Raw genomic sequence first — 56577 nt, forward strand, 5'->3', positions numbered from 1 at the left:
CAGGTTGAAATATTCCCTAGTGGTTGCTCTCTGGTCGCCGATGAGATACTTCTCCCCTTGGTTCCGCTGCTTTAACAGTGCGCGGGCAATGGCTTCCGCTGCGTCTTTGACGTAAACATAGGTGTATGTGGTTTCTGCTCCCACCAAAGCCGGTAAGCGCTTCTCCACTGCACGGGCAACCTCCATGGTTTGCTTGTCATCACCGGCGCCAATCACAGCGGCCAGGTAAACGATGCTAAGAGGAAGTTGCTGGCTTTCACACAGCTTTATTCCCGCCGCGTCTCCCAGGTGTTTTGAACGGCCATACTCGCTGGGGTGCTGGCCGGCAGGAGACGATTCCGTAAAAGGTAGCGTATCGGGAACACCATAAGCGAGAGGCGTGCTGACTTGAACGACTTTCTTAACCCCTGCCTTGAGACATGCCTGAAATACGTTCTCTGCGCCTTGCGTATTGACCTTGTAGAAGTGACTGCGATCACGTGCCCAGAACTCCCTGTAGCCGGCAAGGTTAATGACGCCCCATGCGCCTTCCATGGCAGCATCCAGTGTTTGCGGTTGGGTGATGTCGCCAATACAGAAACTGATATTCGGGCCCAGAGATGACAGGGTAGAGCGGTTACTGCTTGGGCGGACCAGACAGCGTATTGACACGTTGGGTTCTTGGAGGAGTCGCCTGACTAGTGCTCGACCCACGAACCCGGTGGCACCGGTGACTGTGATAAGTTTTGTCTGACGACTCATCGCGCTAATAATTCCTTGTTTGCTGGCTCATTGAGCGCCCCGGCTAATGAATGACGGGCGCCGTCATTACATCCAGTGATAGTGGCACTTCCAGTGTGTTGTCTGCCGTGCGCACTGGCTGCCCTATCATCTCGTCGTAGGCCGACTGGTGTCTTAACCTGATCGAATCAAGAGGCATCTCGCTCAGTAGCTCCCGAACTTGCTGCAAGCTGTGCCTGCGTAAAATCGACCCTGAATTTTCGGTGAGCAAATAAGAATCGTCTCCAATGGTCAGGGTGACCTGATACAGTGCTTGATCAAGCGAGTGAATGATCGCCTGCGCGTGCCGATCCAGTCGCGAGAGCTGTTCCAAACTGATTTTCATATTGAGGCCGCAGTAGTATTAACGCATTATAAAAATATACGTTGTTTTCCTTACAGCGGATTATGGCGGGCGCTACTGGGTTCTGGAGAGCAAGAATAGGGGCAGTTGGCGTTGCGTGCCCTGCTGATACCGCGCGTATTGCGGGTTGAATTTAACCAGTTTTTGCCAGACCAAAGCGCGTTCTTCTCCGTCTAGTTCACGGGCGTAAGCTTCGCCAACATAGCCCCTGAAGCTGACTCTCGGTTTTGGATTGGCTCTCAGGTTGTGAGCCCAGGCGGGGTCTCTATCTTGCCCCCAGTTTGAGCCTACCAGCACAAAATCTGCAGCGTGAGGCATACATAGAGTCGCTATTTCTCTTTGCTGCCCGGATTTTGCTCCTGTCGTTTCCAGCAATGCCACCGATTGCATCGCCGTATTCAACCAGCCTCTGGAAATGCGTAACAAAAACAGGTCCAGGGGAGGAACGATACGCTTTAGCCATTTGATGACGCTTGGTTGACTGAGCGCGCGTTCTACCAGATTGGTTTGCAGCAGTCCCATGCTCAGAAGCCATCGCCAAGGGCAGGGAGGTGTTCTTCGGCAATATCGCTGGAGGTTCCGAAGCGCCCGCATGCCTGTTCCAAGTCGTTGATGGCCGCTTGGCCAGCGACCCGGGTGAATGCTGCAACGAAGTGTGGAAGCACCATGACAGTCAAATGCCTGTGCGCTTGCGATGAGCTTAAATTCATGCCTGTTGATTCCCTGGGACAAGTAGCGCATAGCGCCGCCCTTGCTTACCCTAGTACCGTCGGTCTATGTTGAGTTTAAAGGTAATATAAACACTACGAAACCAGATGATATTTAGACTTGTATCGCAGCGATCAACCCCATCACTGAGCCATCGCTTGCGGTATATGGATGGATGAGATCGATCCGCCTCGATGGCGGCGTCTTTAGAAGGCAAAGATAATTGGCCTTACACGTAATGTGATGTTCAGGTGGAGTAGGCTGTAATGCAAAAGTCATGACAATAATGCATTGGCGCCAGCCATCATTTAACGCAGGTCTAGTTTATGAAAAATAGTGGCAAATACATTTTCTTCTTCATGGCTCTGTCCGTGATCTCATTGACCGCCTGTGAAGGTCCGGGAGATGGCAAAATAGTGGTTAGCCAGACAGCCATACAAACCAGCACCATCGTCACCAGCGGCTATGCCCCGCGCAATCCCTACCTTGCTGACTCGGTCGCTCCGATAGGTCACATCAACTCTGCTCAAAGTACCGGTGTGAGCCACGCTGGACCTTCAGGCCCCAGTGAAGCGCTCAGTATAGAGAATGGCGGGCTTACCTATACTCATCTTGGCCCTGCTCATTTTGGCTATGCAATATCGCCCGAATACGCTAATGGCAGGCGGGTAATCTGGAGTAACGGGGGAGATCGCATTTCCAAGCTGGATTACGAGAGCCTGCAAGTCATTGACGAGTTCTTCCTGGAAGACTCTCCCGTCTACGAGGCTAGTGAGGGTGCGATTACCACCGAGCAGGCCGATGCGGATATTCGCTGGCTGGACCTGCTGCCCAAGTGGCCCTATACCGGCCTTGGGACCCTGTTTACATCAGTGCCTATGGTGAAAAAGTACCTGGGTGCTGGTTTGGCTGGCGTCTACTACCTTGCCAGTTCCGATAATATCCTTTACGTGGGGGGCAAGAACTCTATTCTGGCTTATGCAGATGCTGATCCACAGGACCCGCAGTCTCGGATCGTACTTAAAAATGAGTGGGTAAAACCGCCAGAGATTACTGGCGGGTTCAATTCAATGAATATGACCTACGATGGCTGGCTGGTATCTATCACCGACGACGGTTGGGTAGTGCTGATCAGTCGTGATTTTTCAGAGTATCAGGCGATGCAACTGACGGGAGCCGAAGTTGCCCCGGCCTGGAATCAAAAAATGCTCGACATGGGAAGACGGCAGGGCTCGGCCACCTGGATACGCAACGGTCCTGCAATTGATGAATATGGCAACATTTTCGTTCCTTCCCTGCAGCACATGCACAAGATCATCTGGAATGGTGAAAAACTGTCTCGCGATGAGGCAGATGGTGCCTGGGTGGTTCCCTACAGCAATGATGGCGAAATCAATGTCACGCTGGAGGACGTACTCAATCCAGATACGGGTAAACCATACACCTTTGTGAATGTGAACTCGGGAACCGGTTCGACAGCAAGCCTAATGGGCTTTGGCAACGAGGACAAGTTTGTAGTGATCACCGATGGTGATGAAGTTATGAATATGGTTCTGTTCTGGCGGGAGGATATCCCTGACGATTGGCAACAAATCGACGGCGCTCCATCGCGTCGAATAGCCGGTATGTTGCGCGCCGACATAGGACGAGACGATGCCGAGGCGGTACAAACTGAACAGTCTGTGGTGGTCAGCGGCTACGGTGCTATGGTGGTCAACAATGCGCCCGCTAGTGTGCCTTTGAAACAGGTGCCCGCTGGCGCCTATATCGGTCTTGCTGGCCACCATCCTGACTTCACTCCCTATGGCATCCAGAAGTTCGCCTGGGATCCTGCAGCTCGCGAATTGAGAGAAGCCTGGGTCAATAAAGAGGTTTCCTCCGCAAATTCAGTACCTATTGTCTCTGCGGCAGCAAACAAGGTCTATACAGTTGGTGCGCGCGAGGGCAAATGGACTCTGGAGGCTTTGGACTGGACGAGCGGGCAGTCTGCCTTCTACTATGAGACAGGATCCAGTCGCTTTAATACGTTGTTCTCAGGCGTGATGCTGGACCAGGAAGGAAGAGCGATGCACACTACTTTTCATGGCATCGTGCGTTACGAGCGACCACCTGACTAATTCATTGATGAGGTACTGCCAGAATTCATGGCCTTCAAATTTTTTGAGAAACTGGTAGACCCTTTTCCACCGCCTGCCCCGGAACGCTCGCCGAGTTCGGTATACCGCTTCTGCCGTCACCATGCCAAGGGCCTTGAGCCCTTTTTGCTCGCGATGGCTCTGCTCAGTACCGCCATTGCGATAGTCGAGGTTTACTTGTTTGACCTGATGGGGCAGCTTGTAGACATTTTGACGTCGGAGACGCCCGAGAGTTTTTGGTCGGGGCCCGGCACTGATTTATTGTGGCTGGCACTGGCAGTGGTTATCGCCTATCCCATCCTGGTAGGTATTTCTTCGCTGCTATTGCATCAGACCCTTATGGGTAATTTCCCAATGCTTGTGCGGTGGAAGACACATCGCTATCTGCTGAGACAAAGCCTGGGTTTCTTTCAGGATGAGTTTGCCGGGAGAATTGCCACCCGGGTGATGCAGACCTCGCTGGCGGTTCGCTCCACAGTAATCAAGCTGTTAGACATTATGGTCTATGTCTCTGTGTATTTTCTGTCAGTGCTGGTGCTGCTGGGAACCATGGACTTGCGCTTGATGTTGCCCATGCTGTTCTGGCTGACCTGCTACGTTGGCCTGCTTTATGTGATAGTTCCGCGCTTGCAACGCATCTCCGAAAAACAGGCCGATGCCAGGGCAACAATGACCGGCCGTATCGCAGATAGCTATACCAATATCTCAACCGTTAAGCTTTTTTCCCATGCCAGACGCGAATCCGCTTATGCCCGAGAGGGGATGGAAGATTTTCTCGGCACAGTGCATCCGCAGATGCGCTTGGTCACCTGGATGGAAACAGGTGTCGCTATCAACAACACTTTTATGTTGGTGGCTGTCGGTTTGACAGCGATGTACCTGTGGTTTCTAGGTAGCATAACGCCGGGCGCCATCGCAGTCGGAATAGCCTTGTGCCTAAGGCTTAACGGCATTAGCGAATGGATCATGTGGGAGGTGTCTGACCTCTTCGAGAACGTGGGTACAGTGAAAGATGGTGCCGGTGCTATTTCCCGTCACATCGCCGTTGAAGATGCGCAAGACGCTGGTGCGCTCATCGCAGGTCAGGGCGCTATCCATTTTCAACAGCTCGGATTCTCTTACAGCCAGAATCGACCGGTTTTCACAGGATTGGACCTGGATATAAAGCCGGGAGAAAAGGTCGGGGTGATTGGTCGATCGGGAGCGGGTAAATCGACACTGGTCAATCTGCTATTGCGCTTTTACGATCTGGACAGCGGCAGTATAAGAGTGGATGGGCAGGACATTCGCAGCGTTACCCAAAATAGCCTGAGAGCCAGTATTGGTATGGTGACTCAGGATACTTCATTGTTGCACCGTACTGTGCGTGACAATATTCTTTACGGCCACCAGGACGCCAGTGAAGAAGAATTGATGGCGGCCATTCACAAGGCGCGGGCGTGGGATTTTATTCAGGAACTTGAGGATCAGGCGGGCGAGCATGGGCTGGATGCCAAGGTAGGTGAGCGAGGGGTAAAGTTAAGTGGAGGTCAGCGCCAGCGCATCGCCATTGCCAGGGTGATACTTAAAGATGCGCCTATACTGGTGCTTGATGAGGCGACCTCTGCGCTGGATTCAGAGGTAGAATTAGCGATACAGGAGAGCCTTTACCAGTTGATGGAGGGTAAGACCGTGATTGCCATTGCCCACCGCCTGTCTACGATTGCCGCTCTGGATCGCTTGGTGGTACTGGACGAGGGCCGCATTGTAGAGTCTGGTACGCATGCACAATTACTGGCACAGGGCGGTATTTACAAGCGTTTGTGGGATTATCAGTCGGGTGGATTTCTGGCTCCTGAATGACTGCCACCTTGAGTGGCGTCGGCGATACAATGGTGGGCGTTCAAGCCGGATCCCAAGTCATCGATGGGCGCATTCAAAGTACTGATCTACCAATATCGATAATGTCAGCACAAGCACAATACTGCGGCCCTACTTAATGCTTGGCAATAATGTCTTCGCTGAGCTTGCCGATGCCGGCAACAGGATCACGACCCAGTGTAAACAAAGGTACGATTAAACGAGAGACACCGATGTCCTCAAACGCTTTGACCGCTTCCAGACCGCCCTTATAGTCCCACATGGAAGTGATTTCTACGCTGTTGTAGTCGCGCCCAGCGTCATCGCATGCGGCCTTAAGTCGCTCCAACAGTGGAGTCAGTCCCGCAGCGTCGTTGGTAGGGGCAAACCAACCATCTCCCAGTTTTGCGATCCGCTCGAAGGCCTTGCCCTTGTGCCCGCCGATAATAATGGGAACGCCTCCCTCCTGTTTTGGTAAGGGGTAACTCTGGAATCCTGACCAGTTGATAAAATCACTCTGGTGCTCCACAACTTCGCCCGACCAGACTTTGCGCATCGCTATCAGATAATCGTCATAGCGGGCGCCGCGTCGTTCAAAAGGGACGCCCATCGCATCGAATTCCTCTTTTAGCCAGCCAATGCCTGCCCCAAGCATAAAACGGCCACCAGAGAGAACGTCCAGGCTCGCCGCCTGTTTGGCCAAAAGAAGGGGATTTGCTTGCGACAGGATATTGACACCGGTGCCCAGGCGCACTGTTTTGGTGTGAGCGGCCACGGCAGTCAGCGCAATGAGGGGGTCGAGGAAGGGGTTGTCAGAACCGCCGCCCATTTTGCCATCCTTGCTGTAAGGGTACTTCGACTCATACTCGACGGGTACCATGACATGTTCGAACGTCCACAGGGACTCGAAATCCAGGGATTCAGCGTATTGGGCGAGTCCGACCAGACTTTCCAGTGAGTCCATGCCGATATTGATGGGAATCAGGCCGAATTTCATGGTGCAGCTCCTGTGATACTGAAGAGACCGGGTGCCCCGGTAAACTAAGCGAACATCATAAAATGCCCATTGGCGAAAATAAAGCGCATGATGATTGCATGCGCTTCATGTGATGGGTGAATATACCCAGCTGGGGGGTTGCGAGATTCAGCCAGATTGATGCTCCCGCATAGTGTCACACAAAAGTGAGGACCCTGAATTGTCGGCACCCGCGCGCTCGTTACAGCTAGGTCTTATCCTGGCAGTATCCCTTCATGCTTTCGATGAGCTGGTTATCGCCATTGCATTGCCTACCATCGCCCGTGACTTGGGCGGCGGTGATTGGTATGGAGTGACGCTTGCCAGTTACATACTCGCCGGCCTGGTTAGCGTGGTCTGGGCCGGCAGTAGTATTGATCGTCGTGGCCCCTTGCGTATTTTCGTTGTCGGCTACAGCTTGTTTGCGGTTGGTCTTATTCTGGCAACGCTGGCTAGCAACATGTGGGAGTTCGTCGCTGCAAGAGTTATTCAAGGGTTTGGTGGTGGTATCAGCTTTACCGTGGCTTATGCGATCACAAATATTGTACTTCCCAAAGATCAGCGGCCGCGCATGGTCGCATGGCTGGACTCGGCCTGGCTGATTCCTTCTCTGCTTGCGCCTGCAATCGGTGGATACATTGTCGATTACCTGAATTGGCACTGGGTGTTCATTGCGCAGCTACCGTTTGTGCTGATCGCAGGCATTCTGCTATACCCGAGGCTTAAGCCGCTAAACAAAACACCAGCGCCGGGCAGTCAGGATTCGCGCAGAGCCATAGGCAGGGCGTTGCGCATTGCCGGTGGTGCTGGTCTTTTTGTTACTGTAATAGCACAACCGTTGAACTGGTTTTGGCTGATTCTGCTGCCACTTTCTGTTGCCCTGGTCTGGCGTCCCTTCCTGAAGGTAATGCCGCCAGGTTTTGCCACCGCCAGAGTAGGATTGGCCGCTGCGGTAATGCTGCACTTTTGGTTGTTTTATGCGTTCTACGCGGCGGAACTTTTCATGCCTTTGATTATGATTGAGTTTAGGGGACTTAGCAGTTCGGTGACGGGGTTGGCATTTACCAGCTGCGCCATCACCTGGGTCGCCGCCTCATTTTTTCAAGCGTGGCTGTGTACTAGAGTTAGCCTCTTTTATTCTCTTTTTCTGGGTATGTGTATTACAACTCTAAGCGTTGCCGCGGCAGCTTCGCTGTTACTTCCGCAAGTGCCCTATTGGGTGGTCTATCCCGCCTGGGCTGTTGCCGGTGTGGGCATGGGGATTTCCTTTAACACGGTGGTCAGCGCAACAATGGATTACACCCGTGAAGGGGAGGAGGGAGCAACCTCAACAGCAAACGGTATCGCTGGATCGTTAGCGATTGGACTAGCTGCGGGTGTCGGCGGTGCGATTATTAACCATGGTGAACAGGCAGGTGTAGGCTTTGCCTATTCTCTGGGCCTGGTGTGGGTCATGGCTGGCATTGCCTGTTTGGCTTGTTTCGGGGTGATCTGGGCCAGATTCCGGGGCGTCGACCAACCGCATTAGCTGGTCTCGCCCGGTTATCCGTTAAGTCAGTTACTTGGGAGGCATGCGAATGCCGCCATCCAGGCGTATGACTTCGGCATTCAGGTAGGGGTTGGTAATGCATTCCATCACCGCAAAGGCGAGTTCTTCGCCGCTGCCTAACCTTTTCGGAAACAATACAGATTGGCCAAGGTGGGCCTTGAATGCGTCTGAATGCTCACCTTCTCCATAGATTGGGGTGTCTATCAGGCCGGGTGCAATCGTATTGACGCGAACACCTACTGCGCTCAGGTCACGGGCGATAGGCAGCGTCATTCCAACGACACCGCCTTTGGATGCAGAGTACGATGCCTGGCCGATCTGGCCATCGAAGGCCGCGCAAGAGGCCATGTTTACGATAACGCCGCGGCTGCCATCCTCATCCAGGGGCTCTTGCTGTGCCATAGCGGCTGCAGCACGACTGAGCACATTAAAAGTACCGATCAGATTGACCTTGATAACGAAGCTGAACTTGTCCAGGTCCAATGGAACATTGCTGCGGTCAATGGTACGGCCAGGGGCGCCTAAACCAGCCGAGTTGACGCAGGCACGCAGTGGGGCAAGCGCAACCGCAGTCGCAACGGCGGCATCGGCATCGTCTGTATTGGTGACATCGCATTTGGCGAAAACACCGCCAATTTCGTCGGCGATTTGCTTGCCGCGCTCCTCGTTAAGGTCGGCAATGACAACCTTAGAGCCGGCTTCAGACAATTGGCGGGCGCAAGCTTCACCGATGCCGGAAGCACCGCCGGTCACGATGGATGAGCTTCCTTCCAGGTTCATACGTGGCATAACTAAATTTCCTCTTGAATGGAATATTGTTGTTGGGGGTTGCATGTTGGGTCAGGGGGTGAGGCCTGTCAAGACACTCGCTTCAACCCTCAAGCCCGCAGAGAGTATCGGTACGAATAATATATTTGATACCTTTTCAATGGGCTCCGAGCTGTGCGCGCAATGTTGCGGATGGTGACCGTGAGGGAAGCACAAAACTCCGCCGGCCGGCGTTTCTATGTCGGCCTCGCAAAAAGAGTCACCGCGACGGGCGGGTAAAGCCATGATTGTTGGCGTTTATCAGGAAGCGAGTCGCCCCACCGACAAAGCTGTTGCTTAGGAAAATGAGAAAAGTAGTCTGGCTGTAACGATCAGGATAAGCATTGCACTCTAGCTCCCGGTCAATGATCCGGCTACTGCCACCCAGACGAGATTGCCGTTATGACGAATGTGTCGGGGTAGGGATACAGCTACGTCCGTGAGGAACCCCATGGCTTTGCTGGCCCAATGTGGGGAGAGTGGGGTGTTCGGTACCGGGTTGATGAGTGGCAACATAGAATTGATCCATGTTGTTCACCACATGAGATCATCCGGAATGTCGTAGTCTTTGTACCAATCTTTTTCTTCCTCATTAAGCGCTGGCTCACTGCTGTCTTTGCAATCTATCACCCTGCCAGGGTCACGTTCAGCGATTTTTTCTGCCACCGGCCAGGGCACCACTTCATACTGATCCCCCTGCTTAACGATTCCCAGACGACCAGCCGATAACTGTTTTTGATCCGCCGGAGTGACGTAAATCTTTTTGACTCTGGTGCCGTCAGTAAAATTAAAACCAATGTCACCCTTGCCTTTGGCAATTTTGTTGATTTCTATCAGCTGCTTGATCTGGGCATTAATAGCCTTACGTTGGGCCTTGCTATTGAGGGCCTGGTTGAGCTCACGATCTCTTTGTGCGTTTTCCTGCAGCGCTTTGCGCGCTGCTTCCCTGTTCTCGTCAACGACTTCCAGGCCTGAGCTCTTGGCAACCCTGACCTGTTTGCGCTTTTCCTTTTCCATCTGACGGGCTTTCTTCTCATCCGTCAGTCCTGCTTTGAGCAATTGATCCTTCAGCGAACCAGCCATATATGGGTCCTTCGTGCGGTCGGGCCTATAATCGCCCGGTGATTTATCTGACTACGTCGTGCATTAAGAGACTGCGGGCTCGGCCTGTCAATCCTCAACTGAGATACTGCTGGAAGATTCCATTTTGGAACAGTAAAGTAGGCGCCCCTGTTTCTGCTGGATAACCTAAGGTCATGATAAAGCTATACGGCGCTTCTGCCTCCCCCTATGTACGCAAGGTGCTTGCAGTCCTGTCGATTAAGCAGCTGCCTTTTGAGCATATTCCGCAAATGCCTTTCGTCGATGACCCGGACTTTAGAAAAATCAGTCCTTTGGGAAAAATTCCTGCGCTGGAGGATGGAGATCTAAGCGTGGCTGACTCCAAAGTCATCTGCCAATACCTGGAAGAAGCCTATCCCACCCACCCCGCTTATCCTGAAAGTCTGCGTGAGCGCACTCGCGCTCGCTGGTACGAGGAACTGGGCGGTTCTAAAGTGACAGAAATGGCTGGGGGGATATTTTTCCAGCGTTTCATGCGACCAATGATGCTTAAACAAGAGCCTGATGATGCCCTGGTAGAGTCGATTATTAATAACCAATTGCCTCCTATGCTGGACTATCTCGAGTCACAGGTGCCGCCAGAGGGCTTCCTGTTTGACTCGCTGGGTGTCGCTGATCTCGCTTTGGCATCTCCGTTCGTCAATGCTGGTTATGCCGGCTACGAAGTTGATCAGGAGCGTTGGCCGCAGTTTGCGGCCTTTTGTGCCCGGGTTAGGACTCACGAAATTGTAGCTCCGCTGTTGCAGTCCGAGGCCAAAATGCTCGGGCTCTGATGACCGCGGATATTGACACTAAAACTGTCATAATAGTAAGCTGGCGCTTTTATTAGTTAATCTTTTTAACAAGGAGTACGGAAAAATGAAGACCCGAATAACGGAAATGCTGGGTATTGAAACCCCGATTATTTGCGGCGGCATGATGCGTGTCGGTACCGCTGAGCTCGCAGCAGCTGCGTCTAACGCCGGTGCTCTGGGTGTAATGACCGCATTGACCCAACCGACTCCTGAGGGTCTGGCCGCCGAAATCGCCAAGTGTCAGTCGTTAACCAGTAAACCATTTGCCGTAAACCTTACAGTCGGCGTGGTCGCCAGCGAAATCAATTACGATGATTACGTCGATGTCATCATCAATAGCGGCGTTAAAATCGTGGAAACTGCCGGTCGCAGCCCGGAGCCCTTCATGGAGCGCTTCAAAGCTGCGGGCATCAAGGTGGTTCATAAGTGTGTGGCTGTACGCCACGCGCTGAAGGCCGAGCGTATTGGTGTTGACGTGGTCAGCATCGATGGTTTTGAGTGCGCAGGTCACCCAGGAGAACAGGATGTAGGCGGCCTGGTGCTATTCCCTGCGGCAACGCAGGCCCTGAGTATACCCGTGCTTGCCTCGGGAGGTATCGCTGATGGTCGCGGATTAGCTGCCGCCTTGTCCCTAGGTTGTGAAGGTATCAATATGGGTACTCGTTTTTTGGTCACCCAGGAAGCGCCTATCCATGAAGGTATTAAGCAGAAAGTTGTGGAGATGGATGAGAACCAGACACGACTGATTTTTCGGAGCTACCGCAACACGGCTCGAGTCTACAAGAATACCATTGCCGACGAGGTTGCCGAGATTGAAGCGGCAGGTGGTGACTTCGGACAAGTGCATCACCTGGTCTCTGGTGCAAATCAAGAGAAGGCATGGAGTACCGGTGACATTGATGCAGGGATGGTAACCGTTGGGATGTGCGGCGGATTGATACATGATATTCCCACCTGTGAAGAACTGGTCAAGAATATTATGTCTGACGCAGAAGCGATTATTTGTGATCGCCTGGCCGGAATGGTAGCTGGATAGGCTGCTAATGTAGCCCACGTTTCAGAGGCGCCTGATAGCCTATCAGGCGCCTATGCTTTCTCGAATATCTCGCCTTTCAACTGCGGATACAAAGTCTGCAGTGAGTCCTGCACATCAGTGTCAAGGTCTTGCCATTTTTCACATAATTCGTGCCATGTGCTCACCTGGAAGGTTTTAGCGACACTGCGAAATTCAGAGCCCAGCAACTCACCGTCATAAAGGGCTTGGTTAAGGTCGAAGGCGGTTTCATTAAATAGCGACTGGCCACGGTTGACTGCCTGTAGGTAAGCCCTATTGTTTTGCTGCATCAGGGGAATGAAGGTCGCCTTGATGCAGTCAAGCAAAAGGTTCAGATCCTCACTGAGGTATAAATCACCATTGCTCTGGGCATGGTCGCCATCGCGAATAAAGCAGAGCCACTTGTAAACGCGTGGTGCGAGTTCCTGCAACAGCTCTGCTGCGCGTCCGTCGACCAGGTTCATGCTCAATTGGCCATAGGCGCTGGCGTCCGCTAGCGTAAAACGATCGCCAAGAAGATAGGGTTGAGCGGCTAGTAGATGATCCAGTGCTGCCAGGTACATTTTCCAGGCTTGATTGAGCATGGAGTGGGTCTCAGGAAACCCCTCGCGCGATGGCGGAGTGATTGCGGGCGTTAGCTCAGCATCAAACCCGCAAGGTGCGATGCTGAACAGGTACGGTAAGCGTCTTACCTGACGTGCTGCCAACTTACGCGCCAAGCGCGCTCGAAAGAAGTTTGGTATGGCGCCACGCAATTCATTAACTGTCATTTCACCCATGCGATTAGTACCGGCCGACGTCACCCAGCGGTTGTGATGCACCATGTACAAGCCAAACTCATCGAAGGCTTCATCAATTAACTGGCAGATAAAACCCAGATCCTGCGTCTTGGGCACCAGGGGTTGGTTAGATGCGCCGAGTGCGTCAAGGTGTCTGGCCAATGCGCTGGAGTCGTAGAAAAATTCCCCGTTATTAAGGCTGTAGTAAGGAACGGCGGGGTACTCGTCTAAAGTGGAAACACTATGTGGATAGCGTTTGACCCTAGCTCGGCGTTTAGCGCTACCGAGTTGCACCATTGCACGCAACGACTGAAACCTACCGCATTGGTCAGGCCAGCGCTGCCAGCTGAGTCGGGAATAATCCGCCAGAGCCTGCATCTTTAACTGAAAAGGTGAGGCCGTTAAGCCCCAGAAAGTAATTTTGCTCATATTGCTTTAATTAGTGTATTAATATGGCGCATATAGTGCCATTATATGTCGAATAAAGAAAATGGGTGGGCCAATACGATGTCGGAAACGGACACAGCTGAGACTGCTGATGGTCGCCGTATGCGCAGTGAGCGTAGCCGTCAGGCTATTATTGAGGCCGCGCTTTATCTTATGAATGAGGGTAATCTGATACCGACTGCGCAGGCAATTGCGGAGCACGCAGGCGTTGGAATACGCTCATTTTTCAGGCACTTCGCCGACATGGATACACTCTTTAACGCCGTTGATGAGCAAAGTCGCAATGCAATTGAGGCGCGCTTCCTTGGCGGAGACAGAGACGGGTCACTCGCAGATCGTATTCTGCATGCAGTCGAGCGGCATGCAGATGGATACGAGGCAGAAACCAACACAATACTATCAACTTCAGCGCAGTTATGGCGATCGGCAGTGCTCAAAAAAAACTATGCCCGTTATCAACGGGGTTTGCGTATAGACCTTAATGACTGGCTTCCAGAGTTGAACGCATTATCTCGTGGCCAGCGGGAAGCGGTGGATGCTATCGCTTCATTCGAGATGTGGCATCGGCTGCGTTATCACCAGGGTTTGAGCAAAGCGGCGGCTATAGCGATTATTTTTGACCTGCTGCTGGTGTTGATACAGCAGTGAGCTTCGGTTGGAGAGAGTGCATATGACCGAAGAGTTTGAGGAGCAGGGTGGAGCCGCCACCATGGATCCCAGCCCACTAATGCGCTGGTTAACTTCCAGAGTGGTCAGACGTATCTGCGGTACAGAAAATGTTGTAAAGCGTCGAAAGAAAGTCGAAAAGCAGCGCGTCAAATCTGGCATGGGACATGTTGTTGAATACTTCCATTACGTGGAAGACGGCTACAGCCATCTTGCATCACAAGTTCTACAGGCGTTCTCTGAGCGTTATGACATTGAGTTAATATGCCATCTAGTGATGGGCCCACAGGGTAAGAATTCGGCTGAGCCTGAACTACTATTGCGTTTGTCTCGCTATGATGCCTTTCAGGTAGCGGCTGACTACAGTTTGAATTTTCCACAGCATGAAGACGCACCGGAACCTTCACTGGTCAAGCTGGCATCGTCTATCCTGGCTGCGCAGACATCGGCAGATTTTATCGAGTGTGCCGCTCACGTCGGTGACGCACTGTGGTCGCGTGACGAGGCCCGTTTACTATCTCTCGCTGACAATCTCGGTCGCGCGACTGACGATGAGCTTGCCAGGAAACTCGATGTCGGTACCGCAAGGCGATCTAGGTTGAAGCATTATTCCGGTGCCATGTTCTATTACGGTGAAGAGTGGTACTGGGGAGTAGACAGGCTGTACCATCTCGAGAAAAGACTCGCCGGGTTAGGGGTAGACCGAGAACAAGGGCAGCCTATGGTACTGCCTCGTCCTGCCGTCGAGACCGGTGAGCTCAGGGATAATGGTAGTTTGACTCTTGAAGTTTTTCCATCACTGCGAAGCCCCTATACCTCTATCGCTTTTGATCGCGCCGTGAAGCTGGCGCAAGATACTGGGGTAAAACTCGCTGTGAGGCCGGTGTTGCCTATGGTGATGCGTGGTGTGCCGGCAACGAGAGAAAAGGGCATGTACATATTTTCCGATACGGTTCGGGAAGCCAGTGAAGCGGGTGTGCCCTACGGCAATTTTTATGACCCCATCGGCGAGCCGGTCAGGCGTTGCTACTCAATGTATCCATGGGCCTGTGAACAAGGCAGGGGTACTCAATTACTGTCTTCTTTCTTGCGAGCTGCATTCGTCCAAGGCGTGAATACCAATAGCGATCGCGGTTTGAAAAAAGTGGTAGAGAACGCGGGGCTTAATTGGGCAGAAGCAAAAAAACACATAGGAACAGGCGGTTGGGAAGAGTTATTAGAGAATAATCGTTTGGCTATGTACGACGCCGGGCTATGGGGCGTGCCCAGCTTCAGATTGCTCGATGAGCAGGGCAATTCAATTTTATCGCTGTGGGGACAAGACCGACTGTGGCTATTCTCCAGAGAGATTCAGCGTCAGCTGGCCAACCGATAGTCGGCTGGCTGACAGTCAAATTAATGCAAAAATGGAGATAAGTATGGGCTTTTCGTGTTCTACCTTGACCCTGGAAGTCGACGAGAATATTGCGACTCTGTGGTTGGACAGGCCTGAGAAGATGAATGCAATTTCATCGCAAATGTGGGCTGACTTTGTAACAGCGCTGGAGGTTGTCGGCAACAACGATGATATTCGAGCCTTGGTTATTGCGGGGCGAGGAAAGAACTTTTGTGTCGGTATTGACTTGGGATCTTTTGCTAATGTGCTAGATTTGTCTACAGCCAGTAGTTGTCTGCAACAGCTCACTCATACCCAGCTGTGCCAGAAAGCCATCAGCGCTGTTGCAGATTGCCCGGTGCCGGTTATCGCGTCGATTCATTCATACTGCCTCGGCGCGGGCGTTGACCTCGCAACCGCCTGCGATATTCGCCTGGCAGCAGAGGATGCCTCTTTCGGTGTGCGTGAGACTAAAATTGGCATCGTTGCGGATGTGGGTACTCTCCAGCGTTTACCTGGCGTTGTGGGTGACGGCCATGTGGCTGAATTGGTCTACACCGGCAAGGATATTAGCGCCGCCAGGGCAGAAAAAATTGGATTAGTGAACGATGTCTTTCCAGATGCCGACTCTGTTTATGCGGCTGCGGTTGCAATGGCGCGTGAGATCGCTGCAAATGCCCCGCTTGCTGTTCGCGGCACCAAGTTTATTCTGCAACAGGGAGAAGACATGACGACAGAACAAAGCCTGCTGTTGAATGGAATGTGGACCATGATGACATCTCTGAACTCCAGCGATATGCAAGAAGCTATGATGGCCTTTATGGAAAAACGCCCCGCAAAATTTACTGGCTCTTAAGGCTGGGTAAATGTCCCGCGCAGGGCAGCAAAAGCGATACTAATTTTTTCTGGATTTGGGCGTCGGCTTATCCTTTGGTCGGCTCTTGCTGTTGGCTCTTGTCTTAGGCCTGGCCTTGGCTTTCGTCGCAGAGGCACGTTTTTTCGCTACGGTCGGTTTTGCTTTCAGGCCCACTGCGTCTTCCAGCTCCTGCAGTGCTTCCTCCATGTAGTCAATCATACGTTGAACGTTGGGTATCGATCGGCGGCAGGCGATGATTCCAAAGTCCACGTTGTCGTTATTGGTCAGTAAGGTGATATTCATTGCCATACCGTCAGTGACAATGGACAGGGGATAAGCGCCGTTAAGTTTGGCACCGTTCCAATACATGGTTTGTTGGATGCCTGGAACATTAGAAATTGTCAGGTTATAGGGCGGTAGTTTTGATATCAGCCCCAGAGGCATTAGCAGCATGGCAGGCGATTGCATCAGCATGCTGATCAGTTCAGTTTCAGTTGAAGACATATCGCTATAATAGTTCTTACCCGCATTAATTGAAGCCTGAATGGCTGTGATGCGCTCTATCGGATCGGCGATATTAGTCGCCAGATCAACGCTGATTGCGGCCACCGCATTCGAGGCATCGAGGTCGCCCGCTTTGCGCAGCGATACCGGCACCAGGGTTTTCAGTGACTCACTGGGGAGTTCAGCATGAGTTTGCAGGTATTGCCTGAGTGCGCCGGCACACATGCCCAGGACGGCGTCATTAAAGGTGCCGTCGAAGGCCTTGGCTACGGCCCGAATTCTGGCAAAGGGCCAGGACTGGGCAACAAACCGTCGCGCGCTATCGATAGGAACATTAATGGCGCTGCTTGGTACATGAAGATGCGGCAGCGACAGGTCGCCGCCCCGACCCGCCCAGGCACCCGCGAATCCTTTTAGGGCGTGATAGACATTGGTGCCACTGTCGAATGTGGCTTTAAGCACATCGGCTACATTGCGAAGCTCTTCATCACTGTGTGCAGGTTTGCGGCCCAATTTAAGACTGTCTTTGTATTTCTCCCAGGTGGCCAGTGAAAGGGGAGACTCATCCAATCTGTAATCAGGATCAGCTGAGAGCATGCTCCGTGACAGGTGCACCGAGCGAGCGCCGTCGACGGCAGCGTGATGGGTTTTGGTGTAGACAGCGAATTGGCGATCCTCTAGGCCTTCGATCATGTGCATTTCCCAAAGCGGTCGATTGCGGTCCAGTAGGGTGCTGTGCAGACGCGAAACAAGGGTGAATAGCTCGCGGTATCTCCCGGGCCTGGGTAGCGCCGAGTGGCGAATATGATAGTCCATGTCCATCGAGGCATCTGGCTCCCAGTAGGCACTGCCGGCTAAGCCCGCGGGTCCCGTCTTAAGGCGGTCACCAAAAGGCGGTAAGAGTGACTGTGCGTTGCGCATGTTGTTGGCCAGGTCATGCAGGAATTCCTGCTCGTCGGCGCCGCCGGGCAAGGTGTAAAGACTGACCCCACCTACGTGCATCGGCATCTCCCTTTTTTCGCTCACCAGGAAGCCTTTGTCGACCATACTCAATTTTTTCATTACTTTTTCTCTGTCACTTTAGCTGTCTGAAGTTTAGACCGTATTCCATGTCTTTGTGTGCAGTCACGAATTTCTTCATTTATGTTAGCGACTCGGCTGCGCTATGGATAGCAGATACCTAAGCTTTGTGGGTCTAATCTTGTTAAACGCTGTTATTACTCCCTTCTTAACAGCGGTCATACCTCATGTATCAGTCCCATGCGGAGTATTTTTGGTTCGGCATGATCGGAAATAATTGCGACAGCGCTTCCCAGAGCAAAAGATAGGGGTTGTGTCGTTGAAAGCTATCTTCATGGCTGGAATCTTTACATACGGCCCAAATAACGACATGATTCCGGTTATTAACCGACCCCATTTTAATAAAGGAACAATCATGGCCATAGGTGTACTGGCGACAATCACTGTGCAAGAGGGCAAGAACGAAGAGTTTGAGCGTATTTTTTTGGAACTTACCGAGCAGGTTCGCGCCAATGAATCGGGAAATGTTTTTTACGCATTGCATCGCAGCAAATCTGACCCCCAGGTCTATAAGGTGATGGAGCAGTACGTAGGCCCGGCTGCTCTCGCCGAGCACGGTCAGTCAGACTACTTTCGGCAAGCGAATGAAAAGCTCGCTGGATTGGTTGCAGCTGCGCCAGACATAGAGTTACTAGATGCTGTGTAAGTTGTGTCCCGGTGCATAAAAAAGCGGTCGTTAAGACCGTTTTTTTATCCCGGATGGGCAATCGTTGATTTGAACTAGAGACCATCGCTGACTTTCACAATTTCATCAGAATTTGCAGGCAGAGAGAATAGAACCCCATCTTGACCCAGGGTGTAGTTCGGGAAAATGTCCTGGGCGCCATTGAGGTATAGCAGTTCTTGTCCTGGAATTATCAATGGTGGAACAATGTGGTAATAGATCAAGTGACCCACGCCTGCATCACGCGCAGTCTCTGCTGCTTCCACAGGACTGGCGTGATAGTCGAGGACATCGTAGGTGATCTTGGCCATGATCTGGTTTCCGGTTTCAACCGCTGCGTCGTGCATCATGTTGACCAGGTTTGGCGCCAGTCCCTCGTGCACCAGTACATCAACACCGGTGGCGAATTTTTCGATATTGGCAGACTTTACGGTATCGCCAGTAATCAGTAATGAACGACCTTTATAGCTAAAGCGATAGCCGACAGCGGGCTCAACAGGCGCATGATCTACCGCTAGTGCCTCAACCTTCAGCTGACCGTCCGATATTAGCGCTGTTAATTCACCTATGGGCGGCTTGTTAAACTGCATGGCCTTTAGCCCGGCGCCACTAAGCGGAGCCACAGTATCGCCGTGGTGATCGTGGCGATAAGTAAAATCTTGTGAGTAGGCAAGGTTGAAGCCCCTGACGACCTTTTTGATGCCCTTGGGCCCATACACGGGCAGTGGTTTGGTATTGTCTCCGCCAGCCCAGCGAATAGTGCCGGTCTCGCCCAGCCCGTCAAGGTGGTCTGAGTGGAAGTGAGTAAGGAACACAGCTTCAAGCGTTCCTGGTTGAAAGCCCATGCGTGCCAAATTCCGAACGCCATTGGTGCCGCTGTCAATCATGAATAGCCGCTGTCCGGCCGCCACTACAACACAGGGTCCGGAGGCTACAGGAGAGGGCATAGGGCCGCCTGCACCGCAAAGGCCGACGTGGAGGCCATCTGGTAGTTGGTCTAGTAGGTTGGCGCCCATTCTGCTTGGAAGGGCTTTTTCCATAGCGCGTTCGGCGATCAGGGCTCGCTGGCTATAGGCGACTGCTGCAAGTGCGGCAATAGCCGCCAGGGCGATAAAAACTTTCCTCATAATGCGTACTCTGCCAGATTGATGTGTGTTGACAAAATTAATGGTACACTTATGGCATTATAAATGCCATAAGTATGGACGTATAACTGCGCGACCTGCAGGAGGAACGAAAAATGAAGCCTGTTATGAAGGTAATAGTGGCAGCGACGTTACTTCTAGCGATCTTTCTGGTTTTGAATACGCTGCTTTTCGTCCCGGATGAAGGCGACAAGGTAGCGCGTGAATCGGTGGCAGTGGATGCCCAGAAGGTTACTGCGCATTTGGCGCAGGCTATCCGTTTCCCTACTATCGCCACCGGAAATGAGGCCACGCAAGAGTATCGTCCTTTCAGAAAGTTTGTTGCCTGGGCTGAACAAACCTATCCGCTGGTCTATAAAGCCATGGATCTGCAAATGATTGCGGAGCACACGATTTTGCTGCGTTGGCAAGGCAGTGACCCCGCTCTGAAGCCGATTTTGCTAACAGCGCATTATGATGTGGTTCCGGTGGTGCCGGGCTCGGAAGGAGATTGGCAACATCCACCGTTTAGCGGCGAAGTGGCCGAAGGTTATGTCTGGGGTCGCGGTGCGCTGGATGATAAAAGTGCCGTTATCGTTATGTATGAGGCAGCCAGTTTGCTGTTAAGTCAGGGTTTCAAGCCGACACGGACTGTGTACTTCAGTTTTGGCCACGATGAAGAAACGGGTGGCAATAAGGGAGCCGCCGGTGTGGTTGAATACCTCAGTGAACAAGGGGTGCAATTGGCCTGGTCGATAGATGAAGGGTCTTTTATTGTCGAAGGTGTTTTACCTGGAATAGATAAGCCGGTCGCCTTGATCAACGTAGCTGAAAAAGGTTATGTCACGCTCGAATTGGTTGCGCACGGTCCCGGTGGCCACTCTTCAATGCCGGCGGCGGAGCTTGCTACGGATATTCTTGCTCAAGCACTGGTGAACCTGCGGCGGCATCCACTGCCGGGCGACTTGGAGGGGCTTAGCGCGGAAAGCTTCGATATTATGGGACGATATCTTCCTTTCGCTCCCCGTCTTGTGCTTGCAAATCGTTGGCTTTTCGGCTCGCTCTTGGAATTAGTATTGAGTAAAGATGCCCGGATGGATGCTCTCATTCGAACGACGACTGCTCCTACGCAGCTGCGGGCGGGGATAAAACCTAACGTGATACCGCCTACTGCAACTGCCATTGTAAATTTTCGTCTACACCCACGTGACACCGTTGCACAGGTGGTGGCACATGTTGTTTCGGCCATTGGCGACGAGCGGGTGGAGGTGAGCGTGTCAGAGGGTGGACTCCGTTCGCCAGCATCAGGTATTTCTTCAAGTGCTGCAGAGGGTTACCAAGTCATTAGTCGAGCGGCTAAACAGATTTATGGCGACATAATCGTTGCACCGGGGATTACCGTGGCGGGAACTGACTCCAAACACTATGGCAAAGTGGCAGACAATGCCTATCGAATCAACTTGATGAAAATTGCCCCCACGGAGGCCTCTGGTTTCCATGGCAAAAATGAACGTATTTCGATTGATAACCTTGTCGCCGGCACCGGTGCTTATTACCAATTGATTAAAGAGTCGGCGGGTATCCGCCCCTAATGCGTTACGAGATTATTTAACAGGAGGTGTTTAAGTGAATAGGTTAGTCAGGATAATGATGGTGATCATCGCTTTGGTTGCGGTTGTACTTTTGGCGCTGCCGACTATTTTACACAAGAGTGGTTTGCACCCGGTGTATAACGGCCTAAGAGTAGAACTACCCGGTAAGCGTGCACTGGTCATTACGACGAGTCATGGTGTGTTGTCGGCGACCGGTGAGACTGAGGGCGCTGCGACTGGAGTTTTTGGCTCAGAGATGACTCATCCTTATTACAACTTCCTGGATGCGGGAATGAATGTGGATATTGCGAGTATCAAAGGAGGTGAGATTCCGGTCGATCCACAGAGCTTCATGTACATGGTGAAAACACCCGAGGACACCAGGTACCTGAAGGACCAGGTCTTTCAGGCCAAAGTAAAAAATTCGTTGAAAATTGATGACGTCGATATGTCACTTTATGACGTTATTTTTATGTCGGGTGGATGGGGTGCTGCTTACGATCTTGGCCAATCAGAAGCCTTGGCCAGCCAGGTGACGCAGGCCTTTTACAGCAATCGGGTCCCCGTAATTGGTGGCGTATGTCATGGGGTGCTTGGACTTATCAATGCCAAGGATCGCAATGGGAAGCTGTTGATCTCGGGGCGAAAAATGACGGGCGTTACCGATAAACAAATCAAGGAGTTGGGTATCAATATGACGCCATTGCATCCCGAGACAGAGTTACGAAAAGCCGGCGTCCAATTTGAAAGTCAGACAGCGTTCCGCGATTTCTTTGCTACCCATGTCACCGTGGATGATGAAAAGCGATTCGTCACCGGCCAAAACCAAAACTCGGGTCACGAGACGGCTCAAAACATGATGAGAATCCTCGCTGAGCGTAAGTAGCCTGAGCTAAGCAATACCGTGGTTTAAACGGAGAGTTTATATCGATTGGTCGCTGCTATTAACGATTTGGATTGCGGTATTTGCTGCGACAGTACTTCGTTCGTTCAGCGGTTTTGGTTTCGCCCTGGTGGCGGTGCCAGTGCTGGCCTTGTTTATGCCGCCCGTCGAGGTAGTCGTGTTGAGCTCGGCGATGGCGTTCACGTTGAGCCTGCTGACTGTACGCAGCTTTTCCTCGGTCATTAGTCTAGGGGAAATCAAGCCGTTGCTACTAATGTCTGCCGCTGGCACGGTACTGGGCGTATTTATCCTGAAGTTAATACCCGCTGAATTGTTTCAACTGTGCGTTGGAGTCGCGGTGCTTATCGCCTGCATGGGTCTTATGGCTTCGGGGACCCCAGTGTCTTTGCATGTGCGGGGGTTGTCCTGGTTGGCGGGTTTGTTGTCCGGTTTGATGAACGGTGCTCTGGCTATTCCGGGGCCACCCATTATTATTTATGCGATGCTCACTGAATTAGATCCTATCCGCAGTCGAGCATTACTCATGGCCTTTTTTTTGGCGTCGTCGGCATTTGCGCTGATCGCCTATGCCGTGGCAGGCGTCATAGAGTTACAATCTGTGAAATATTACCTTTTAAGCATGCCGGCTCTTGTAGGGGGAGACTGGCTTGGCAGTCGCCTTTTTGATCGCTACGGTCGGAGTCTTTACCGAAAGGTGGCACTCTTGGCACTCGCCGCCCTCGGCGTGTCTATCACTCTGAGAGCCCTATTATAGAGTGTGGAAAAGGTTCGTCTTCGCCGGCAGCGGTGTCGTTTTTTGATGCCCACTGGTTGCTTGCACCCAGCCCTGCAGTGTCGATTCGCTGCCACTGAGACGGTCCCAGGGGATAAAAAAAGAGTTTAATCTATGCTCGACTTCCTGTTACAAGTTCGGTAAAGTCCGGCGTAGCCTGAAATCGAATTTATTATTTAAGCTTCACACGCTGTTCTCGTTTGTAAAACCTCGTACTGCAGTTTCTAAATTCAAGTCGACTCTTCATGCTATCAAGTCCAATTGGGCTTACACAAAATTCACAAGTTATGGTTAATATTATGTCTGAAAGAGTTAAGGGAACCGTTAAGTGGTTTAACGAATCTAAAGGTTTTGGTTTTATTGAGCAGCAGTCTGGTCCCGACGTTTTTGCACACTTCAGTGCAATTGCTGGTGACGGATTCAAGACGCTGGCAGAAGGTCAAGCAGTAGAGTTCACCGTCACCGACGGTCAGAAAGGTCCCCAAGCCGAGAACATTGTTGCTATCTAACAATTGACTCGATTGAAGAGAAGGGCAAGTCATTCGTGGCTCGCCCTTTTTTTATATCTGGATTTAGTCGACAAAGCCTTGGTCTGATAAATCCTTCATAAATGATTTGATGAACGCTGAGCGCATGCTGGCGACATCGCTTTGCTCCTCCATGCCTGAATTCACCTGCCACAACCGCTTCTCGGTTTTGATTTCATACAGCTGGGCAGTTAGGTGTATGGATTTGTGTTCTGCCCAGAAGTCAGAGGTTTGGCCAACCTGGTAGGGAACGCCATAAACTCTGCCTCGACCATAGTATCCACCGCCGTAGACTGGCGCGTATCTGTAATATTTGCGGCCCGGATGAAGCACCGCGCTCTCATCTCGTCCTGCAAACAGACTGACCAGCACCGTATCAACTTCGGCCTTTGTCGCCATAGCTGCCGCGTCTTCCTTGGTGATTTCCGTGCCACCCATGAGTGTATAGCTGGCAATTGCATGTATGCCCTCTTTTACCAGTGCCTGAGTAAACTCTTGCTCGAAGGCCTGTCTGCCTTCAAATGTTGTGGCAATAGCGACAACTAGCACGCCGTGCAGGTCTTTAGTATGCACGCTTGGGTCGACCCAGGACTTTTCGACAGTGGCTTTATTGCTGCTGCAACCGGCGAGAAATATCATCAGAAGCATGTTTATTAGTATCGTGGTTTTGATGTTGCTGCCTCATTATTGCCGGTTCGCCATGGCCTGAGTGGCTAGTTTTTTCGAATGCCGCTTTTCTCAAGTGAAATTAGACGTTGTTTGTAGAGTGAGCCAACCGCTTGTTTGAAAACTTTTTTGCTCACTCCGAATGCTGCAGAAATTTCTTCAGGAGGACTCTTATCGGTCACCGTGATAAAGCCGTCATTGTCCTCCAATGCCGCGAGTATCGCATCATTAACGTTCTTAATTCTATCTTTGCTAAATCCGGGTTTGGTGAGTGTCAGGTCCAATCTGCCATCGTCTCGTGCCTGCTTGATGTATCCTTCAATCTGCTGCCCCTTGCGTAATTTTTGGAACAGCTCATTGCTGTAAAGCAACCCCCAGTATTGGTGATTTACAATGGCCTTGAATCCCAGCTCAGTGCGATCGGCAATGATCAGTTTTACTTTGTCTCCCCGCTTAAAGCCCTGAGAGTCGTCTTTAATCCAGTGATCAACGCGGGTGGAACCTGCTAATCTTCCTTGATTATCCAGGTAGACCTTAACAAGGGTGTGCCGCCCTTCGATGAGTTTGTGCTGTTGTTCAGCGAAAGGAATAAACAGGTCCTTGCTCAGCCCCCAGTTAACGAAAGCGCCTACGGTACTTAGGCTCACGACCTCCAGCCAGGCGACTTGTCCAAGTTCTGCTGCGGGGCGATGCGTTGTCGGAACCGGGTCGCCTTCGCTGTCCAGATACACAAAAACCTCCAGCTCATCGCCGGGAGCTGCATTGTCCGGACACTGGCTCAGTGGGAGCAAAAGGCGGCCTCGATCTTTGCCATCGAGAATAACTCCATAGGCCCCTTTTTCTAGCATCTGGAGCTTTTGACATTTGCCGATCTCTAGCATGAATGGTTACCTGTTGCGCGTAGCGAAGCTATTGTAGGGCATTCCGTCGTCGAAGGCTCTCACTCCAGGAACTGCTCCAACCGCATTGATTCCAGCCCGCACGTGGCTACTGACTGGTTGCCAGCACCTCAGAATAACCGGAGCGGTAGTCCGGGTGCCGCAATTGATAGCCGCACGCGTGCAATAAATCATTTCGACATCTCTTGTGACTGACTTGCCCTGTAGTTGAATCCTCTGATGGACTTTTTACAGTGACGGCCAACGCTTTGGCGAGCCATTGCTCTACCTCATGTGCCGGGCAGGGACTATCATCAACACCGTTGTAAATAGGTGCTAAATGCTGATGGTTCTCTGCCATTTCGATTAAATGAAGAAGGAATTCTGCACAGTCTTCGCGGTGTATCCTGTTGGTGTAACGGACCGGTTCGCTGGTGGCCACTTCGCCTCGAGCGACCTTTGAAACTAGTCTCGCACTGGATCCGCCGTAGATACCGGCAAAACGAACGATCGTTGCTGGCAGCTTGGAATCCAGAAACTGGCGCTCGGCATCGATGATAGCGGTTGCCCTTTTATCAGTTTCAGAGAGCGGAGCCGTTTCGTCTATCCAGCCGCCTTTAGCTTCGGCGTAGACGCGAGTGCTGGAGACCATCAATAGCTGGTGAGGGCGATGATTATTGAGGCTTCGTAGTAGATTGCTTGCCGCGGTAGAGAAGCCTTGCCAGTATCCTGCGATGTCCCTGCTGGTTGGATTAAAAGTAGCCAGCACGAAGTCGGGTTTTAGTGCTTCAACGAATACAAGTGCGTCCGGATTGCAATGATCCGCCGCATGCCAGTTAAACTCCGGAGAAAGACCGTCAGGGTTGCGCCTGACCGCATGTACCTGCCAATCACGTGCTGCCAGGGTGCTTCCTACGCGGCGACCCAGGTCGCCACAACCTGTGATTAGTATAGATTTCTGGGCCATAGCTTAGTGCTCACTCGTTCCGCTTTTTTTGCTGTAGGGGTTGCGATACTTTGCCTCAACCTTGGTGCACAGTTTAAAGCTCTCGCCCGCGTGACCAGATATTACTAGTGTAGATAGCCATGGTCACGTAGATATCGGCGGCACCTGAGAACCCGTCGTTGCGGGTATTTATGTTTCTCGGTAAATTGCTGGGGTGACCGATTTCGCTGTCGCTTGTTGCTGGCAGAAGCGGGAAGAAATCCAAGCTGCGGGTGATGGTAACACAGTGGATGGGTAGTGATTTTTTCAATTGCTCGTTCATCATCAGGCCTGGTAATATTGACATTAATTATGCCAAAATATAATATAGCGGCAACGCCTTTAGTTGCATTGCGATTGATTAATGGGAGTGACGTAAATGAATAAAATCTTGAAAGTTCTGATTCTACTACCAGCTATTCTTTTCCTTGTTGTCGGTCTACGTTGGTTAGTAGATCCAGCTGGCGTTGCTCCGTCTTTTGGCCTGTCGCTGTCACAAGGACTGGGCTTGAGTTCTCAGGTGGGTGATATGGCGGGCTTTTTCCTTACCACTTCTATTTGTATGTTGATTGCTGTGATCGGTGGCCATCGTATTTGGTTTTATCCGCCGGTGATGTTGCTCTCTATTACAGCTGTAGGTCGCATTGTGGCTTGGCTGGTACACGACGCTGGTCTGGCGACGGAACAAATTGCCGTGGAGGTTATAGTCTCCGCGCTGCTCCTGGTTGCATCACGTCGTTTACCTGCGGCATCGTAGATTTTGTCTTTTTCGCTATTGAGTCAGCGAGGTTTGCTTGCACTGATTCTAGGCTCTTTGACAGTCTTGCCTAGCCTGGCACAGGCGGCGGAGACATTAGCGGGGGCGGAGTTGGCATCTGCCTCGCGTCCCAATATTGTTCTGATCTTAGCGGATGACCTGGGTTACTCCGATACCGCGCCTTACGGGAGTGAAGTTAAAACACCGACCATCTCAGCCCTGGCTGAGCAGGGTTTGAGTTTTACCAATTATCATACGGCGGCAAATTGCGCCCCTTCTCGGGCAATGCTGTTGACCGGAATCGATAATCATCTCGCCGGTGTCCCAAACATCATAGAAATGCTGGCACCCGAGCAGCGCGCTCATGCTCATTATCAGGGGGTACTGGGAGACAATGTTGTTACCGTGGCGACTTTGCTGGAAAGCGCAGGCTACCACACCTATATGGCGGGGAAATGGCACCTTGGCTCAGCCAGCAATAAACTGCCCATCAGCAGAGGTTTTGAGCAGACAGTCACAATGGCTGATTCAGGCGCTGATAATTGGGATCAGAGACCCTATCTACCCTTGTACGACCAAGCCAACTGGTTTGCTAATGGAGAACGATTTCAGCTTCCAGAAGACTTTTATTCCTCGCGTTTCCTGATCGACAAAACCATTGAGTTCATCGACAGTAACCTTCAAGACGGGCAGCCATTTTTTGCTTACGTGCCTTTTATGGCGGTGCACGTGCCGGTGCAGGCACCTCGCGAATACATCGAGCGCTATGAAGGCGTTTACGATAAGGGGTGGGACGTGTTGCGCGATGAGCGACGAGAGCGAGCTATTGAGCTTGGTGTCGTGCCGCCGACTGCGAACATGGTGAGTATGACAACGACCAAAAACTGGGCATTGCTCAGTGATGAGCGCAAGCGGTATGAAAGTAAACGCATGGCTGTTTACGCCGGTATGATTGAGGCCATGGACTTTAACATCGGTCGACTGGTCGATTACCTGAAGATTCAGGGGCAATACGATAATACGATATTTATTTTCACTTCCGACAACGGTAGTGAAGCCAGCGGGCCAGACAATCCCACTAGCTTGGTCAATAGCGCTGGTACAGGGAACATGGGCTATCACGTCAACTACGAAGGCCTTGGCGAGAAAGGAAGTTATAATTCGATCAGCGCCAGTTTTGCCAGTGCATCAGTCAGTCCCTTGGCGTTTTATAAATTTTACGCCGGCGAGGGCGGCATTCGGGTTCCGCTGATCATTGCTGGTATGCCCTTGCAGTTACAGCAGGGCCTGACGCGCGCGTTCGCGTGGGCGACGGACATTACGCCCACGATTCTCTCCTTTGCCGGCGTTGAGCTCCCCGGTCCCAGGTATGCCGGTCGTCCGGTGCTTCCCATCACAGGTAAGGATTTGTCGCCGGTTTTGATGGGTGAATCGGATCGAATATATGCTGATCACGAAACTGTTGGCTACGAGCTTACCGGCCACGCCGTTCTCTTTCAGGGTGATTATAAGATTGTGGTGAATCAACCACCGGCCGGTGACGGCCAGTGGCGTCTTTACAATATCGTCACCGATCCGGGCGAGACTGATGATTTGAGTGCCCAGCAACCTCAGCGGTTCCAGGAAATGCTGTCAGGTTATGAAACATACAAACGTGAGAACCGTGTTTTGTCGTTGCCGCCGGGTTATAGCCAGATGCGTCAGTTGTTTTCAAATGCCCTGCAAGAGCGCTATGGCGCCAATATAACTGTGATGATTTTGGCGCTGATCGTGTTATTGCCCTTCTTTATTTTTTATAGAGCCCGAAAACACCGGAGTTAATATGACAGATGTTTATACGCTGTATGGAATTACCCATTCTCTTTACACTGGCAGGGCGCGCTCCTATTTAATTAAGAACGGCATCACCTTTCGTGAGCTGTCTACAGGGCATGAAAGTTTTAAGGCCAAAGTATTGCCGCAGGCAAAGTTGCCAACGATTCCTGCGCTGCTCACGCCGGGTGGTGATGTGATTCGCGACGGTGCGGCGATTATCGAATATTTTGAAGCGGACAACGGCCGGCACAATCGACCAGAGGGCCCGCGTCAGCAGATTGTCAGTGCACTATTTGATGTTATCGGTACCGATGGGTTGCTGCGTCCGGCGATGCACTATCGCTGGAATTTTCAGGAAGAAAATTTAGCGTTTATCCGGTACCACTTTTTTCATTCACAGCGCGAAACCCCCACTCGTGATGACAAGACAGAAGCGATGATGCAGCGCATGCAGCATGTGGCGAGAATCTGGGGTGTGAACGAAGAAACCGGTGATTTGGTTGAAGCCCTGTACCTGGAGTACCTCGAAGCACTGAACAAGCACTTTGAGCAGTACCCTTATCTGCTAGGCTGGCGTCCCTGTATCGGTGATTATGGTTTGCTGGCCCCCATGTATGCCCACTTTGGTCGCGATCCGTATCCCGGTCGTATTATGCAGCAGCAGGCAACGCGGGTTTATCGCTGGGTTGAGCGCATGAATCGACCTGATCAGGATGCGCCGGAGTATTTTGACGCTCAAGAGGGCTTCTTGTCTGACGACGAGGTGCCCCAGAGTCTGTTAAATGTGTTGAAGGTGATCGCCGAAGATTTTGTGCCTGAAACTGAAGCTGCGGCAACTGCTATTAATCAATGGCTGCAAGAAAATCAGCCAGATGTTGGCGCTGCGGCTGACCGAATGCTCAATAAGTGCGAATTTGTGCTGCGTGGGCAAGCCATTAGTTCGGTTTCGCAACCCTATCGATTTTTCTTACTGCAGCGGGTTCAATCGCTCTATGAGGCGATGGAGGCCGAGGACCAAGCCTCGGTACAGAAGATGCTCGCGAACTGCGGTATGGAAAACATCCTGGCTATAAAACTAAGTCGGGATATCGAGCAATCAGAAAATCTTGAGGTGTGGGTATAACGCACTTGCGGTTGATCGGCTAACCTGCCATAGCAACTCACTGTTTCAGGCGACTAATCACCTTCGCGGCGAGCGCATCATCTTCCGGATTTTGAGGGACGGGGAACGTCACTCTTGTGGCTAAACCAGCGAAACGAGTCTTGTATTCCTTTGCGATGTTTTCGTAGGTTCCCCGAGGCACGAATTTCTCTAGCATGTCATCTGTAATAATATCGGGCATCTTTTTCCAATCGCCCGAGCGTGTCATATCGAGCAATTCTTGTCCCTTATGCACCCAGCCAAAGCGTTCAAGGCTGGGCCAATAAGCGGGAGTGGAGTAGAGAAATCCGAGCAGTTGCCTTTGCTTCTCCCATTGCTTGGAGACAGTGATCTCATCTTTGCCCGTCGCACACAGTGGGCCCAGTAGTAGCTTGAAGTCAGCGCCTGTGTGTCCGGCCTTGGCAAAGCCATCGCGCAATCTTGGCAGGCAGACTTCCTCAATGTACTCAGGTGGGGTGTTAGTGGGGTGGGTAATCATGCCATCAGCGATTTTACCTACCATGCGGGTCATGTCGGGGCCTACCGCTCCGCAGAAAATGGGAATATCTGGATGCTCAATCGGACCCGGATTAAAAAAGGGTTGTAGCTTGGTAAAACGATAATGCTCGCCCTTAAAGTTGAGTCTGTCGCCGCTCTGAAAACTGTGAAATATCGCTTTGAGTGACTGTACATACTCTCTCAGCTGCGGCACGGGCGAGCCCCAACGTGCGCTGTAGCGTTGCTCAATATTAGGTTTGATCTGGGTGCCAAGGCCCAGCTCAAAGCGGCCCTTTGACAAATTGGCCAGGTCCCAGCTGGCGATTGCGGTGACCATGGGGCTGCGGGCGAAGGCGACCAGGACACCGGTGCCGACAATCAGCCTTTGGGTTGAATTCAATGCCAATGCCGCTAACAGCAGACCGTCGTGAAGAGCGTCAGGCACCTGCAGGCCATCGAAACCCATGGCTTCTGCGCGCGCGGCATGAGCGCCGATTGTATCTGGACCCATGTCTTCTGGCGTGGCGGCAAAGACCTGGAACATACTTGACCTCGTTTGTTATAGGCAGCTAAGCTGATAGTAAGTTTAGCTTACTATATGGGCGGATCACAATGCCAATGACTCAGCAGCACTCGATCGGACAAACGCTCATGCTAGTAGCCCGTGATTTTCAGCGCCGCCTGGATTCAGACCTTGCAGCACGTGGTATTTTGGGTATTCGTCATCGACACAACGACGTTTTTTTGTATCTCGGTCGCAACGGCCCCAGTCGCGGGGTGGATCTCGCCTCAGCGGCGGGTATACGACCTCAGTCGATGATGAAAATCATTCAGGAGTTGGAGCAGCAGGGACTGGTAGAGCGCAGGCCTGATCCGGCTGACTCAAGAGCCAAGCTCGTCAATTTTACTGCTGCAGGGGAATCGTTAATTGACGAATTGAGCGAGTCTACGGCCAATGTCTGGCAACACTACCAAGCAATTATCGGTAGTCAGCAACTCACACGTACCCTGAATAATCTGGATACCCTAATTGCTGAAGAGACAATAGCATGAGCCGAAAAGTAGCGTTTATTACCGGTGCCAGCAGGGGTATTGGTGCAGAGTCGGCTGTTGCGCTGGCACGAGCTGGTTTCGACGTGGCCATCACCGCACGTACTTTGGCTGGTGGTCAGGAGCAAGATTACGGTGGGCGGCTTGTTGGATTGCCAGGTAGCCTCGAGGCAACGGCCGCCGCTGTTGAGCAGGTTGGTGGCAGCGCGTTGTGTCTGCAGGCAGATATTTTGCACGTGGACTCGATAGTGGATGCAGCTAAATCTGCGCTGAGTCACTTTGGACGAATGGATTTGCTGTTCAACAATGCGATCTACCAGGGCGCAGGCGTGTTGGCTGACATTGTTGATGTGCAGTCACAGCAGGTAAAAGCTTTGTTTCAGGGCAACGTTTTTACGCCGCTGGCCTTGGTGCAAGCGTTGCTGCCGGCGCTTGAAGCGCAGAAAACGAGCACAATTATCAACATGGTTTCTTACGCAGCCTTTAACGCGCCTCCCGCATCTGCCACTGATGGCGGTTGGAGTTTTGCTTACAGCGCATCAAAGGCAGCTTTTGCCAAAATGGTGGGCTCTCTGCAGGTGGAGCACGCTGACAGTGGTTTGCGTGCCCTTAACCTTGAACCTGGCACAGTGATCTCTGAGGTGATGCGTGCGGCAGGTATCGATGAGGCAGTGCTTGGGCGTTACAAGCCTTGCAGCCCAGCGACTATTGGTGGAGTCGTGGCATGGTTGGCAAACAATACCCCATCTTCGGATTATCAGGACACAAACTGTATTCGGGGTCCCGCACTGGCCAAGCACCTGAATTTGCTCAAAGCTCCATCATTACTGGGAGATCGCTATGAATAAAGTTTTGTTGGAAAAACATCACGGCTACGCAATTGTTACCTTGAACCGGCCAACGGAAATGAACGCATTGTCCCGTGAGTTACGCGAGGACTTTGTTACCGCTCTGGCTCAATGTTGTGCCGATGAGGCGGTTAGAGTCCTCATACTCACGGGAGCTGGAAGAGCGTTTTGCGCTGGCTTTGACCTGAAGGAATTGTCGGAATCTGCCGGCGACGCCTCGCAGGAAGCAGACAACGCCATTGCTCGCGCGATGGAACAATTCAAGGGTCCCATTATCGGTGCAATTAACGGCCACGCTATAACCGGCGGCTTTGAAATGGCGCTGGCTTGTGACGTCTTGATTGGTTCCGATAAAGCACGTTTTGCCGATACCCATGCCAGAGTGGGTATATTGCCAGGTTGGGGACTGAGTCAGAGGCTTTCTCGCCTGATAGGCTTGTCCCGGGCCAAGGAAATTCACTTTACCGGGGCACCGGTTTTCGCCCAGCAAGCCTATGATTGGGGACTTCTTAATCACGTAGTGAGCGAAGATGAGTTACTGCCACTGGCAATTTCTATGGCCGAGGATATGGTCGCTTGTGTGCCGCATACGCTCCTGGCTTATAAACCTCTCATCGACGATGGGTTTTCAATGTCGCTTGCAGAAGCCTTGCCTTGGGAAGAAGAGCTGGCGATTGAGTCAGCCCAAAAAACAATGGCAGAGATGATCGCTATGCGCAAAGATTCGGTGCTGGCAAAGGGAAGGAGCGAAACCGATGAGTGATCCAGTCGCACTGGTTATGGGCGGTGGCGCCGGCACCGGCAGAGCAACGGCCCTCGCATTTTCTGCGGCGGGCGCGCAAGTAGCGGTTGCAGACATCAACCCTGTCGGCGCAGAGCAAACCGTTGAACTGATCAGGGAGCAGGGCGGCGACGCTATGCTTCTGCGTTGCGATATGGCCGACGGTGAGGCGATCAAGGCGGCTCATCAAGCACTGATGGAGCACTACGGGGCACTGCATTGGGTATCCAATAACGCGGCGCTAGCAGTGCCCAACAAACCCATCACAGAGCTCAGTGATGACGAGTGGGACCGTTGTATGAATGTGACTCAGAAAGGCGTATGGCGTTGCATGAAGCAGCAACTGCCGTTGATTCAGGCATCCGGCGGTGGCGCTATTGTCAACATCGCCTCTGTCTCTGGGCTGCGCGGTGAGACTTTTCAATCAGCGTATTCCTCAGCCAAAGGGGGTGTAATAACGCTGAGTAAGGCCGCTGCCGCAGAGTATGCAAAGCGTGGGGTGAGGATTAATACGGTATGTCCCGGCGGTATTAACACGGGGGGCATGCAGCTTTATCTCGAAAAGATGCCGGCAATGAAAGAAAAAACTCTGAATGCGCATGCGATGGGTCGTCTTGCGGAACCAGAGGAGATTGCTAATGCCGTAGTTTATCTGTGTTCGGATAAGGCATCATTTATTACGGGGCATGACCTGGTCGTAGACGGTGGGCTGATGATTCGCTCCAATGTAATTGATCTGTAAGATGCGCCGAATGAGCCTTTTAAATAAGGGCTCACGGTCTCGCCATGTGATGTATCAGATCAGGTACTGGCCACACATCGATTGAGCGGTCGCCCAGAGTTTTTTCGCCATCGCACTATCGGTCATGTGATTTTGCCCACTGATTACAACCGGATTGCAGTCCTCAAAGTAAGCGCCTGACACACCCTCTAACTGCGGTGAAGTGGCGACATACAGCTGAGTGGCTGCGCCTTGCGCCGGGCTCTTCGCAATAACACCACCAAACCATTCGAAGGCCGAACGCATCAGCACCGGTGCGGTACGCGCAATGTTGGTTTGAACAAGACCCGGGTGAATGGCATTGGAAGACAGGCCAGTTCCCTGCAGCCGTTGTGCAAGCTCGAGCGAAAATAGCGCGTTAGCGAGTTTGGATCTACCGTAGGCTTGTCCAGCATCAAAACTTTTTTCGCCCCTGAGATTATCAAAGTCGATACCGACGGCAGGCGCCTGCCCGTAACCCGAGCGACTGCTCACGTGAACAATGCGTCCGTTGTTCTTAGTCTGCATTAATGGCAGCAAACGGTTAGTTAATATGAAGTGGCCCAGGAAGTTGACGGTGAAAATTTTCTCGATGCCATTTACCAATTCCAGCTCGCCAAAGGTATTAATGCCAGCATTGAGAACCAGTATGTTGGGCGCAAGCTCCAAGGCTGCAATGGATTCTGCGCAATCGACAGTCGACTGAAAATCAGACAGTTCCAGAGCCAGGGGCGTTGTCTTCCCGCTAACGCTGGCGCAGGCTGCGGTAGCTTTTTCAAGGGTTCGTCCTGTGCCGATGACATGCGCGCCTCGCAAGGCCAGTACGCGCATCGTCTCGTAACCCAGGCCAGAGTTACACCCGGTTACCACGGCAACTTTGCCGGCGAGGTCTAAGCCTGCAGTCACTTCTTCGCCAGTAGAATCTGCACCAAAGGAACTGGTGGGCCAGCGGGTATCGATGGACACGGTATATTCGCTATCGCTGCAAGCGGTGAGAGAGGCGCCTGCAGCCAGCGTGGCGGCAGAATAGATAAGCTGTCTTCGGTTTATTTCCACGATTTTTCTCCTTCAGAATCACTACGTCTAGTGTATACGTCCGTCACGGGGCCAGCTTTACTTGCGGCGGGCTGGGCTCCAACTGGCAGCGGTAAAGGTACTGAACGCGCTACGGTGTTTCGAAATAGAGGAAGTATGCAGCTTGTTTTAGGCAGCGCGTGATTACAGAGGCGTTACCGTCACAGGTACACCATTAACGGCGGCGTTACCGGAAAGTTCATCGAGCAGTTGGTGGTCAGTGACATCGTTGCAGCTTACCCCCGGTCGCTGGCTTGCTTTTTCCATTTGAACGCCGGAGCGGTGATGGCCAAAGCCATGGGGGAGGCTAACCACACCAGGCATTAGTTCATCGGTTTGCTCTACGGTAGCCTCTACCGCGCCCACTCTCGAACTGAGGCTTACTCTCAGCCCATCGCTGATTTTATGCTTTGCCATGTCTTCTGGGTGCATCATCAGGGTACAACGATCTCGACCTTTGATCAGCGGGTGGAAATTATGCATCCATGAATTGTTAGATCGAATGTGGCGTCGTCCAATAAGTAACAGTTCGTTTTCCTGATCTTCTGCGAATGCGTTAAAGAGCCTTTCCAGATCCGCCATGGGTAGTGGTGCGTCACAGGCAATGGTCTTGGTGGCCGTAGCCAGGCGCTCAGGCAGTTGCGATACCAGGGGGCCCAAGTCGATGCCTGAGGGGTGCTTCTTCAATAATGCCAGAGACATATCCTGGTCGCTGTAGGGGCCAGCCTGGAGTCCCATATCTATTATCTGTGAGGGAGGTAGAGATTGCTGTGGGGGTAAATCCAGAAGCTTCTCCAGTCGTTTTCCCAGCTCTGAGAAAATTTCCCAGTCGTGCAAACTGCCCTCGGGTTTGTCGAAAACCGGCTCATTGTAGCGGGCCGTATTGCGCACCGCGAATGCGTGAAGGGTCAAGTCGTAGTGATCATGTTCCAGTGGTGAGGTTGGTGGCAGGATAATATCTGCGTGGCGCGTCGTCTCGTTGATGTAAGGGTCCAGGGAAACCATAAATTCCAATTGCGGCAGCGCTTCGTCTAATTGCCTGCCATTGGGCGTAGACAGCACGGGATTTCCAGCACCGGTAAACAACGCCTTGATTTGTCCCTCACCTGGCGTAACGATTTCCTCGGCAATGGCACTGGCCGGTAATTCCCGGTCGAACTCTGGCAAATTGCGAACTCTGCTGCGATGGCGGTTGAACCCGCCAGGCCCATTGGTTGTCACCGTGTCCACCGCAGGTGTGGTGAACAGGCTGCCTCCGGGTTTATCCAGATTTCCGGTTGCGATATTAATGAGCTGCGTAAGCCACTGACACAAGCCACCGTAAACCTGAGTGGATATCCCCATTCTCCCGTAGCAGATAGCACGCTCTGCGCCTGCCAATTCTCTGCTAATAGAGCGGACGGTAGCGGCCGAAATGCCGGTGTGCCTGGCGGCAAACTCGGGTGTAAAACTGTCGATCGCCGTGCGCACGTTTTCAAGGCCGGTGGTGAAGTCTGTCAAGTGACCTGTATCGACCAGGTCTTCCGCAAACAATGTATGCAGGATAGCGAGCAGGAAAAGGGCATCTGTTCCCGGGCGAATGAAGTGATGTTCATTGGCCAGCGCCGCTGTTTCGGTGCGCCGCGGGTCAATCACCACAAGCTTCCCGCCTCGCGCCTGCATTGAGCTCAATCGTTTTTTGACGTCAGGCACTGTCCAGATGCTGCCATTAGAAGCCAGCGGATTGGCACCTAGCATGAGGAAATAGTCGGTGTTATCTACGTCGGGTACGGGAAGTAATAACTTGTGTCCGTAAAGCCAGAGAGAAACGAGATGATGGGGCAGCTGATCGACGCTGGTTGCAGAAAAGCGATTGTTGGTTCTGGTGTGTCGAAACAAACTACTCTGGTGGGTCATCATGCCGTAGTTGTGGACGCTGGGATTACCCAGGTAAATTCCCATTGCGTTTACCCCATGCTTTGCAATGGTATGCGCCAGTCCCCGGGCGGTAGTGTCTAACGCCTCAGTCCAGCCGATGGCTTCCCAGGAGACTTCTCCTGCGGCGTTACGAGATTTTTTTACTGGACCTTTAAGACGATCAGGGTCTTCATGCAAATCCCTTAGAGCAACGGCTTTGGGGCAGATGTGACCGCGGCTTAAGGGGTCGTCTTTGTCGCCCTTGATCGACAAAATCTCCGTGCCTTCTGTTTCTATGATCAATCCACAAATGGCTTCGCAGAGGTGGCAGGCACGGCGGTGTGTTTGTTTAGTCATCGTTGGCTATCCGGCATTCGAGATGTCTAGCATATCCTTTAATTCCCGTTTTACGAACTTTCCGCTGGCGTTGCGGGGGAGGGGATTGTCTAAAATCCAAATATAGCGAGGTATTTTGAAAGAGGCGATTTTGGATTTGCAGAATTCGCGGATGGCGTCAAAACTTAGGTCTTGTCCTTCTTTGAGGAAAATGGCGGCACCCACTTCCTCGCCGAGGCGGTCGTCAGGTACAGAGAATACCGCGCATTCAGCCACGGCTTCGTGCTTGAATATCGCCACTTCAACTTCTGAACAGTACACGTTTTCGCCACCGCGCAGGACCATGTCTTTGGCTCGGTCCACCAGGTAAATAAAGTTGTCTTCGTCGGCGAAGCCGATGTCGCCAGTCTGCAGCCAGCCGTCGACGATGGTTTCAGCCGTGGCTTCAGGTCGGTTAAGATAGCCTTTTATGACTTGTGGGCCCTTGAAGCAGATCTCTCCAGTCTCACCCAGTGGCAGAGTGTTACCCTCTGCATCGATGCACTTTACGTCAAAAACAGGAACGAGCCGACCGGCCGCATTGGGTTTGTTGCTCAGAAAAATGCCCCAACTGCCGGCCACAATGCCGCAGGTTTCTGTCAAGCCGTAGCCTTGTGCGGGCATCGCATTGCCCTCAGATTTCATGACCTTTTCGGTGAGATCTGGTTGCACAGCGGCGCCACCTCCACCCAGCACCTGCAGGGACGAGGTATCCCGTGTTGAAAAATCCTGATGGTTGATAATCTCTCTTGCCATGACGGGCACGCCCGAAAAATTGGTGATTTTTTCTTCTTCGATTATTTTTAGCGCCTCACCGGCGTCCCATTTATAGGTATGCACAATTTTTCCGCCAGTAACGGTAAGCACCTGGGCCACTGCATTGTTGGCGGTTACGTGAAAGAGGGGAGTAGCGATTATGGCTGAAGTCTGTCTCTGGCCGGGAGTCGGTGGCTCTTTACCCTCAACCAGCGCTTGGGCGGTCATCTGGCTCAGGCTGGAAAACAGGCTACTGAAGACATTGTTGACGCAGCCTCGATGAGTCAACTGAGCGCCCTTGGGCTTACCAGTAGTTCCGGAAGTGTAGAAAATGCAGGCATCGTCCTCTGGGCTAATCGTTGCGTCTGGCAGGCTGGCGGGTGCCTTGAGAACCTCCGCCCATGGTGTCGCCCATTGCGGGCAGTTATCAACACGCACTGCAACCACAGCTAAGTTTGCCAAGCCTGACCTGATCTCGCTGAAGCGTTGCAGCCGCTCGCTGTCGCAGATCAGCATGCTGCTTTGTGAGTCTCGCAGTCCGTACTCTAGTTCTTCTGCGACCCACCACGCGTTGACGCCAACGGGAACCGCACCGATACAACTTAATGCCCAATAGGTCAGCATCCACTCGGGATAGTTGCGCATGGCAATAGCGACCCGGTCGTGCTGCTTGATACCGTTGGCACTGAGCCAGTTAGCGATGCGAGCGACCTCTTCATGCGCTTGAGTGTAGGTCCAGCGTTCGTCTTGATAGACCATGTATTCGTTGTCGCCATGTCCCGCTGCGTTCAACCATAAATCCCGAAGAGAGTCAGGCGCCATGGCCCAGGTTTTGAGAGTTTGCCCGGCGACGAAGCTCTCGCGAATTTCAAACATTTGCCCGGGGGCGGTCATTTGGTCTACGACTTGCTTTAGCTGTTGGTACATGGGGTTGATTATCTCGTTGTTGATTGATTGTCAGTTTGGTATCGGCGTTTGACCGAGCGACCATACCGCCCCTTAGACTGTACAAAATGGCATTTATTGTGTCAAAATATATATTAGTCGTCGTGGCACAGGCAGGTCGGGACCAGTTGGGTCGCGCCAATAGGGCCAGGCGGTCACTGCTGGTGCTGCGAATTCTAACATCGTACTCTAGTCAAAAATCAGGGAAACGAAGCATGGCAGTAGTAACCAAACTCCAGCTCAAGCGTTCATTGAACAGTGCGGGCAGCTATCAGGAGTGGCTTGATGCCGCCAAGGCTTACGACAAGTATACCAAACAAGACCTTTGGCGCAGGAAAGATCACAGCAGCCAGTATGATTATGTATCGATTCGGACGCGCCTCGATCGGCTGCGTAGCCTGAAGTCACGCCACGATACCCGTGGAATGCTCTTCACCCTTAATGAGGGTATTCATGGGAACATGGGAGGCATGGGTCGTGCCGGGCTGTATGGTCGCGCGAAGACTGGAACCAAACACCTGGTTGAGGACTACATTGACGAGATAGTGCACTCGCTCAGGTACCTTGCTGAGGAAGACAGTGGTGATGTCAGTGCCGATGAAAAGCTGGATTTTTTCCGTCGCGCCAACCACTGTTTCGGGCATTCTGCCTTCATGATGAGCGGCTCTGGCTCCTTGCTGTTTTTTCATGTGGGTGTAGTCAAGGCGCTGGCAGAGTCGGAGTTGTTGCCCAGCGTAATGTCTGGCTCTAGTGGTGGCGCTATTGTCGGCAGTATTGTCTGTAGTCACACCAATGAGGAACTTCCTGAGTTACTGGATCCAGAGTACTTTTTGGATCGCATACCGACGACCGCCAGCACGAGTGGCGTTGCTCACGTGAGCGAGTTGGAAGAGAGTATCGCCAGCTTCATTCCAGATATCACTTTTGAGCAAGCTTTCGCACGAACGGGTCGTGCGATGAATGTCTCTGTTGCTCCTGCAGAGACCCATCAAACTTCGCGCTTGCTGAATGCAACAACGTCTCCAAGTGTGATGATTCGCAGTGCTGTAATGGCATCGTCAGCGGTGCCAGGGATATTTCCGCCGGTAACCCTGCAAGCACTAGACAGCCATGGGGAACGGAAAAGTTATTTGCCGTCTCGCAAGTGGGTAGATGGTTCAGTCAGCGACGATATGCCCGCTAAACGTCTGGCGCGCCTGTATGGTGTAAACCATTACATTGTCAGTCAGACAAACCCTCATGTGTTGCCTTTCGTGTCAGACGGTCATCGTAAACGCACCGCTATTGGACTTATTGAAAATGCCGCTCGCCGTTCAGCCAGGGAATGGTTTAATGCGATGACTTTGATTCTGGACCGGGCAGACAAGCGCAACGGTACTGTAACGCAGGCAACCAGCCTGATGCGCTCCGTTATCAATCAGGACTATGTTGGCGATATTAATATTCTGCCGGATTATAAAGTGATTAACCCGCTCAAACTGCTGACTTTCCCGGGCGAAAAACAAATGTATAAACTGATCTCGGCAGGTGAGCGCTGCACTTGGCCTAAGCTGGAAATGATTCGTCAGCAAACGAGAATCAGCCGAACGTTGCGCGAAGTTCTGCAGAAGTTTGAAGATAACCCTGTTGTATAGCTAAACGAATTGCGTTTTCTGGTGGTGTATCTTTCGATTCACCGCTGTTCACTATGAGAAGATAATTATGACTGCAGTACCTATAAATAATCGCGTAACCCAGATGACGGGCACCGACTACCCGATCATCCAGGCGCCCATGGGCTGGATAGCGCGAGCCCAGCTGGCATCAGCTGTGAGCAATGCCGGTGGTCTCGGGATTATTGAAACCTCGTCAGGCGAATTCGACAATATTAAGGTCGAAGTCGCAAAGATGCGCGAGCTTACCGACAAGCCCTTCGGCATGAATGTGGCCTTGTCCTATGTTAAGGGTACTAATGTCATCGACTTTGTCATCGAGCAGGAAATTAAGTTTGTCACCACTTCCTCTGGCAGTCCCAGTGTTTGCACGCAGGCTTTCCAGGAGGCTGGTATCAAAGTGTTTCATGTCGTACCAACACTGAATATGGCACTGAAAGCTATCGACTGTGGAGTAGACGGTCTGATTGTTGAGGGCGGTGAAGGCGGCGGTTTTAAGAACCCCGATCCTGTGTCGACCATGGTGCTGCTGCCCCTGATACGCTCGAGGACTGATTTGCCCATTATTGCAGCCGGGGGGATCAGTGACGGCCTGTCCATGGCAGGAGTTTTTGCTATGGGCGCTGAAGGCGTGCAAATGGGCACGCGCATGCTGTCCAGTGCTGAATCTCCGGTGCACGGCAATTGGAAGCAGGCCATGCTGGCAGCCAAGGAGACCGATACGGTATTCCTGAACCAGCAATCTCGGCCGGCTTTGCGAGCCCTGCGTACCCGAGTAACCGAGGAGTTGTTGCCAAAGGGCGCGTTCAATGCCATGGAATACTTCGCACGCGTGCAGGAACTTTATTTTGGCGGTGATATGGAAGCGTCTATCCCTTTGTCTGGCCAGGTAGTGGGGCGTATCGACGAAATAAAGAGTGCGGATCAAATCGTGCAGGAAACCATGACTGATTTTTATGAGGCCATGCAAGGTTTGGCCAGCCAATATACGAATCGCCAAGTTGGATAAGGATATAACATGAGTAATACAGAAATCGAAAGCGTTAACCTGGAAGTTCAAAAGGAGCGCTGGAATCAAACCCGGGTGGTCAAGGCCGCAGTTGATACAAGATTGGCCGAGAATGAAGTGCTGTTGCGCATCGATCGTCTGGCCCTCACGACCAACAATATTAGCTATGCATCAGCGGGTGATTCGCTAGGGTACTGGCGCTTTTTCCCTGCCGAAGACGGTTGGGGCCGTCTGCCTGCAATGGGCTGGGCGCAGGTGGCAATGTCGGCGCACCCTGATATCGCCGAGGGTGAGCGGGTCTGGGGTTTTTTCCCGCTGGGTACGCATTTGAAGGTACTGGCGGGAAAGGTAAGTTCGCAGAGTTTCGCGGATGTCTCTCCTCATCGTGAAGGACTGGCCCCTGTTTATGCGCAGTTCGACCGAGCAACGGCGTATCCAATTTATGAGGAAGCGCGAGAAGATCAGGACAGTTTGTTACGCGGTTTGTTTATGACATCGTGGCTGGTAGAAGACTTCCTCGAGGTAAACCAGTTTTTTGGTGCAGGAAGCTGCCTCATTACCAGTGCCTCGAGCAAGACCAGCATCGCTTTGGCGCACTGTGTCAAACAGCGCGGCACGCTCGCTAGCGTGGCGATCACTTCTGCTGGCAATGTAGAATTCTGTGAGAGTCTGGGGTGTTACGATCAGGTAGTAACTTACGATGCAATCGCATCGCTGGACAATGCCGGGCCGGTTGTCATGGTAGACATGGCGGGCAGTAAAAAAGTACTGTCTGAGATTCACCATCATATTGGCGACAACATGAAGTACTCGTGCCGCATTGGGGCAACCCATGTCGAGGATTTTGGCCCGGTAGACAATTTGCCGGGAGCTACGCCTGAGTTTTTCTTTGCCCCTGGACACCTGCAAACTCGCAGTAAAGAGTTGGGCGGTGCAGAGTTTATGATGCTGCTGGGCGGTGCCTATGCAGGCTTTCGGCAGTTTTGTGATAGTTGGTTAAATGTGGCGCGTAGCTATGGCGCAGACTCAGTCGAAGCCGCCTATCAACAGGTGCTGGCAGGCAAGGCAAACCCTGCCACTGGCCAGATCATCTCTCTTTGGGAAGGCGGGGAATAGGACCGTGGTGCTGTTAGCGTCTTTTCTTGCTCGCTCTTTCGGCAGCTTAGCTTAGCGCTCGCACAATGACCCTGCGCGTCTCTGCGGGGTCGATGACAGCATCAATTTCGGTGGCTGCAGCGGATTCGGTTGCCTTGCCGCGTTCATACATTTCTTCGACAAGCTGGTTAAACAGTGCTTCCCGCTCCTGCGGATCTTCAACGGCATCCAGCTCTTTCTTAAACCCAAGTGTCACTGCGCCTTCCAGTCCCATGGGTCCAGTTTCCCCGGTTGGCCAGGCAGCAGTGAACACAGGCACCTTGAGACTTCCTGCGGTCATGGCCATGGCGCCCAGTCCATAAGCTTTGCGTAAAACAATGGCCACTAATGGCACTCGTACTTTTGCTCCTGCCTTAAACATCGTAGCCATGCGCAGGGCGGCGCCTTGTACTTCGCTATCAGGGCCCACCATGAAGCCTGGTGTGTCGCAGAGAGAGAGCAATGGCAGCCCGAGCTTGTCGCACAGCGAGACAAAACGCCCTGCCTTGTCGGCCGCGTCACAATCTACAGCCCCGCCCAGTACCCGGCAGTCGTTAGCCATTAATCCCATGGCTTTGCCATGGATGCGAATGAAGCCTGTAACGACGGCGCCGCCAAAACCCCGGGTGAGCTCAGTGAATGAGTCGGTGTCGGCGACGGTCTCGATAATGCCGCGAACGTCGTAGGCATAACGTCTGTCGGCAGGTAGCGCGGTGCGCAATGATTCCTGATCCGCACACTGCCAGTCGCTCACATCACCCTGCGTGTAGCTAATAACTTTTTTGGCAAGCTCAGTCGCATGTTCTTCATTGTCTGCCACCAGGTCGACCACAGCATTTTTGCTTTGGACGTCAATGGGACCAATATCTCGCGGTGCGAATTGACCCAGGCCGCCGCCTTCAATCATTGCCGGTCCCGCCATGCCGATCCAGGAACTTTGAGTTGCGATACGGATGTCTGCGCAACCAAACAAGGCAGCGTTGCCGGCAAAACAGTATCCGTTGTTGACAGCAATGGTGGGAACTTCGTTGCACAAGGTAGCCCATTCCACGAAAGAGCTGACGTCCAGAGTGCCGCCGCCTATCTGAATGTCGGTATCACCTGGGCGGCCGCCACCTCCCTCGGTGTACATGATCACTGGTAACTGACGCTCCTGGGCCACATGAATAATTCGATCCAGTTTCATGTGATGGAAAAACCCCTGCGTGCCTGCGAGTACGGTGTAATCGTTAACCACGACCGCTGTCGCTGCACGCTCTTCACCAAACTGAGCGGCATTCACCGTTGCCAGCCCGGTGATGACCCCATCCGCGGGAGTATTGGTTCGCAGGTCTTGTAGGCTGCGCCTTGCGCGCTGTGCGGCTACGGCCAGTTGACCGTATTCGACAAAAGAGTCCTTATCGACAAGTGCCTCCAGATTCTCACGAGCACTGCGGTAACCCTTGGCATGACGTTTCGCTATTGCTTCTTGGCGCTGCTCGTCCAGGGTCATAGCCTGTTGAGCCTGAACTTCATGCAGTTTGCTCAGGTCGCCTTTTCCAGGATTGAACGCTTGTGGAGGTTGTTTGCTCATGCTCGGCCTAAAAACAGTGGGGGTAGGAGCGCCAGTAAAACTGGCCTTCCTTACTTTGCCAATTGCGGTAGATCGAATCCCAGTTGAGGTCCGCAATACGCCAGCCGTGATGGGGTTCAAGGTTGGTGGAAAATACTTTTGCACCATAGTCGCAAAAGCGGGTATCTACGCTGATACGTACTTTATTGTCAGCAGTATTTGGTTCCGCCCTGTGCACCATGGCGGAATTGAAAATTAGCATATCTCCCTGCTCAAAATCTGACACGTGCCAGTGAGTTTCGTCATCGTAAATTTCGCACTGCACTCCGCCAACACCCTGTGCCTGGAACACATTTCTGACGCCGCCTTTATGGGACCCCGGTAGCACAGTGACCCGTCCCATGCTGGCATCCACATCGTGCAGGGCTACCCAAACTCCAGCCATGGTTGGGCCAGAGTGGTGAGAGTAAGCGTCCTGGTGTGGTGGAGTTTCGTAACCTAGCATTCGCGGGGTTGCGATTCTGGCCATTTTGATGGGATACACCCAGGGCTCGCAGCCTTGTATGCGGGCCATTATGTCGAGCATCCAGGGCTGGTGGAAAAACCGGTGGAAGGACTCCAGTTTTTGCACTTGCGGGTAGACTTCGTCCCAGGTTGCATCTGTTTCGTAGAACGGGTCGCCAGTGAGCACGGGTTTGTTGGCACTAGTGTCGAACTTGACATGCGGATTCAGCACTTCAAGCATATCAGCCAGAAGCACTTTGCAGTGATGAGCGGATACTGCCTGCTTGATAAGCAGGTATCCGTCTTTTGCATAGCGCTCACGTAAGGTCGTGTCACTGTCGCTGAGTTGCGAAACATTGAAATCTGAGCTTGTGTTCAATCTGCGTGCCTGTAGCAGGAAAAGAGCCGGAATACGCCTTGCCGCGGGTCAAGATCGGCAGGGGGGTATTATCCTGATATTGGCAGGGGAAAGAAAGCATGCCGCAACGTCGCGCTTGGGTGTCAGCAGAACTGCAGCCGAAGCTTGCCCCACCTTCGCATTACTTTGCGGTCAGGACAGGAGTCCGATCAGTGCAATCACCGCAATAGAAGCGAAAGTCAGCGAGGCCAGCTCGAAGGTCGTTGCACTGCGCTTGGGATTTTCTTCCGAGTCGGCCAGTAGATAATGATCTGTGTTAGTAACTTTCATCGCGGCAGTATAAGCAGCACAGCACTCAAATTCCGAAGAACTGGCTCAAATTGTGAAGCAGTTCAACTTTTATTGCAGAAATTAATGTAGAACCTGGCGACTGGCCCATGGTCTATAGTTTAACGAGTGATTCTCAACTGGCTTATGGCATGAAACTACTAATTCCTATCCTGCTTTTAGGTTGTCTGACTGCCCAGGCACAGACGGTATATCGCAGCGTCGATACTACCGGAGCCGTGAGTTTCAGCGATACGCCGCCGGTGGATGAGCAGGGTGTGGAAGAGGTGCATTTAGACGTGGCGGCACCGCAAGACCCCAAGGCTTATCAGCAGAGTCTGGATGACATGCGCGAGACGACTGATCGAATGGTCGATGCGCGCAGAGCGAGAGAAGAGCATCGTGCTGGGATGCGAGAACTGGCGGCGCGCACCGCCGCTCAGTACGAGCCCCAAAAACAGCAGAGTCTGGTGGATCAATACAGTACTGCCTGGAGCTACGATGGTGGCTACTACAAGCGACCGGCGCTCCCGCCCTGGAGACCGGTTTACAGGCCAACGCCGGAGCAGCCCATTTACCGGCCCCCGGTGCAAGCTCCGTCCGGGCACCCCTTAAATGCTAATTCGCAATTGATGAGGCCAATGCTGCCGCGCTGAGGGGCGCTATCGCCTGATACGCTATCTTGAGCTGGATTATTCGCACATAGCCCATACAATATCGTCTTCCCATTGCACTCGGTCCTTCTCTTGAACTGGATTTGCCCTAACTGTCACAAGCCACTCCTGCAGGAGAGGAATTCTCTTTTGTGCGAAACGGGACACTGTTTTGACTGTGCCCGGGAGGGTTATGTCAATTTACTGCCCGCGAGCCACAAACGCAGCAAGGATCCGGGTGACAATCGCGAGATGATAGATGCCAGACATCGGGTACATCAGGCTCGCCTTTATCACCCGCTTGCCGAGAAGATCGGCATCATTATGAAAGCGCTGATAGGCCAGAATGCGCTGGTTCTGGACCTGGGGTGCGGCGAGGGCTACTACAGCTCTGTACTCCATCAGGTGGCAGGTAAGCTAAGAGTTCACGGTGTTGATGTCTCCAAGCCAGCGATTCGCATAGCCGCCAGGTCCTGCCCCAACGCCCACTTTGCTGTGGCCAGCTCCTTTGATGTTCCGTTGGCGAGCAGGTCGGTAGACGCTGCGTTCAGCGTATTTGCCCCAACCGGCGCAGCGGAGTTGGCGCGTTTGGTTCGGCCCGGAGGTTATTTCCTTGATGTGTCGCCGGCACCGTCTCATCTTTGGGAGTTACGCGAACTTTTATACGATAATCCCAGGGCGCACGAACAGGTAGTAAGGGAGCTACCCTCTTTTGAGCAAGCGAGCAGCGAGGCCGTCGAATTTATTTTAGAACTGACCGCTGAGCAGCTGCGAGACCTGGTTGCGATGACGCCCTATGCCTACGGCGGACAGCGGGAGAACAAAGGGCAGCTAGCCCGGCTGGACGCACTGGAACTGCAGGTGGCCTTTTCTCTCTATCTGTACAGGCGCCTGCCTTCCTAGAGCCGACGCTATTCATTGATTGCCGGAGCGTTAAAGATGGTCTAGAATTTCCGCTTCCTAAGGGGTGGCCACTGCGCCTGAGATGTTGCTTACAGCAGACCCTTTGAACCTGATCCGGATAACACCGGCGTAGGGATAGGTATCTGCCTTTGGCGTCGTCCATGGCCTGTAGCTCTCCACCGCCATCCGGGTCTCTGCTTAATTCACGGAGACCAAGATGAAATTTTTTCCTCACAAAACACTGCTGGTATTTGCGCTGGGCGCTACCACTTTTTCTCTTGCTGATGAGCTCGAAGAGGTGGTCGTTACCGCCGACTTTCGTGCTAGCGAATTAATGACCAACGCATCAAGCGTGAGCATATTGGGGGAGCTTCAAATGCAGGAGCGGGGCGCCCAGCACCTGGAGGACGTGCTCAGTGCTGCGCCTAATGTCAGCTGGTCGACCGGTGCCTCCCGCAGTCGTTTCGTTCAGATTCGCGGGATAGGTGACCTGGAGCAGTATGCAGAGCCAAAGTATTACCCTTCAGTGGGGGTGATGGTCGATGATTTGGAGCTTGGCAGTGCCGCCAACGCAGGCATGCTTTTTGATGTTGCCCAGGTAGAGATCTTACGCGGCCCCCAGGGCACTCGCTTTGGTGCTAGCGCTCATGCGGGCATCGTCAAGATAAACAGTAACGCCCCGACCAAAGAATTTGAAGCTATGTTGCGTGGCGGTGTCGGTAATTATGGCGCATACAACTATGGTGCAGTGCTTAGCGGCCCGCTGGGAGAAAGCATCGCTGGCCGCATTGCCCTGCAGCAAAACAGAGGCGATGGCTATGTTGAGAACGAATACAAGGGCAGTAACGACAGCAACAAATTTGATGAAGTCACGGGGCGCGGGCGTCTGGTGTGGCAGCCCAATGATAGTGCGAGCTATGAACTGGCGCTGTTCAGTTTCGATGCCGAGAACGGCTACGATGCCTATTCTTTGAACAATGATCGCTATACCTGGTCCGATCAACCCGGAAAAGACTCGCAGGATACGCTTGCCCTTAGTGTAAAAGGTCAGTGGGAATTGGGCGCCAGCAATACGCTGCAGGCCGTTGCTACTGATTTGAATGCGGATCTGGGTTATAGCTATGACGCCGACTGGATCTCGCCAGAAGTGTGTGAGATGAATGCCTGTTCTTTTGGTCACGACACCGCGCAGGAAAGATTCGATCGTGATCGCGACCAGACCACATTCGACTTACGCTTGCTAGGCGGCTCGGAATCGATGGCTCGTGGCGACTGGCGCTATGCATTCGGACTATACGGCAATCAAAGCAGTGAGACACTGGACTATGCGTATCCTAGTGCCTGGTATGGTTTGTACCAGAGCGTGAGCGACTATGAGACTGATCGATATGCAGCCTACGGAGAACTGGAGTATGCCTTCAGCGATGCGTTAACGCTTACCGCTGGGCTTCGCCTGGAACGCTTCGAAGATGAGTACAGAGACAGCAATGGCGTCGCTCATGCAGGTGAAGACGATTTGTACAACACAGAATTAAGTTTGCAGTACAGTTTCAGCGACAACGTTTTCGGCTACGCTACGCTGGCTTTGGCCAGTAAGCCCGGTGGCGTTAACGTGGCTGCCAGTTCCCAATACGCGTTTATGAGCCCTGACTTTCAAGGTTTTATGACGGGCAAGCTGCGCTTCGAGGACGAGACCCTGCTGAATCGGGAGTTAGGCTTGAAGCTTCGCGCGCTTGATAACCGGTTTGAGTTGCGAGGCGCTTTGTTCTATGCCACCCGGAAAAACGCACAGTTGGAAAACTGGATGTGGGATGACGCAGCAGGGCTTTGGATAGGGTATCTGGACAGTAACTCAGATTCCGACAGCTATGGCCTCGAGTTGGAAACTTCTTTTGATGCAACAGACGCTATTGAAGTCTTTGCCAACCTGGGCTGGTTGGAAACACAGGTGGATGACATTACTACCTTTGACCTCGATCGCTGGGAGTTTGTTGTCAAGGAGGATCGAGACCAGAGCAAGTCACCCGGTTACCAGTACAACGCAGGAATTCGTGCAGTGCTGCCAGCGGGTGTTTCCGGGGTTTTGGAGGTCGAAGGGCGCGATGAAAGCTATTTTGGTTACTACCACGATGGCAAGCTGCAATCGTATGACCTGCTCAATGCCAGTCTGAGCTGGGCAAACGACAGCCTCCGGTTGAATGTCTGGGGGCGCAACCTGACTAACGAAGACTATGCGACCCACGGTTTATATTTTGGCGCCGATCCTCGGGATGACTTTGGTGCCTGGAGCAATCAGACATATTATCAATTGGGTGCCCCGCGCACTTATGGCCTGGACATCTCCTGGTGGCTTTAGCCAGAGTTTAGCCAGAGTTTAGCCAGGCCCTTGGTATTCATTGGCTGTCATGTAAACGGTCCTGTCGCAGGCGCCGGAGGTGTTACCGCCAATGCACAAGGTCAGCGATTTAGGTCCGGGTTCATAATGGCTAGTTTGAAAGCACAGAACGCTTAATTGAGTGGGAACGGATTATGGCAATGAATACGTGGATAGAAATCTTCGCGACCTTCGCGGGGCTCATCTATATCATGTTATTGATCCGCGAAAATATCATCTGCTGGCCTTTTGGTATTGCCGGGTCGCTGCTTTCAATTTACCTGTTCATTGATGGCAAACTTTACTCTGAGGCGTTTCTCTATTCTTACTATGTGCTTATGGGCGCATGGGGCTGGGTGCGCTGGAGTCGACGCAATAGCATGATGGATAATCCGATCGTGCGTTATGCTCCGCCAACTCATGTGCTTATTGTTCTGCTGTCCTCGCTGGGTGCTGTCGCCTTGGGCGCTTTTTTCAGCAATTTCACTGACGCTCAACGGCCCTACATTGATGCGTTTACCACTGCGTTCAGCTTCGCGGCTACTTACATGGAAGTGAAGAAGGTGCTGGAGACCTGGATCTACTGGATTGTGCTTAACCTGGCGTCTATTTGGCTGTATATGGATCGATCGCTGGATATATACGCCGGCTTGATATGCGTCTATGCAGTAGTGTCTGTGTGGGGCTTGATCCAGTGGACACGCGCTTATCGGCAGCAGAGTTTTAGTTAGCTCTGGCTGCAGCGGCATGCCCGCGCTGTTCTTTGACGGTCAACAGCACCAAAAGCCCCACCACGAAAAACACCAGAGTGGAGATCAATGATAATTGATGGTCTCCGCCACTAAGTCGATTGATCACCCCATAGCTGATGGGCCCCAGTATTGCTGCGGTGCGATTAGCTAAGCCCCACAGACCAAAAATTTCCCCGTTATGGGATACGGGTGTCAGCTGTCCGATGAGTGCTCGTCCACCCGCCTGGGTAGCGCCCATGGCAAGGCCTATCATGTTGCCAGTAATCCAGATATCGGCCTCGGAGCTGGCTTGCAGGGCCACAGCGATAGCGAGAATCCAGATCAACAGGGCTGCGACCAAGCTGTTAACCGAGCCGAAGCGATCCTGAGCGAAACCGAACAGGAAGGCACCCACCGCAGCGGTGAGATTGACTACCATGATCAATATGATTAATTGCTGGCTGTCAAATTGCATAACGTCCTGGGCGAAGATTGCAGCGGTGACAACGACCGTGGCAACGCCTGCCTGAAAAAGCACAATGCACAGCAAAAACCGGAACAAATCGGGCAGTTGCCTGGCATGGCTTAAAGTGGTCAGAACATGGCCAAAACCAGCGCTGATGTAACCTTTTCTCGGTGGCAGTTTTTGTGGGGTAGCTCTTTCCCGCAGCCATACAAACGTCGGGGTTGCAGTGACGGCAAACACGATTGCGGTAATCAGCAGACAGACCGGCACATAATGTGTAGCGTCCAGTCCGCGCCCTGTAGCGTAGTTGATGTAAGCCAGGCAGCAGCCCAGCGTGAGCAAGCCTCCGAAGTAGCCCAGGCTCCAACCATAGCCGGAAATTCTGCCCATATTCTTGTTGCTGGCAATTTCAGGTAAAAAAGCTGCGATCAGGTTTTCCCCACTGGTAAATGCGACTGACGATATTGTGAGCAAAAGAACGGCGAACGCTACATTTTCAGGTCCTACTGTGGAAAGTAGTGCTGTTGCAGCCACACATGCAACGGATGATGCGAATAAAAAAGCCTTCTTGCTGGCGCGAAAGTCTGCAATTGCGCCGACAATAGGCCCACTGATTAATACTATAAAATTCGCAGCGGCAATCGCCAGGGTCCATAGTAGCGTGGCAGAGCCTGGCTCACCGCTATCAAGCTCTGCCGCCACGACGCCAACGAAATAGGCACTGTAGATGGTGGTCAGGACCACAGTGGTGTAGCCTGAGTTGGCAAAGTCATAGAACGCCCAGGAGATAATTTCCCGGGCGGGAACGGGTTTACTGGCTGGGCTTTCTGTCACTGAGCGGGAGCCTTGTGTTGTGTGCTAAGGAATGAAAGCTTGAAAGAACACCTGCAAAATTTAACGATGTTACTGGTGGACCTGGTAATGGCAATTGTCCCCAGGGCCGTGCCTGATAATACCGCGCTGCGCAAATGCAAAATTATCTCCCATCGCGGTGAGCATGATAACCGCGCTGTGATGGAAAATACCTTGCTTGCCTTTGACATTGCAAGGGCAGCCGGGGTTTGGGGCGTTGAATGTGACATTCGATGGACCAGAGACCGGATACCTGTCATCTGCCATGACCCTTCTACCGAGCGCGTATTTGGTAAGGCGATATTAATTGAATCCGTAGATTTTGCAGATTTGCGAGAGCAGTTGCCGGCCGTCCCCACGCTCGAAGAGGTGGTTGCCCGTTACAGCGGCAATACTCATTTAATGCTGGAGCTCAAAAGTGTATCTGTCGCCGATTTTCAGCAGCAACGCAGTGCGCTGCAGGCTGTGCTGAGCAAAATCACGCCTGGAGAGGACTTTCACGTGCTTTCATTGGAACCCGAGTTGTTCGCTGTGGTGGATTTCCTTGAACCACGATTTTTATTACCGGTGGCACAGACAAATACAGCCAGCTTGAGTCAGGTCAGTTTGCAGAGTGACTACTGCGGCCTGGCCGGGCACTACTTGATGCTTTCAGAGAGCATCAGGCAGAAACACGTTGCTGCCGGGCAGATGGTGGGCACAGGGTTTCCGCGGTCTCGCAATTGTCTGTGCCGTGAAGTGGGTCGTGGCGTCGAGTGGATTTTTAGCAATGATGCGGTGTATTTGCAGGGCCAGCTTGCCGCGCTACGGGCTTCACCCAAGGCTTGATGGGCGCTGTCAATTGAGGTTTTTATCAACTAATATTCCCGCCCGCCGCGTCAGGCTTTCGCCTTTGCGGAAATTAATGGGTATGAGAACTCTTTGATGACATTCGATCAACTCGGCCTTTCATCTGCGCTGCTGCGCGCGATTGAAAAAAAAGGCTACAGCGAACCATCACCCATTCAGGCCAAGGCCATTCCCGCGGTGTTGTCCGGGAAAGATGTAATGGCTGCAGCGCAAACCGGCACGGGTAAAACGGCTGCGTTCACCTTGCCTATTCTGCAGCGTTTGAATGCAAGCGCTCCCATCAAACCACACCGAATCCGCGCGCTGATCTTGACGCCTACTCGGGAGTTAGCAGCGCAAGTGGCCCAGAGCGTTAGCAACTACGGTCTGCATATGCCGCTAAAGTCGGCAGTGGTGTTCGGTGGCGTGAAGATTAATCCGCAGATTGCTCAGCTGCGGCGAGGTGTCGATATCCTTATTGCTACCCCGGGGCGTCTCCTTGATTTGCACGGCCAGGGTGAGCTTGATTTTGGAGAGCTTGAAATTCTGGTGCTGGATGAAGCGGACCGTATGCTGGATATGGGGTTTATCCACGATATTCGCCAAATTCTTAAATTGCTGCCAGCTGAGCGCCAGAATTTGCTTTTTTCTGCCACCTTCGCTGCGGAAATTCGTGAGCTGACAAAAAAGTTCTTACAGGACCCGATAGAAGTAGAGGTGGCTTCGCGCAACGCCACTGCCGATAAGGTGGAGCAGTGGGTCTATCCGGTAGACAAGAAACGTAAAGGTGCCCTGCTCAGAGAGCTGGTAGAAGAGAAATGCTGGACCCAGGTACTGGTTTTCTCTCGCACTAAACATGGTGCAAATCGTCTCGCCCAGCAGTTGGTTAAAGCCGGTATTGAGGCAACAGCCATTCATGGTAATAAAAGCCAGGGAGCGCGCACGCGCGCACTCGAAGACTTCAAGAGTGGCAGTCTGAGAGTGTTGGTCGCTACTGATATTGCCGCCCGAGGTCTGGACATTGCGCAACTGCCCCAGGTCGTCAATTTTGACTTACCTAATGTCGCCCAGGACTACGTGCATCGGATCGGTCGCACTGGCAGGGCAGGTGCATCCGGAAAGGCTTATTCACTTGTAAGTGCTGACGAAATCAAGCAATTAAACGATATCGAACAGCTCATTCAGCGCCACCTGCCGCGTGAGTATATCGACGGCTTCGAACCTGAGCATGAAGTGCCCGCGAGCGCTCCTTTACGCAAACCCAGACAGCCTGGACGGCGACCGCCCAAGCATTCCGGCGGTGGCAGTAATGCCGGTAAGCACACAGCCAAAGGTCGCGCAGGCGAGGGGCACAAGCGTCCCAGACGACGGCGTCCAAGGGCGGGTTCGGGTAACAGAGCTTAGTAGCCCCCTTCGCCTGCCAGTATCTTGTCGGCAAAATCATGGCTCAGCGGCTCATAGTGGTCGGAACCTGGTTTCATCACATACAGGGTGTCGCTGACTTTAGCCGGGTCAAAGCGCTGTTCGCGTAGATCCCCTTTGAGCATCTTGAAGGTACCGGTAGTGTCCATTTCCGGCAGTATGCGCAGGAACCGCGGGCGGGCGTATGAAGGAAGTTGCTCACACACCAGTGCTGAAAAGCCAGCTAAATCCAGCTCGCTGACTCCCTCTTCTAACAGTAATGCTGCCATACCGGCTCTGCCGTTGGTATTTGGCACTTCCACGCCGTAGACATTGCTAAATGCGATTTGTGAGTAAGTGTTTATGGCTTCACCCACTTCATTAGTGGAGACGTTCTCGCTCATCCAGCGGAAGGTGTCGCCCACACGATCGACAAACTGATAATGCGGTAGACCGAGAGCAAAGCCGACATCAATTTTTTTCAGCAGGTCTCCCGTATTAAACCACGCGTCACCGTTCTCGTAGACGTCGCGCATGATTTTTTGTTCTGTCGCTTCTTGGCTGGTGTAGCCCTCAAAGGCATTGTCTTGTGTGATCTTTCCTAACAGCAAACCGGCTTCTCCAACGTCAGCCTCGATACAAAACCCCTCGGTATTTTTGATAACCTCGTCTGCGTCTACATCGTACTTAACCAGAGTATGAGGCAATGTGCTGGTGCCAATAGTACAATCCTTATTCAGCAAGTTGACAAAGCCCATGTTGCCTTCGCTGCTGCCGTAAAACTCCGCAACCCTTTGGATGCCGAAACGCTCCTTGAATGCCAGCCAGATATCGGGTCTCAGGCCATTGCCCATAACTGTCGTCAATGGGCTGTTAGAGTCGTCTTCCAAATCCGGAGTGCTAAGCAGGTAGCGGCAGATCTCACCGATGTATAAAAAGCTGGTAGCGCCGTGTTCTCGCACCTCAGTTAGAAATTGACTCCCGGAAAATTTCCGTCGAAGAAGAAGACTGGCACCCGTATTAAAAGCTGCGCCAGCTCCCAGGAAAAGTGCCGTGCCATGGTAAAGGGGAAGGCATAAATAAATTCGATCGCTGACGTCACAGCGCAGGCCCGCCACGGAGCCGACCGTGGAGCTTTGCAGGAAGCGTCGATTGCTTATGACTGCGGCTTTTGGCATTCCCGTTGTGCCCGAGGTAAATATGTAAAGCGCATTATCTGCGATAGTGTTCAGCAGTGTTTGTTTGGGGTTGGATGCGTTTTCATACTCACTTTCTTGAGCCAGGTTAGTGGCCCAATTTGGGCTCTCTGTCACGTTTTGATCGGGAACGTATATCCAGGTTTTAACCTTATTGAGGTCTGCTTCGAGGCGAACCTCGTCTATCGTGGATAGCCGCTCTTCACCGAACAGGCACCATTGCGTATCTGTAATTTCCATGCAGTGCGTAAGCGCTTTGCTCTTGAGGTTGGTGTTAATCAATGCTGCGATGACGCCAAGTTTGTTCAGCGCAAGCAGGGTACCTAAAAACTCGATGCGGTTTTCCATAAACAGTGCGGCGCAATCGCCTTGCCTCAGTCCCATTCCATGCAGGGCGTGGGCGTATTGATTAGAGAGCGCATTGAGGGCCTTCCAGTTTAATTCCCTACCTTCGAAAACGACGGCACTGCACTCTGGGTACCTTTTCGCGAGAACTTCTACCCGCGCTGAAAAGCTGTCTGAAGTGGCAGATGGCTTGGGTTTCATCGCCTTCGCCAGCTTAGCTAGTGTCGGAATTTGCGCCAGAGCGCCGGCTACATTTTTTATAGTCATGTCAGCTGAAATACTCCAAATAGTGCTGCGTGATCTGATAGGTCTCGCCAATGGCCGTTTGCAAGGCGGCGGCAAGAGATTGGTTTTAGGCCTCGGAAATATACACGATCTACGGGCAATAGCGGCGCCCATACTGGAAAAGTGCGCGCATGGCGGCCCTCAAGACTGACAAATAGTTCTGCCAGTCCAAGGTCATCATGGAGGTGATTCTCGGCACGTCGACGCCAGTCATTAAAATCGCCGGCAATGATCATCGGTTCATCGCGTGGCACGTTTTGGTCAATGCGCTCGGTGAGCGTTTGCAATTGCTCGCGACGCTCCTGCTCTAACAAACCAAGGTGAACGCACAGAGTATGCAGGCGTGTTTTTTTGTGGGGCAGTTCGATGACGCCATGAAGAATGCTGCGGCTGGAGCGCGGGAAAATGGAGACATCAATATTTTCCCAGCTGATAAAGGGGTGCATGCTGAGAATGGCATTGCCATGGTCACCCTTTCGGTAAATGGCATTCTGTCCGTACGCAAAATGGGGCCATGCCTGATCCGCCAGATACTCGAAGTGAGGTTGGTCCGGGTAGGAGAACTTCCGCTTTTTAGCTTCGCTTTTGATAGCCGTACCGTGTATTTCCTGCAGAAATACAATATCTGCACCAGTTTCTGCAATACGCTCGCGCATGGACTCCAGCATAAAGCGGCGATTTCCACTGCAATATCCTTTGTGAATATTGTAGGTGAGAATATGAATTTCTTTTGTGCCGCCTGGCATCGCTTAGTGCTCAGTCCGTTGTTGCAGTGCTTTTTTTGTCCAGGCAATTATATAGTCCAGACCGCTGATGGTGGCGATTATAATCACCGCCCCGGTTGTGATGAATATAAGTTCTTCTGGTAGTGCCGGCAGTAACTGGAAAGCCAATACCAACAGGCAGAAAAAGATTTGAACGACCATGTTTATCTTGCTCAGAGGTCTTGCGCCGAAATCAAAAGAACCGATAAACAGGCGATAGCAAAGAGCACCACCGACGATCACGAGGTCCCGGATAATGACAATGACGGCCAGCGTCCAGTCAATCAGAGCCACATTTGCCAGGCAAATAAAGGTGACCAGTATCAGTAACTTATCTGCGATTGGGTCAAGGGCTGCACCGATGGGAGAAAAGTAGTTCAGGCGGCGTGCGGCAAAGCCATCCAGCACGTCAGTTATTCCCGCGATTAAACCAACCCAAAGTCCAAGCTGATATTCATGACGAAGTATCAGTATGCCTAACGGTAGCGCCAGCAGGAGGCGCAGAGTGGTTAATGCATTGGGCAGGTAGTTGAGCATACGGGTCTACTGCCCTGAGTCTGAGATATCCTCTGGTTGCAACAA

56 protein-coding genes and 1 riboswitch (2 of these 57 running past the window's edge) are annotated in these 56577 nt (G+C 52.5%); of the genes, 29 read left to right on the plus strand and 27 right to left on the minus strand.

The window, feature by feature from the left end; genetic code table 11:
• From EYC87_RS03280 to EYC87_RS03295, 4 genes are all read right to left on the minus strand, one after another.
• Positions 1–741: the 5' portion of an NAD-dependent epimerase/dehydratase family protein gene (locus EYC87_RS03280; RefSeq protein ID WP_279251604.1), read on the minus strand. 252 nt of this gene lie to the left of the window's left edge; the window shows 741 of its 993 coding nt (coding positions 1–741); it begins with the start codon at positions 739–741; the stop codon falls past the left edge of the window.
• Between the two features lie 43 nt (positions 742–784).
• Entirely contained in the window at positions 785–1105 is a 321-nt protein-coding gene (locus EYC87_RS03285) for a DUF6482 family protein (protein ID WP_279251605.1), read from the minus strand.
• A 72-nt stretch (positions 1106–1177) separates the two neighbouring features.
• Positions 1178–1645, minus strand: coding sequence for a nitroreductase family deazaflavin-dependent oxidoreductase (locus EYC87_RS03290; protein WP_279251606.1), 468 nt, complete (start codon positions 1643–1645; stop codon positions 1178–1180).
• A 2-nt stretch (positions 1646–1647) separates the two neighbouring features.
• The gene (locus EYC87_RS03295) at positions 1648–1833 is read right to left on the minus strand and encodes a hypothetical protein (protein ID WP_279251607.1); all 186 of its coding nucleotides are present in this window, start codon (positions 1831–1833) and stop codon (positions 1648–1650) included.
• Positions 1834–2157: 324 nt separating this feature from the next.
• Between EYC87_RS03295 and EYC87_RS03300 the strand changes: the two genes are divergently transcribed.
• Positions 2158–3948, plus strand: a complete 1791-nt coding sequence (locus EYC87_RS03300) for a hypothetical protein (RefSeq protein WP_279251608.1) — start codon at positions 2158–2160, stop codon at positions 3946–3948.
• A 27-nt stretch (positions 3949–3975) separates the two neighbouring features.
• Complete coding sequence (locus EYC87_RS03305) at positions 3976–5808, plus strand: ABC transporter ATP-binding protein (protein ID WP_279251609.1); 1833 nt, start codon at positions 3976–3978, stop codon at positions 5806–5808.
• A 133-nt stretch (positions 5809–5941) separates the two neighbouring features.
• Here the strand turns inward: EYC87_RS03305 and EYC87_RS03310 are convergent, their stop codons facing one another.
• Positions 5942–6802, minus strand: coding sequence for an LLM class F420-dependent oxidoreductase (locus EYC87_RS03310; RefSeq protein WP_279251610.1), 861 nt, complete (start codon positions 6800–6802; stop codon positions 5942–5944).
• A gap of 199 nt (positions 6803–7001) precedes the next feature.
• Between EYC87_RS03310 and EYC87_RS03315 the strand changes: the two genes are divergently transcribed.
• Positions 7002–8348: an MFS transporter gene (locus EYC87_RS03315; RefSeq protein ID WP_279251611.1), complete on the plus strand. Its 1347-nt coding sequence runs from the start codon at positions 7002–7004 to the stop codon at positions 8346–8348.
• Between the two features lie 30 nt (positions 8349–8378).
• Here the strand turns inward: EYC87_RS03315 and EYC87_RS03320 are convergent, their stop codons facing one another.
• From EYC87_RS03320 to EYC87_RS03330, 3 genes are all read right to left on the minus strand, one after another.
• Positions 8379–9158 carry an SDR family NAD(P)-dependent oxidoreductase gene (locus tag EYC87_RS03320; RefSeq protein ID WP_040539816.1) on the minus strand — a complete coding sequence of 260 codons (780 nt, stop codon included), beginning with the start codon at positions 9156–9158 and terminating at the stop codon, positions 8379–8381.
• 369 nt (positions 9159–9527) lie between these two features.
• A complete protein-coding gene (locus EYC87_RS03325) occupies positions 9528–9692 on the minus strand; it encodes a hypothetical protein (RefSeq protein ID WP_279251612.1) in 165 nt (54 codons plus the stop codon).
• Positions 9693–9710: 18 nt separating this feature from the next.
• Positions 9711–10259 (minus strand): DUF2058 domain-containing protein, encoded by a 549-nt coding sequence (locus tag EYC87_RS03330; protein ID WP_007227442.1) that lies wholly within the window; start codon positions 10257–10259, stop codon positions 9711–9713.
• Positions 10260–10432: 173 nt separating this feature from the next.
• Between EYC87_RS03330 and EYC87_RS03335 the strand changes: the two genes are divergently transcribed.
• Together EYC87_RS03335 and EYC87_RS03340 are read left to right on the plus strand one after the other, a co-directional pair.
• Entirely contained in the window at positions 10433–11071 is a 639-nt protein-coding gene (locus EYC87_RS03335; RefSeq protein ID WP_279251613.1) for a glutathione S-transferase family protein, read from the plus strand.
• A gap of 85 nt (positions 11072–11156) precedes the next feature.
• Positions 11157–12128, plus strand: a complete 972-nt coding sequence (locus EYC87_RS03340) for an NAD(P)H-dependent flavin oxidoreductase (RefSeq protein WP_007227591.1) — start codon at positions 11157–11159, stop codon at positions 12126–12128.
• Between the two features lie 50 nt (positions 12129–12178).
• On the opposite strand, the gene EYC87_RS03345 is transcribed toward EYC87_RS03340, so the two are convergent.
• A complete protein-coding gene (locus EYC87_RS03345) occupies positions 12179–13354 on the minus strand; it encodes a glutathione S-transferase C-terminal domain-containing protein (RefSeq protein ID WP_279251614.1) in 1176 nt (391 codons plus the stop codon).
• Positions 13355–13432: 78 nt separating this feature from the next.
• Between EYC87_RS03345 and EYC87_RS03350 the strand changes: the two genes are divergently transcribed.
• The 3 genes from EYC87_RS03350 to EYC87_RS03360 are packed head-to-tail and all read left to right on the plus strand — an operon-like array spanning position 13433 to position 16269.
• Entirely contained in the window at positions 13433–14020 is a 588-nt protein-coding gene (locus EYC87_RS03350; RefSeq protein WP_040540041.1) for a TetR/AcrR family transcriptional regulator, read from the plus strand.
• Positions 14021–14042: 22 nt separating this feature from the next.
• Positions 14043–15413 carry a DsbA family protein gene (locus EYC87_RS03355; RefSeq protein WP_007227436.1) on the plus strand — a complete coding sequence of 457 codons (1371 nt, stop codon included), beginning with the start codon at positions 14043–14045 and terminating at the stop codon, positions 15411–15413.
• A gap of 43 nt (positions 15414–15456) precedes the next feature.
• On the plus strand, positions 15457–16269 hold the full coding sequence (locus EYC87_RS03360) for an enoyl-CoA hydratase-related protein (RefSeq protein ID WP_007227232.1): 813 nt from the start codon (positions 15457–15459) through the stop codon (positions 16267–16269).
• Positions 16270–16308: 39 nt separating this feature from the next.
• Here the strand turns inward: EYC87_RS03360 and EYC87_RS03365 are convergent, their stop codons facing one another.
• A complete protein-coding gene (locus tag EYC87_RS03365) occupies positions 16309–17835 on the minus strand; it encodes a WS/DGAT/MGAT family O-acyltransferase (RefSeq protein WP_279251615.1) in 1527 nt (508 codons plus the stop codon).
• Positions 17836–18208: 373 nt separating this feature from the next.
• On the opposite strand from EYC87_RS03365, the gene EYC87_RS03370 reads away from it, so the two are divergent.
• Complete coding sequence (locus EYC87_RS03370; RefSeq protein WP_040540043.1) at positions 18209–18499, plus strand: putative quinol monooxygenase; 291 nt, start codon at positions 18209–18211, stop codon at positions 18497–18499.
• A 74-nt stretch (positions 18500–18573) separates the two neighbouring features.
• Here the strand turns inward: EYC87_RS03370 and EYC87_RS03375 are convergent, their stop codons facing one another.
• Complete coding sequence (locus tag EYC87_RS03375) at positions 18574–19644, minus strand: ribonuclease Z (RefSeq protein ID WP_279251616.1); 1071 nt, start codon at positions 19642–19644, stop codon at positions 18574–18576.
• A gap of 113 nt (positions 19645–19757) precedes the next feature.
• Here EYC87_RS03375 and EYC87_RS03380 point away from each other — a divergent pair, with 113 nt between their 5' ends.
• The 4 genes from EYC87_RS03380 (at position 19758) to EYC87_RS03395 (ending at position 23418) form a co-directional block, all read left to right on the plus strand.
• Positions 19758–21233 (plus strand): M20 family peptidase, encoded by a 1476-nt coding sequence (locus tag EYC87_RS03380; protein ID WP_279251617.1) that lies wholly within the window; start codon positions 19758–19760, stop codon positions 21231–21233.
• A 34-nt stretch (positions 21234–21267) separates the two neighbouring features.
• The gene (locus EYC87_RS03385) at positions 21268–22119 is read left to right on the plus strand and encodes a type 1 glutamine amidotransferase domain-containing protein (protein WP_341474968.1); all 852 of its coding nucleotides are present in this window, start codon (positions 21268–21270) and stop codon (positions 22117–22119) included.
• A gap of 70 nt (positions 22120–22189) precedes the next feature.
• On the plus strand, positions 22190–22891 hold the full coding sequence (locus EYC87_RS03390; protein ID WP_279251899.1) for a sulfite exporter TauE/SafE family protein: 702 nt from the start codon (positions 22190–22192) through the stop codon (positions 22889–22891).
• 317 nt (positions 22892–23208) lie between these two features.
• Positions 23209–23418, plus strand: coding sequence for a cold-shock protein (locus tag EYC87_RS03395; protein WP_279251618.1), 210 nt, complete (start codon positions 23209–23211; stop codon positions 23416–23418).
• 63 nt (positions 23419–23481) lie between these two features.
• On the opposite strand, the gene EYC87_RS03400 is transcribed toward EYC87_RS03395, so the two are convergent.
• The 4 genes from EYC87_RS03400 to EYC87_RS03415 form a co-directional block, all read right to left on the minus strand.
• Positions 23482–24084 carry a hypothetical protein gene (locus EYC87_RS03400; protein WP_279251619.1) on the minus strand — a complete coding sequence of 201 codons (603 nt, stop codon included), beginning with the start codon at positions 24082–24084 and terminating at the stop codon, positions 23482–23484.
• A gap of 65 nt (positions 24085–24149) precedes the next feature.
• A complete protein-coding gene (locus tag EYC87_RS03405) occupies positions 24150–24983 on the minus strand; it encodes a CvfB family protein (RefSeq protein WP_279251620.1) in 834 nt (277 codons plus the stop codon).
• A 106-nt stretch (positions 24984–25089) separates the two neighbouring features.
• Positions 25090–25947 (minus strand): NAD(P)H-binding protein, encoded by an 858-nt coding sequence (locus EYC87_RS03410; protein ID WP_279251621.1) that lies wholly within the window; start codon positions 25945–25947, stop codon positions 25090–25092.
• A gap of 73 nt (positions 25948–26020) precedes the next feature.
• A complete protein-coding gene (locus tag EYC87_RS03415; RefSeq protein ID WP_279251622.1) occupies positions 26021–26272 on the minus strand; it encodes a hypothetical protein in 252 nt (83 codons plus the stop codon).
• A gap of 72 nt (positions 26273–26344) precedes the next feature.
• Between EYC87_RS03415 and EYC87_RS03420 the strand changes: the two genes are divergently transcribed.
• From EYC87_RS03420 to EYC87_RS03430, 3 genes are read left to right on the plus strand one after another with little or no spacing between them, the layout of a single operon-like run.
• The gene (locus EYC87_RS03420) at positions 26345–26722 is read left to right on the plus strand and encodes a hypothetical protein (RefSeq protein ID WP_279251623.1); all 378 of its coding nucleotides are present in this window, start codon (positions 26345–26347) and stop codon (positions 26720–26722) included.
• Between the two features lie 3 nt (positions 26723–26725).
• On the plus strand, positions 26726–28543 hold the full coding sequence (locus EYC87_RS03425; protein WP_279251624.1) for an arylsulfatase: 1818 nt from the start codon (positions 26726–26728) through the stop codon (positions 28541–28543).
• A gap of 1 nt (position 28544) precedes the next feature.
• Positions 28545–29660 carry a glutathione S-transferase N-terminal domain-containing protein gene (locus EYC87_RS03430; RefSeq protein WP_279251625.1) on the plus strand — a complete coding sequence of 372 codons (1116 nt, stop codon included), beginning with the start codon at positions 28545–28547 and terminating at the stop codon, positions 29658–29660.
• Between the two features lie 37 nt (positions 29661–29697).
• Here EYC87_RS03430 and EYC87_RS03435 read toward each other — a convergent pair whose 3' ends face one another.
• Positions 29698–30720: a TIGR03617 family F420-dependent LLM class oxidoreductase gene (locus EYC87_RS03435; RefSeq protein WP_279251626.1), complete on the minus strand. Its 1023-nt coding sequence runs from the start codon at positions 30718–30720 to the stop codon at positions 29698–29700.
• A 74-nt stretch (positions 30721–30794) separates the two neighbouring features.
• On the opposite strand from EYC87_RS03435, the gene EYC87_RS03440 reads away from it, so the two are divergent.
• Genes EYC87_RS03440 through EYC87_RS03455 form a run of 4 tightly spaced genes read left to right on the plus strand, consistent with a single transcriptional unit; the run spans position 30795 to position 33597 of the window.
• Positions 30795–31229 carry a MarR family winged helix-turn-helix transcriptional regulator gene (locus tag EYC87_RS03440; protein WP_279251627.1) on the plus strand — a complete coding sequence of 145 codons (435 nt, stop codon included), beginning with the start codon at positions 30795–30797 and terminating at the stop codon, positions 31227–31229.
• Complete coding sequence (locus EYC87_RS03445) at positions 31226–32074, plus strand: SDR family NAD(P)-dependent oxidoreductase (protein ID WP_279251628.1); 849 nt, start codon at positions 31226–31228, stop codon at positions 32072–32074. The genes EYC87_RS03440 and EYC87_RS03445 overlap by 4 nt, the downstream gene beginning before the upstream one ends.
• Positions 32067–32837, plus strand: coding sequence for an enoyl-CoA hydratase (locus EYC87_RS03450; protein ID WP_279251629.1), 771 nt, complete (start codon positions 32067–32069; stop codon positions 32835–32837). Before EYC87_RS03445 ends, EYC87_RS03450 begins: the two co-directional genes overlap by 8 nt.
• Positions 32830–33597, plus strand: a complete 768-nt coding sequence (locus tag EYC87_RS03455) for a glucose 1-dehydrogenase (protein ID WP_279251630.1) — start codon at positions 32830–32832, stop codon at positions 33595–33597. Before EYC87_RS03450 ends, EYC87_RS03455 begins: the two co-directional genes overlap by 8 nt.
• A gap of 54 nt (positions 33598–33651) precedes the next feature.
• Here EYC87_RS03455 and EYC87_RS03460 read toward each other — a convergent pair whose 3' ends face one another.
• From EYC87_RS03460 to EYC87_RS03470, 3 genes are all read right to left on the minus strand, one after another.
• Positions 33652–34671, minus strand: coding sequence for an SDR family NAD(P)-dependent oxidoreductase (locus tag EYC87_RS03460; RefSeq protein WP_279251631.1), 1020 nt, complete (start codon positions 34669–34671; stop codon positions 33652–33654).
• Between the two features lie 162 nt (positions 34672–34833).
• Complete coding sequence (locus tag EYC87_RS03465) at positions 34834–36942, minus strand: molybdopterin-dependent oxidoreductase (protein ID WP_279251632.1); 2109 nt, start codon at positions 36940–36942, stop codon at positions 34834–34836.
• A gap of 6 nt (positions 36943–36948) precedes the next feature.
• On the minus strand, positions 36949–38643 hold the full coding sequence (locus tag EYC87_RS03470) for a class I adenylate-forming enzyme family protein (RefSeq protein ID WP_279251633.1): 1695 nt from the start codon (positions 38641–38643) through the stop codon (positions 36949–36951).
• Positions 38644–38876: 233 nt separating this feature from the next.
• Between EYC87_RS03470 and EYC87_RS03475 the strand changes: the two genes are divergently transcribed.
• The 3 genes from EYC87_RS03475 to EYC87_RS03485 all read left to right on the plus strand — a co-directional run bounded on the left by EYC87_RS03475 (position 38877) and on the right by EYC87_RS03485 (position 42438).
• Positions 38877–40295, plus strand: coding sequence for a DUF3336 domain-containing protein (locus EYC87_RS03475; protein WP_279251634.1), 1419 nt, complete (start codon positions 38877–38879; stop codon positions 40293–40295).
• 64 nt (positions 40296–40359) lie between these two features.
• Positions 40360–41322 (plus strand): NAD(P)H-dependent flavin oxidoreductase, encoded by a 963-nt coding sequence (locus tag EYC87_RS03480; protein ID WP_279251900.1) that lies wholly within the window; start codon positions 40360–40362, stop codon positions 41320–41322.
• A gap of 9 nt (positions 41323–41331) precedes the next feature.
• The gene (locus EYC87_RS03485) at positions 41332–42438 is read left to right on the plus strand and encodes a DUF2855 family protein (RefSeq protein WP_279251635.1); all 1107 of its coding nucleotides are present in this window, start codon (positions 41332–41334) and stop codon (positions 42436–42438) included.
• A gap of 46 nt (positions 42439–42484) precedes the next feature.
• Here EYC87_RS03485 and EYC87_RS03490 read toward each other — a convergent pair whose 3' ends face one another.
• The 3 genes from EYC87_RS03490 to EYC87_RS03500 all read right to left on the minus strand — a co-directional run bounded on the left by EYC87_RS03490 (position 42485) and on the right by EYC87_RS03500 (position 45200).
• Complete coding sequence (locus EYC87_RS03490) at positions 42485–44029, minus strand: acyl-CoA carboxylase subunit beta (RefSeq protein WP_279251636.1); 1545 nt, start codon at positions 44027–44029, stop codon at positions 42485–42487.
• A 7-nt stretch (positions 44030–44036) separates the two neighbouring features.
• Positions 44037–44891: a phytanoyl-CoA dioxygenase family protein gene (locus EYC87_RS03495; RefSeq protein WP_007228976.1), complete on the minus strand. Its 855-nt coding sequence runs from the start codon at positions 44889–44891 to the stop codon at positions 44037–44039.
• Positions 44892–45062: 171 nt separating this feature from the next.
• The gene (locus EYC87_RS03500) at positions 45063–45200 is read right to left on the minus strand and encodes a hypothetical protein (protein WP_279251637.1); all 138 of its coding nucleotides are present in this window, start codon (positions 45198–45200) and stop codon (positions 45063–45065) included.
• A gap of 149 nt (positions 45201–45349) precedes the next feature.
• Between EYC87_RS03500 and EYC87_RS03505 the strand changes: the two genes are divergently transcribed.
• The 4 genes from EYC87_RS03505 to pnuC all read left to right on the plus strand — a co-directional run bounded on the left by EYC87_RS03505 (position 45350) and on the right by pnuC (position 49858).
• Positions 45350–45853: a DUF4124 domain-containing protein gene (locus EYC87_RS03505; protein ID WP_279251638.1), complete on the plus strand. Its 504-nt coding sequence runs from the start codon at positions 45350–45352 to the stop codon at positions 45851–45853.
• Between the two features lie 90 nt (positions 45854–45943).
• On the plus strand, positions 45944–46753 hold the full coding sequence (locus EYC87_RS03510; RefSeq protein ID WP_341474969.1) for a putative RNA methyltransferase: 810 nt from the start codon (positions 45944–45946) through the stop codon (positions 46751–46753).
• A 50-nt stretch (positions 46754–46803) separates the two neighbouring features.
• Positions 46804–46906, plus strand: a riboswitch (TPP riboswitch).
• Positions 46907–46970: 64 nt separating this feature from the next.
• Positions 46971–49109, plus strand: a complete 2139-nt coding sequence (locus tag EYC87_RS03515) for a TonB-dependent receptor (protein WP_279251640.1) — start codon at positions 46971–46973, stop codon at positions 49107–49109.
• A gap of 173 nt (positions 49110–49282) precedes the next feature.
• Complete coding sequence (gene pnuC, locus EYC87_RS03520) at positions 49283–49858, plus strand: nicotinamide riboside transporter PnuC (RefSeq protein ID WP_279251641.1); 576 nt, start codon at positions 49283–49285, stop codon at positions 49856–49858.
• Here pnuC and EYC87_RS03525 read toward each other — a convergent pair.
• Complete coding sequence (locus EYC87_RS03525; RefSeq protein ID WP_279251642.1) at positions 49851–51158, minus strand: MFS transporter; 1308 nt, start codon at positions 51156–51158, stop codon at positions 49851–49853. The genes pnuC and EYC87_RS03525 overlap by 8 nt on opposite strands.
• A 39-nt stretch (positions 51159–51197) precedes the next feature.
• On the opposite strand from EYC87_RS03525, the gene EYC87_RS03530 reads away from it, so the two are divergent.
• Both EYC87_RS03530 and EYC87_RS03535 read left to right on the plus strand, forming a co-directional pair.
• A complete protein-coding gene (locus EYC87_RS03530; RefSeq protein WP_279251643.1) occupies positions 51198–52004 on the plus strand; it encodes a glycerophosphodiester phosphodiesterase in 807 nt (268 codons plus the stop codon).
• Positions 52005–52100: 96 nt separating this feature from the next.
• Positions 52101–53408 (plus strand): DEAD/DEAH box helicase, encoded by a 1308-nt coding sequence (locus EYC87_RS03535; protein ID WP_279251644.1) that lies wholly within the window; start codon positions 52101–52103, stop codon positions 53406–53408.
• Here EYC87_RS03535 and EYC87_RS03540 read toward each other — a convergent pair.
• The 4 genes in view from EYC87_RS03540 to EYC87_RS03555 are tightly spaced (at most 6 nt apart) and all read right to left on the minus strand, a layout consistent with a single transcriptional unit that may run on beyond the window.
• A complete protein-coding gene (locus EYC87_RS03540; RefSeq protein WP_279251645.1) occupies positions 53405–55213 on the minus strand; it encodes a long-chain-acyl-CoA synthetase in 1809 nt (602 codons plus the stop codon). The genes EYC87_RS03535 and EYC87_RS03540 overlap by 4 nt on opposite strands.
• Positions 55210–55977 (minus strand): endonuclease/exonuclease/phosphatase family protein, encoded by a 768-nt coding sequence (locus tag EYC87_RS03545; protein WP_279251646.1) that lies wholly within the window; start codon positions 55975–55977, stop codon positions 55210–55212. The genes EYC87_RS03540 and EYC87_RS03545 overlap by 4 nt, the downstream gene beginning before the upstream one ends.
• A 3-nt stretch (positions 55978–55980) precedes the next feature.
• Positions 55981–56532, minus strand: coding sequence for a CDP-alcohol phosphatidyltransferase family protein (locus EYC87_RS03550; RefSeq protein ID WP_279251647.1), 552 nt, complete (start codon positions 56530–56532; stop codon positions 55981–55983).
• Positions 56533–56538: 6 nt separating this feature from the next.
• Positions 56539–56577, minus strand: partial view of a PQQ-dependent sugar dehydrogenase gene (locus EYC87_RS03555; RefSeq protein WP_279251648.1) — the end only. It continues 1476 nt past the right edge of the window; only the last 39 of its 1515 coding nucleotides appear in the window; its start codon lies off the right edge, out of view; the stop codon is at positions 56539–56541.

The organism is Candidatus Seongchinamella marina (assembly GCF_026262685.1).
Lineage (GTDB): Bacteria > Pseudomonadota > Gammaproteobacteria > Pseudomonadales > Halieaceae > Halioglobus > Halioglobus marinus.

Excerpts from the sequence above, each read along its gene's own strand:
- EYC87_RS03325 (WP_279251612.1), bottom strand. The coding sequence starts at position 9,692 with ATGTTGCCACTCATCAACCCGGTACCGAACACCCCACTCTCCCCACAT.
- EYC87_RS03410 (WP_279251621.1), bottom strand. The coding sequence starts at position 25,947 with ATGGCCCAGAAATCTATACTAATCACAGGTTGTGGCGACCTGGGTCGC.
- EYC87_RS03485 (WP_279251635.1), top strand. The coding sequence starts at position 41,332 with ATGAGTAATACAGAAATCGAAAGCGTTAACCTGGAAGTTCAAAAGGAG.
- EYC87_RS03430 (WP_279251625.1), top strand. The coding sequence starts at position 28,545 with ATGACAGATGTTTATACGCTGTATGGAATTACCCATTCTCTTTACACT.
- EYC87_RS03465 (WP_279251632.1), bottom strand. The coding sequence starts at position 36,942 with ATGACTAAACAAACACACCGCCGTGCCTGCCACCTCTGCGAAGCCATT.
- EYC87_RS03550 (WP_279251647.1), bottom strand. The coding sequence starts at position 56,532 with ATGCTCAACTACCTGCCCAATGCATTAACCACTCTGCGCCTCCTGCTG.
- EYC87_RS03375 (WP_279251616.1), bottom strand. The coding sequence starts at position 19,644 with ATGAGGAAAGTTTTTATCGCCCTGGCGGCTATTGCCGCACTTGCAGCA.
- EYC87_RS03475 (WP_279251634.1), top strand. The coding sequence starts at position 38,877 with ATGGCAGTAGTAACCAAACTCCAGCTCAAGCGTTCATTGAACAGTGCG.
- EYC87_RS03285 (WP_279251605.1), bottom strand. The coding sequence starts at position 1,105 with ATGAAAATCAGTTTGGAACAGCTCTCGCGACTGGATCGGCACGCGCAG.
- EYC87_RS03490 (WP_279251636.1), bottom strand. The coding sequence starts at position 44,029 with ATGAGCAAACAACCTCCACAAGCGTTCAATCCTGGAAAAGGCGACCTG.
- EYC87_RS03290 (WP_279251606.1), bottom strand. The coding sequence starts at position 1,645 with ATGGGACTGCTGCAAACCAATCTGGTAGAACGCGCGCTCAGTCAACCA.
- pnuC (WP_279251641.1), top strand. The coding sequence starts at position 49,283 with ATGGCAATGAATACGTGGATAGAAATCTTCGCGACCTTCGCGGGGCTC.
- EYC87_RS03305 (WP_279251609.1), top strand. The coding sequence starts at position 3,976 with ATGGCCTTCAAATTTTTTGAGAAACTGGTAGACCCTTTTCCACCGCCT.
- EYC87_RS03545 (WP_279251646.1), bottom strand. The coding sequence starts at position 55,977 with ATGCCAGGCGGCACAAAAGAAATTCATATTCTCACCTACAATATTCAC.
- EYC87_RS03355 (WP_007227436.1), top strand. The coding sequence starts at position 14,043 with ATGACCGAAGAGTTTGAGGAGCAGGGTGGAGCCGCCACCATGGATCCC.
- EYC87_RS03310 (WP_279251610.1), bottom strand. The coding sequence starts at position 6,802 with ATGAAATTCGGCCTGATTCCCATCAATATCGGCATGGACTCACTGGAA.
- EYC87_RS03320 (WP_040539816.1), bottom strand. The coding sequence starts at position 9,158 with ATGCCACGTATGAACCTGGAAGGAAGCTCATCCATCGTGACCGGCGGT.
- EYC87_RS03330 (WP_007227442.1), bottom strand. The coding sequence starts at position 10,259 with ATGGCTGGTTCGCTGAAGGATCAATTGCTCAAAGCAGGACTGACGGAT.
- EYC87_RS03395 (WP_279251618.1), top strand. The coding sequence starts at position 23,209 with ATGTCTGAAAGAGTTAAGGGAACCGTTAAGTGGTTTAACGAATCTAAA.
- EYC87_RS03450 (WP_279251629.1), top strand. The coding sequence starts at position 32,067 with ATGAATAAAGTTTTGTTGGAAAAACATCACGGCTACGCAATTGTTACC.
- EYC87_RS03470 (WP_279251633.1), bottom strand. The coding sequence starts at position 38,643 with ATGTACCAACAGCTAAAGCAAGTCGTAGACCAAATGACCGCCCCCGGG.
- EYC87_RS03370 (WP_040540043.1), top strand. The coding sequence starts at position 18,209 with ATGGCCATAGGTGTACTGGCGACAATCACTGTGCAAGAGGGCAAGAAC.
- EYC87_RS03365 (WP_279251615.1), bottom strand. The coding sequence starts at position 17,835 with ATGAAAAAATTGAGTATGGTCGACAAAGGCTTCCTGGTGAGCGAAAAA.
- EYC87_RS03345 (WP_279251614.1), bottom strand. The coding sequence starts at position 13,354 with ATGAGCAAAATTACTTTCTGGGGCTTAACGGCCTCACCTTTTCAGTTA.
- EYC87_RS03350 (WP_040540041.1), top strand. The coding sequence starts at position 13,433 with ATGTCGGAAACGGACACAGCTGAGACTGCTGATGGTCGCCGTATGCGC.
- EYC87_RS03380 (WP_279251617.1), top strand. The coding sequence starts at position 19,758 with ATGAAGCCTGTTATGAAGGTAATAGTGGCAGCGACGTTACTTCTAGCG.
- EYC87_RS03420 (WP_279251623.1), top strand. The coding sequence starts at position 26,345 with ATGAATAAAATCTTGAAAGTTCTGATTCTACTACCAGCTATTCTTTTC.
- EYC87_RS03405 (WP_279251620.1), bottom strand. The coding sequence starts at position 24,983 with ATGCTAGAGATCGGCAAATGTCAAAAGCTCCAGATGCTAGAAAAAGGG.
- EYC87_RS03535 (WP_279251644.1), top strand. The coding sequence starts at position 52,101 with ATGACATTCGATCAACTCGGCCTTTCATCTGCGCTGCTGCGCGCGATT.
- EYC87_RS03435 (WP_279251626.1), bottom strand. The coding sequence starts at position 30,720 with ATGTTCCAGGTCTTTGCCGCCACGCCAGAAGACATGGGTCCAGATACA.
- EYC87_RS03400 (WP_279251619.1), bottom strand. The coding sequence starts at position 24,084 with ATGCTTCTGATGATATTTCTCGCCGGTTGCAGCAGCAATAAAGCCACT.
- EYC87_RS03440 (WP_279251627.1), top strand. The coding sequence starts at position 30,795 with ATGACTCAGCAGCACTCGATCGGACAAACGCTCATGCTAGTAGCCCGT.
- EYC87_RS03415 (WP_279251622.1), bottom strand. The coding sequence starts at position 26,272 with ATGTCAATATTACCAGGCCTGATGATGAACGAGCAATTGAAAAAATCA.
- EYC87_RS03455 (WP_279251630.1), top strand. The coding sequence starts at position 32,830 with ATGAGTGATCCAGTCGCACTGGTTATGGGCGGTGGCGCCGGCACCGGC.
- EYC87_RS03505 (WP_279251638.1), top strand. The coding sequence starts at position 45,350 with ATGAAACTACTAATTCCTATCCTGCTTTTAGGTTGTCTGACTGCCCAG.
- EYC87_RS03335 (WP_279251613.1), top strand. The coding sequence starts at position 10,433 with ATGATAAAGCTATACGGCGCTTCTGCCTCCCCCTATGTACGCAAGGTG.
- EYC87_RS03300 (WP_279251608.1), top strand. The coding sequence starts at position 2,158 with ATGAAAAATAGTGGCAAATACATTTTCTTCTTCATGGCTCTGTCCGTG.
- EYC87_RS03515 (WP_279251640.1), top strand. The coding sequence starts at position 46,971 with ATGAAATTTTTTCCTCACAAAACACTGCTGGTATTTGCGCTGGGCGCT.
- EYC87_RS03500 (WP_279251637.1), bottom strand. The coding sequence starts at position 45,200 with ATGAAAGTTACTAACACAGATCATTATCTACTGGCCGACTCGGAAGAA.
- EYC87_RS03360 (WP_007227232.1), top strand. The coding sequence starts at position 15,457 with ATGGGCTTTTCGTGTTCTACCTTGACCCTGGAAGTCGACGAGAATATT.
- EYC87_RS03445 (WP_279251628.1), top strand. The coding sequence starts at position 31,226 with ATGAGCCGAAAAGTAGCGTTTATTACCGGTGCCAGCAGGGGTATTGGT.
- EYC87_RS03540 (WP_279251645.1), bottom strand. The coding sequence starts at position 55,213 with ATGACTATAAAAAATGTAGCCGGCGCTCTGGCGCAAATTCCGACACTA.
- EYC87_RS03340 (WP_007227591.1), top strand. The coding sequence starts at position 11,157 with ATGAAGACCCGAATAACGGAAATGCTGGGTATTGAAACCCCGATTATT.
- EYC87_RS03295 (WP_279251607.1), bottom strand. The coding sequence starts at position 1,833 with ATGAATTTAAGCTCATCGCAAGCGCACAGGCATTTGACTGTCATGGTG.